This window comes from Altererythrobacter epoxidivorans (assembly GCF_001281485.1).
GTDB lineage: Bacteria > Pseudomonadota > Alphaproteobacteria > Sphingomonadales > Sphingomonadaceae > Erythrobacter > Erythrobacter epoxidivorans.
This window is the reverse complement of record NZ_CP012669.1, coordinates 57,672-113,637: the sequence shown is the minus strand read 5'-3', so window position 1 is coordinate 113,637 and position 55,966 is coordinate 57,672. Positions and strand designations below refer to the sequence as shown.

57 protein-coding genes (2 of these 57 only partly in view) are annotated in these 55,966 nt (G+C 63.4%); 46 read left to right on the top strand and 11 right to left on the bottom strand.

Going from position 1 to position 55,966, the window contains the following annotated elements:
- Window positions 1-1,014, bottom strand: the 5' portion of a protein-coding gene (locus tag AMC99_RS00565; protein ID WP_232301455.1) for a sensor histidine kinase. The gene continues 270 nt to the left of window position 1, outside the view; 1,014 of the gene's 1,284 nt are visible here — the first part of the coding sequence; it begins with the start codon at window positions 1,012-1,014; its stop codon lies beyond the left edge, outside the window.
- Window positions 1,015-1,068: 54 nt separating this feature from the next.
- Complete coding sequence (locus tag AMC99_RS00560) at window positions 1,069-1,746, bottom strand: response regulator transcription factor (RefSeq protein WP_083440015.1); 678 nt, start codon at window positions 1,744-1,746, stop codon at window positions 1,069-1,071.
- Window positions 1,747-2,069: 323 nt separating this feature from the next.
- Here AMC99_RS00560 and AMC99_RS00555 point away from each other — a divergent pair, with 323 nt between their 5' ends.
- The 10 genes from AMC99_RS00555 to AMC99_RS13910 all read left to right on the top strand — a co-directional run bounded on the left by AMC99_RS00555 (window position 2,070) and on the right by AMC99_RS13910 (window position 10,467).
- Entirely contained in the window at window positions 2,070-2,420 is a 351-nt protein-coding gene (locus tag AMC99_RS00555) for a hypothetical protein (protein WP_061921403.1), read from the top strand.
- Window positions 2,420-3,307, top strand: coding sequence for a hypothetical protein (locus AMC99_RS00550; protein ID WP_061921399.1), 888 nt, complete (start codon window positions 2,420-2,422; stop codon window positions 3,305-3,307). The genes AMC99_RS00555 and AMC99_RS00550 overlap by 1 nt, the downstream gene beginning before the upstream one ends.
- Window positions 3,298-4,449, top strand: a complete 1,152-nt coding sequence (locus AMC99_RS00545) for an SEL1-like repeat protein (RefSeq protein WP_083440014.1) — start codon at window positions 3,298-3,300, stop codon at window positions 4,447-4,449. Before AMC99_RS00550 ends, AMC99_RS00545 begins: the two co-directional genes overlap by 10 nt.
- A 13-nt stretch (window positions 4,450-4,462) precedes the next feature.
- Window positions 4,463-5,578 carry a tetratricopeptide repeat protein gene (locus tag AMC99_RS00540; RefSeq protein WP_232301452.1) on the top strand — a complete coding sequence of 372 codons (1,116 nt, stop codon included), beginning with the start codon at window positions 4,463-4,465 and terminating at the stop codon, window positions 5,576-5,578.
- Window positions 5,578-6,189, top strand: coding sequence for a hypothetical protein (locus AMC99_RS00535; protein ID WP_061921397.1), 612 nt, complete (start codon window positions 5,578-5,580; stop codon window positions 6,187-6,189). The genes AMC99_RS00540 and AMC99_RS00535 overlap by 1 nt, the downstream gene beginning before the upstream one ends.
- A complete protein-coding gene (locus AMC99_RS00530; protein WP_061921394.1) occupies window positions 6,186-6,746 on the top strand; it encodes an SEL1-like repeat protein in 561 nt (186 codons plus the stop codon). The genes AMC99_RS00535 and AMC99_RS00530 overlap by 4 nt, the downstream gene beginning before the upstream one ends.
- On the top strand, window positions 6,743-7,564 hold the full coding sequence (locus AMC99_RS00525; RefSeq protein ID WP_157058211.1) for a hypothetical protein: 822 nt from the start codon (window positions 6,743-6,745) through the stop codon (window positions 7,562-7,564). The genes AMC99_RS00530 and AMC99_RS00525 overlap by 4 nt, the downstream gene beginning before the upstream one ends.
- Window positions 7,565-7,578: 14 nt before the next feature.
- Window positions 7,579-8,724, top strand: a complete 1,146-nt coding sequence (locus AMC99_RS00520) for a hypothetical protein (RefSeq protein ID WP_157058210.1) — start codon at window positions 7,579-7,581, stop codon at window positions 8,722-8,724.
- 45 nt (window positions 8,725-8,769) lie between these two features.
- A complete protein-coding gene (locus AMC99_RS00515) occupies window positions 8,770-9,954 on the top strand; it encodes a tetratricopeptide repeat protein (RefSeq protein WP_061921387.1) in 1,185 nt (394 codons plus the stop codon).
- 120 nt (window positions 9,955-10,074) lie between these two features.
- A complete protein-coding gene (locus AMC99_RS13910) occupies window positions 10,075-10,467 on the top strand; it encodes a response regulator transcription factor (protein WP_157058209.1) in 393 nt (130 codons plus the stop codon).
- Window positions 10,468-10,873: 406 nt separating this feature from the next.
- Here the strand turns inward: AMC99_RS13910 and AMC99_RS00505 are convergent, their stop codons facing one another.
- The 4 genes from AMC99_RS00505 to AMC99_RS00485 all read right to left on the bottom strand — a co-directional run bounded on the left by AMC99_RS00505 (window position 10,874) and on the right by AMC99_RS00485 (window position 15,974).
- On the bottom strand, window positions 10,874-11,428 hold the full coding sequence (locus AMC99_RS00505; protein ID WP_338021467.1) for a DUF305 domain-containing protein: 555 nt from the start codon (window positions 11,426-11,428) through the stop codon (window positions 10,874-10,876).
- A gap of 151 nt (window positions 11,429-11,579) precedes the next feature.
- Window positions 11,580-13,940 (bottom strand): heavy metal translocating P-type ATPase, encoded by a 2,361-nt coding sequence (locus AMC99_RS00500; protein ID WP_061921378.1) that lies wholly within the window; start codon window positions 13,938-13,940, stop codon window positions 11,580-11,582.
- Between the two features lie 436 nt (window positions 13,941-14,376).
- Window positions 14,377-14,847, bottom strand: coding sequence for a DUF411 domain-containing protein (locus tag AMC99_RS00490; protein WP_061921371.1), 471 nt, complete (start codon window positions 14,845-14,847; stop codon window positions 14,377-14,379).
- Window positions 14,848-15,275: 428 nt separating this feature from the next.
- On the bottom strand, window positions 15,276-15,974 hold the full coding sequence (locus AMC99_RS00485; protein ID WP_061921368.1) for a DUF2231 domain-containing protein: 699 nt from the start codon (window positions 15,972-15,974) through the stop codon (window positions 15,276-15,278).
- Window positions 15,975-16,073: 99 nt separating this feature from the next.
- Between AMC99_RS00485 and AMC99_RS00480 the strand changes: the two genes are divergently transcribed.
- From AMC99_RS00480 to AMC99_RS00450, 7 genes are read left to right on the top strand one after another with little or no spacing between them, the layout of a single operon-like run.
- Window positions 16,074-16,358, top strand: a complete 285-nt coding sequence (locus AMC99_RS00480; protein WP_061921365.1) for a hypothetical protein — start codon at window positions 16,074-16,076, stop codon at window positions 16,356-16,358.
- The gene (locus AMC99_RS00475) at window positions 16,355-16,795 is read left to right on the top strand and encodes a periplasmic heavy metal sensor (RefSeq protein ID WP_083440013.1); all 441 of its coding nucleotides are present in this window, start codon (window positions 16,355-16,357) and stop codon (window positions 16,793-16,795) included. The genes AMC99_RS00480 and AMC99_RS00475 overlap by 4 nt, the downstream gene beginning before the upstream one ends.
- Window positions 16,796-16,834: 39 nt before the next feature.
- On the top strand, window positions 16,835-17,362 hold the full coding sequence (locus tag AMC99_RS00470) for an RNA polymerase sigma factor (RefSeq protein ID WP_338021448.1): 528 nt from the start codon (window positions 16,835-16,837) through the stop codon (window positions 17,360-17,362).
- A gap of 32 nt (window positions 17,363-17,394) precedes the next feature.
- Window positions 17,395-19,242: a copper resistance system multicopper oxidase gene (locus AMC99_RS00465; protein ID WP_061921359.1), complete on the top strand. Its 1,848-nt coding sequence runs from the start codon at window positions 17,395-17,397 to the stop codon at window positions 19,240-19,242.
- Window positions 19,242-20,447: a copper resistance protein B gene (locus AMC99_RS00460; RefSeq protein WP_061921356.1), complete on the top strand. Its 1,206-nt coding sequence runs from the start codon at window positions 19,242-19,244 to the stop codon at window positions 20,445-20,447. The genes AMC99_RS00465 and AMC99_RS00460 overlap by 1 nt, the downstream gene beginning before the upstream one ends.
- 13 nt (window positions 20,448-20,460) lie before the next feature.
- Window positions 20,461-20,967: a YybH family protein gene (locus AMC99_RS00455; protein WP_232301450.1), complete on the top strand. Its 507-nt coding sequence runs from the start codon at window positions 20,461-20,463 to the stop codon at window positions 20,965-20,967.
- Window positions 20,968-20,986: 19 nt separating this feature from the next.
- Window positions 20,987-21,733 carry a PepSY domain-containing protein gene (locus AMC99_RS00450; protein WP_061921353.1) on the top strand — a complete coding sequence of 249 codons (747 nt, stop codon included), beginning with the start codon at window positions 20,987-20,989 and terminating at the stop codon, window positions 21,731-21,733.
- A 313-nt stretch (window positions 21,734-22,046) separates the two neighbouring features.
- Here AMC99_RS00450 and AMC99_RS00445 read toward each other — a convergent pair whose 3' ends face one another.
- Window positions 22,047-22,451 carry a MerR family transcriptional regulator gene (locus AMC99_RS00445; protein ID WP_061921350.1) on the bottom strand — a complete coding sequence of 135 codons (405 nt, stop codon included), beginning with the start codon at window positions 22,449-22,451 and terminating at the stop codon, window positions 22,047-22,049.
- Window positions 22,452-22,518: 67 nt separating this feature from the next.
- Here AMC99_RS00445 and AMC99_RS00440 point away from each other — a divergent pair, with 67 nt between their 5' ends.
- From AMC99_RS00440 to AMC99_RS00415, 7 genes are all read left to right on the top strand, one after another.
- Entirely contained in the window at window positions 22,519-23,139 is a 621-nt protein-coding gene (locus AMC99_RS00440; protein WP_061921347.1) for a cation efflux transmembrane domain-containing protein, read from the top strand.
- Window positions 23,132-23,506 carry a DUF3703 domain-containing protein gene (locus tag AMC99_RS13775; RefSeq protein ID WP_083440012.1) on the top strand — a complete coding sequence of 125 codons (375 nt, stop codon included), beginning with the start codon at window positions 23,132-23,134 and terminating at the stop codon, window positions 23,504-23,506. The genes AMC99_RS00440 and AMC99_RS13775 overlap by 8 nt, the downstream gene beginning before the upstream one ends.
- A gap of 103 nt (window positions 23,507-23,609) precedes the next feature.
- Window positions 23,610-23,948 (top strand): hypothetical protein, encoded by a 339-nt coding sequence (locus AMC99_RS00435; RefSeq protein ID WP_061921343.1) that lies wholly within the window; start codon window positions 23,610-23,612, stop codon window positions 23,946-23,948.
- 65 nt (window positions 23,949-24,013) lie between these two features.
- The gene (locus AMC99_RS00430; RefSeq protein WP_061921340.1) at window positions 24,014-25,267 is read left to right on the top strand and encodes a TolC family protein; all 1,254 of its coding nucleotides are present in this window, start codon (window positions 24,014-24,016) and stop codon (window positions 25,265-25,267) included.
- An 11-nt stretch (window positions 25,268-25,278) separates the two neighbouring features.
- Window positions 25,279-26,424 (top strand): efflux RND transporter periplasmic adaptor subunit, encoded by a 1,146-nt coding sequence (locus AMC99_RS00425; protein WP_061921337.1) that lies wholly within the window; start codon window positions 25,279-25,281, stop codon window positions 26,422-26,424.
- A 58-nt stretch (window positions 26,425-26,482) separates the two neighbouring features.
- Window positions 26,483-29,749 carry an efflux RND transporter permease subunit gene (locus AMC99_RS00420; RefSeq protein ID WP_157058341.1) on the top strand — a complete coding sequence of 1,089 codons (3,267 nt, stop codon included), beginning with the start codon at window positions 26,483-26,485 and terminating at the stop codon, window positions 29,747-29,749.
- Between the two features lie 4 nt (window positions 29,750-29,753).
- Window positions 29,754-31,721 carry a heavy metal translocating P-type ATPase gene (locus AMC99_RS00415; RefSeq protein WP_083440011.1) on the top strand — a complete coding sequence of 656 codons (1,968 nt, stop codon included), beginning with the start codon at window positions 29,754-29,756 and terminating at the stop codon, window positions 31,719-31,721.
- A gap of 344 nt (window positions 31,722-32,065) precedes the next feature.
- Here AMC99_RS00415 and AMC99_RS00410 read toward each other — a convergent pair whose 3' ends face one another.
- Both AMC99_RS00410 and AMC99_RS00405 read right to left on the bottom strand, forming a co-directional pair.
- Complete coding sequence (locus tag AMC99_RS00410; protein ID WP_061927473.1) at window positions 32,066-32,281, bottom strand: helix-turn-helix transcriptional regulator; 216 nt, start codon at window positions 32,279-32,281, stop codon at window positions 32,066-32,068.
- Complete coding sequence (locus tag AMC99_RS00405) at window positions 32,274-32,765, bottom strand: hypothetical protein (protein ID WP_061921330.1); 492 nt, start codon at window positions 32,763-32,765, stop codon at window positions 32,274-32,276. Before AMC99_RS00405 ends, AMC99_RS00410 begins: the two co-directional genes overlap by 8 nt.
- A 367-nt stretch (window positions 32,766-33,132) precedes the next feature.
- Between AMC99_RS00405 and AMC99_RS00400 the strand changes: the two genes are divergently transcribed.
- From AMC99_RS00400 to AMC99_RS00315, 18 genes are read left to right on the top strand one after another with little or no spacing between them, the layout of a single operon-like run.
- Complete coding sequence (locus AMC99_RS00400; RefSeq protein ID WP_061927471.1) at window positions 33,133-33,462, top strand: hypothetical protein; 330 nt, start codon at window positions 33,133-33,135, stop codon at window positions 33,460-33,462.
- 31 nt (window positions 33,463-33,493) lie between these two features.
- Window positions 33,494-33,781: a type IV conjugative transfer system protein TraL gene (gene traL, locus AMC99_RS00395; protein WP_006834208.1), complete on the top strand. Its 288-nt coding sequence runs from the start codon at window positions 33,494-33,496 to the stop codon at window positions 33,779-33,781.
- Between the two features lie 12 nt (window positions 33,782-33,793).
- Window positions 33,794-34,363 carry a type IV conjugative transfer system protein TraE gene (locus tag AMC99_RS00390; RefSeq protein WP_061921327.1) on the top strand — a complete coding sequence of 190 codons (570 nt, stop codon included), beginning with the start codon at window positions 33,794-33,796 and terminating at the stop codon, window positions 34,361-34,363.
- Complete coding sequence (locus AMC99_RS00385) at window positions 34,360-35,175, top strand: type-F conjugative transfer system secretin TraK (protein ID WP_061921324.1); 816 nt, start codon at window positions 34,360-34,362, stop codon at window positions 35,173-35,175. The genes AMC99_RS00390 and AMC99_RS00385 overlap by 4 nt, the downstream gene beginning before the upstream one ends.
- On the top strand, window positions 35,175-36,491 hold the full coding sequence (locus AMC99_RS00380) for a TraB/VirB10 family protein (protein WP_061921323.1): 1,317 nt from the start codon (window positions 35,175-35,177) through the stop codon (window positions 36,489-36,491). The genes AMC99_RS00385 and AMC99_RS00380 overlap by 1 nt, the downstream gene beginning before the upstream one ends.
- Window positions 36,488-37,360 carry a DsbC family protein gene (locus AMC99_RS00375; RefSeq protein ID WP_061921320.1) on the top strand — a complete coding sequence of 291 codons (873 nt, stop codon included), beginning with the start codon at window positions 36,488-36,490 and terminating at the stop codon, window positions 37,358-37,360. The genes AMC99_RS00380 and AMC99_RS00375 overlap by 4 nt, the downstream gene beginning before the upstream one ends.
- Window positions 37,357-37,929 carry a hypothetical protein gene (locus AMC99_RS00370; protein ID WP_083440010.1) on the top strand — a complete coding sequence of 191 codons (573 nt, stop codon included), beginning with the start codon at window positions 37,357-37,359 and terminating at the stop codon, window positions 37,927-37,929. The genes AMC99_RS00375 and AMC99_RS00370 overlap by 4 nt, the downstream gene beginning before the upstream one ends.
- Window positions 37,926-40,469, top strand: coding sequence for a type IV secretion system protein TraC (gene traC, locus AMC99_RS00365; RefSeq protein WP_061921317.1), 2,544 nt, complete (start codon window positions 37,926-37,928; stop codon window positions 40,467-40,469). Before AMC99_RS00370 ends, traC begins: the two co-directional genes overlap by 4 nt.
- Window positions 40,466-40,846, top strand: a complete 381-nt coding sequence (locus AMC99_RS00360; RefSeq protein WP_061921313.1) for a hypothetical protein — start codon at window positions 40,466-40,468, stop codon at window positions 40,844-40,846. Before traC ends, AMC99_RS00360 begins: the two co-directional genes overlap by 4 nt.
- Window positions 40,839-41,225 carry a TrbI F-type domain-containing protein gene (locus AMC99_RS00355; protein WP_232301448.1) on the top strand — a complete coding sequence of 129 codons (387 nt, stop codon included), beginning with the start codon at window positions 40,839-40,841 and terminating at the stop codon, window positions 41,223-41,225. Before AMC99_RS00360 ends, AMC99_RS00355 begins: the two co-directional genes overlap by 8 nt.
- On the top strand, window positions 41,222-41,743 hold the full coding sequence (locus AMC99_RS00350) for a S26 family signal peptidase (RefSeq protein WP_061921307.1): 522 nt from the start codon (window positions 41,222-41,224) through the stop codon (window positions 41,741-41,743). The genes AMC99_RS00355 and AMC99_RS00350 overlap by 4 nt, the downstream gene beginning before the upstream one ends.
- On the top strand, window positions 41,740-42,378 hold the full coding sequence (gene traW, locus AMC99_RS00345; RefSeq protein ID WP_061921306.1) for a type-F conjugative transfer system protein TraW: 639 nt from the start codon (window positions 41,740-41,742) through the stop codon (window positions 42,376-42,378). The genes AMC99_RS00350 and traW overlap by 4 nt, the downstream gene beginning before the upstream one ends.
- Window positions 42,375-43,388: a conjugal transfer pilus assembly protein TraU gene (gene traU, locus AMC99_RS00340; RefSeq protein ID WP_050599555.1), complete on the top strand. Its 1,014-nt coding sequence runs from the start codon at window positions 42,375-42,377 to the stop codon at window positions 43,386-43,388. The genes traW and traU overlap by 4 nt, the downstream gene beginning before the upstream one ends.
- Window positions 43,385-44,137: a type-F conjugative transfer system pilin assembly protein TrbC gene (gene trbC, locus AMC99_RS00335; protein ID WP_061921304.1), complete on the top strand. Its 753-nt coding sequence runs from the start codon at window positions 43,385-43,387 to the stop codon at window positions 44,135-44,137. Before traU ends, trbC begins: the two co-directional genes overlap by 4 nt.
- Entirely contained in the window at window positions 44,134-45,867 is a 1,734-nt protein-coding gene (locus AMC99_RS00330) for a conjugal transfer protein TraN (RefSeq protein ID WP_061921303.1), read from the top strand. Before trbC ends, AMC99_RS00330 begins: the two co-directional genes overlap by 4 nt.
- Window positions 45,864-46,694 carry a conjugal transfer protein TraF gene (locus AMC99_RS00325; protein ID WP_061921301.1) on the top strand — a complete coding sequence of 277 codons (831 nt, stop codon included), beginning with the start codon at window positions 45,864-45,866 and terminating at the stop codon, window positions 46,692-46,694. Before AMC99_RS00330 ends, AMC99_RS00325 begins: the two co-directional genes overlap by 4 nt.
- Window positions 46,684-48,120: a conjugal transfer protein TraH gene (locus AMC99_RS00320; RefSeq protein ID WP_061921299.1), complete on the top strand. Its 1,437-nt coding sequence runs from the start codon at window positions 46,684-46,686 to the stop codon at window positions 48,118-48,120. The genes AMC99_RS00325 and AMC99_RS00320 overlap by 11 nt, the downstream gene beginning before the upstream one ends.
- A 12-nt stretch (window positions 48,121-48,132) precedes the next feature.
- On the top strand, window positions 48,133-50,844 hold the full coding sequence (locus AMC99_RS00315) for a conjugal transfer protein TraG N-terminal domain-containing protein (RefSeq protein WP_061921296.1): 2,712 nt from the start codon (window positions 48,133-48,135) through the stop codon (window positions 50,842-50,844).
- On the opposite strand, the gene AMC99_RS00310 is transcribed toward AMC99_RS00315, so the two are convergent.
- Window positions 50,841-51,044: a hypothetical protein gene (locus AMC99_RS00310; protein ID WP_420805554.1), complete on the bottom strand. Its 204-nt coding sequence runs from the start codon at window positions 51,042-51,044 to the stop codon at window positions 50,841-50,843. The genes AMC99_RS00315 and AMC99_RS00310 overlap by 4 nt on opposite strands.
- Window positions 51,045-51,193: 149 nt before the next feature.
- Between AMC99_RS00310 and AMC99_RS00305 the strand changes: the two genes are divergently transcribed.
- The 4 genes from AMC99_RS00305 (at window position 51,194) to AMC99_RS00290 (ending at window position 54,709) form a co-directional block, all read left to right on the top strand.
- Window positions 51,194-51,553, top strand: a complete 360-nt coding sequence (locus AMC99_RS00305; RefSeq protein WP_034921371.1) for a helix-turn-helix domain-containing protein — start codon at window positions 51,194-51,196, stop codon at window positions 51,551-51,553.
- Window positions 51,550-52,848, top strand: coding sequence for a type II toxin-antitoxin system HipA family toxin (locus AMC99_RS00300; RefSeq protein ID WP_061921293.1), 1,299 nt, complete (start codon window positions 51,550-51,552; stop codon window positions 52,846-52,848). The genes AMC99_RS00305 and AMC99_RS00300 overlap by 4 nt, the downstream gene beginning before the upstream one ends.
- Before the next feature lie 114 nt (window positions 52,849-52,962).
- Window positions 52,963-54,195, top strand: coding sequence for a DNA (cytosine-5-)-methyltransferase (gene dcm, locus AMC99_RS00295; protein ID WP_061921290.1), 1,233 nt, complete (start codon window positions 52,963-52,965; stop codon window positions 54,193-54,195).
- 31 nt (window positions 54,196-54,226) lie between these two features.
- Window positions 54,227-54,709, top strand: coding sequence for a very short patch repair endonuclease (locus tag AMC99_RS00290; protein ID WP_232301447.1), 483 nt, complete (start codon window positions 54,227-54,229; stop codon window positions 54,707-54,709).
- Here the strand turns inward: AMC99_RS00290 and AMC99_RS00285 are convergent.
- Window positions 54,662-55,966, bottom strand: partial view of a hypothetical protein gene (locus AMC99_RS00285; RefSeq protein ID WP_061921284.1) — the 3' portion only. It continues 255 nt past the right edge of the window; only the last 1,305 of its 1,560 coding nucleotides appear in the window; its start codon lies beyond the right edge, outside the window; the stop codon is at window positions 54,662-54,664. The two genes, AMC99_RS00290 and AMC99_RS00285, sit on opposite strands and share 48 nt — an antisense overlap.

The following is a 55,966-nucleotide window of genomic DNA, read 5'->3' as shown; positions in this document are numbered from 1 at the left end:
GTTGTCGAGAAGGTTGGTCACGATCCGCCCCAATTGCGCTTCATCCCCGGCGATCGCGACGCCAGGCGTCACATTCCATCGCAAGGCATACCCGGCCTCTTCGGCACTATCCTGATATAGTTCGCAAATCTGCTCGACAAGTGCGCTAAAGTCGACCGTCACCATGCCTCTCGTATCGCCCACCTGCGCCTTGCTCGAAGCAATATCGAGCAGCGCTTCGAGCGAGGCTACCAGCCGCCGGATGTCTGATCGCGCCTCGACCAGATGAGCGCTCGCGGTCGCATCGGGCTGCTTTGCCAGGGCCTTCACGATGCGCGAATCGAGATGCATGAGCGGGGTGCGGATTTCATGCGCGATCTGCTCCGACGTCTCGCGATAGGCCTGCATCAGGTTCCGCGCATGCCGCACCGCTTCGGCGGCCTGGCTGGCGATGCGGTCGATCTCATCGGGCCGCCGGGGTGCTGCCAGCCGGTCGAGCGCCGCTTCGTCGCCTTGCCGGAACGCTTCGTTCACACGGCCGACCCGCGCCCGCACGCGCGCGCTGGCCGATTGAGCGAACACGGCAGTGCAGGCGACGAAGACCACTCCGCCCAGCAGGAACACCCAGCCGACCCGACGCAGGATCTCCGAACGGTCGGGCGGCTCGTGCGCCACGAGCAGACGCAGGTCTTCGTCGAGCAAGGTCGCTCGCCCAAAGGCGGTCGAGTTCGATCCGATCGCGATCGTCCCGCTTTCGGAGATCGCCGGGTCGAGGTCCGGCCAGCGCGCGAGGTCTCCCGCCAGCTTGCGCCCCGCCCCATCGGCCAGCAGGTAGTGCGGCCTGCCGCCATCGGTCGGGATCATGGCGAGGCGATCGGCGATGCGGCGTTCCAGCTCCTCGCGTCCACCACTTGCATGGATGTCCGCCAGACCGGCCAGATCGACATCGACGCTTTCGCGCGCGGAGGCGGCGAAGGTTTCGCAGATCGTCTGGTCGGTGATCCACCACAGGCCCAGCAGCAGGACCGACGACAACAGCGCCGATAGCAGTACGATCCGGGTGAATATGGAGCGTGGCGAAAGGATGGTTCAGCGCCCCTGCAACAGGCGGTATCCCGCGCCCCAGACGGTTTCGAGCGCCGGGCTGTCGAAGCCTTCTTCCAGCTTGCGGCGCAGGCGACCGACATTGACGTCGACGACGTTGGTCTGCGGATCGAACGACATATTCCACACGTCGCGCAGCAGCATTTCGCGGGTCACCACCTCGCCCGCATTTTCCATGAAATAGCGGAACAGCTCGAACTCGCGCGGGCTCAGCGCGATGTGGCGATTGTCGCGGAATGCGGTGCGCGCCTTCACGTGACATTCGAACGCACCGAACAGGATGACCGCGCTGTGTTCCCGCCCTGCCGCACGGCGATGCAGCGCACGGATGCGGGCAAGCAATTCCATCGCCTCGAACGGCTTGGCGAGATAATCGTCTGCTCCCGCTTCCAGCCCTTCGGCGCGGTCGCTCGTGCGGCCGAGCGCGCTCAGCATCAGCACCGGCGTACTGACCCCGCTTTCGCGCAACCGCCCGACCAGCGACAGGCCATCGGCATCGCCCAGCATCCGGTCCATGATGATGACGTCGAACGGTTCCAGCCCCGCGCGTTTCAGCCCGTCGCTGCCATTGGTTTCGACCACGATCGTGTCGCCTTCCTGCCAGGCGAGCTGCTTGACCTCTTCTGCTGCGCGCAGGTCGTCCTCGACATACAAGATCTTCATCTCACCACCTGTGCCCGCTGCAATTCGCGCCGTGCTCTCCATGCTGTCCCTTCGTGGCCGAGTGCAAGGCAAAAGGCGGACCCCTCCCCGAAGGGAGCGGTCCGAAGGAGTACGGCCCGAAGGCCGCCGGGTCGCGATCGGGGAAATAGCGCGGAGCGGCCCGATTGACCCGTTACAAGTGCTGTTAGGATCGCGGGACGACGGGCGGCAGGGCACCGTCACCGGTGCATGACAGCATTTGTCATCTTCCTGTCAGCAATCGTGCATACCGGCGCGGCACCGGGCCGAGTATCCCCTCCCCATCCACTTTCAGGAGGGGTCCGATGAATTCCACTGCTTTCCGTTACGCCGCGCTCGCAACGCTTGCCGTCAGCCTGTCGCTTCCCGCCGCCGCCAAGGAGCCGACCCCGAAAGAGGTCGCCAAGATGATGGGCGACTGCGTTTACGTCGTGAACGTCGCCGAATCCAACGGCGTCACCCTTGGCCACTCCTCCGAACAATGGGGCGAATGGCTGATCAGCTATGCCGAGGCGAACGGCATCGACGCGAAGAAGCAGGTCGATGCGGCCAAGGCCAAGTATCGCAAGCGCGGCAAGGTGCTGGGCGCGGACAAGGCGCTCAATGACATGATCTACAATGCGCGCGAGTGCGACAAGCAGGTGGCAGGGCTGTGATGCGACCGGCGGCCTTCCCGCATCGCGCCAGCACTGCCTCGGCGCTTGCCATCGGCCTCGCACTCGCGTTGCCAACGTCGCTGGCTGCGAATGGCGCAGAGGATGACGCCGACGAGATCTGGGAATGCGCCGCCGCGCTCAATGTCGCGGAAAGCAAGGGCATGAAGCTGCCCGTCACGTCCGATTTCGTGATCGATCACTTCATATCCCTGACCGGCGGCAGCCTTGCCGCAGAGGACAGCGCCGATGCCGAAACGCGGCGGTTCTGGACGCAGGTGCGCGAACAGCGCGGCCAGTCCGGGCTTGAAGCCTACGTACTGGAGACTGCGCAGGATTGCGCCGATCTCTACGTCCAGGCCGAGCAGATGAAACAGCAGCAGGCCGCGACCACCGCTCAGGCACATGTGCAACGCGATCTCAACGCGCTCGGCACTTTGTCCGCCGCATCACTGCGCGCCTATGTCGACCAGACCGGCGATCCCGGCGCGGTCGCCGATTACCTCGTCTATCATTATCCCTACGGCAAGGACCTGTTCCAGCCGAACGAGGATGGCGACTATCTGGGCGAGCTGATCGTCAAGCTCGGCAAGAACGGCGTGCGCGGCCTCAGCGACGAAGCCGTCTACACCATCGCGACCAAGCATTACTGGCAGTACAATCCGCCCGCGACGCGGCTGATTTTCGACGAATACATGCGCCGCCTGCGTGCGAAAAAGCAAACGCAGGACGAAGGCCAGCGCTGGGCCGAGCGCGCGGCGGCAGATCGCGCACGGCAGGCGCAGCAGGCGAACGCCAAGCCGGTCGGATCGCTCGGCAAGTCATGCGAGGTGATCTATCGTCCGGCAGAACCGGGCATCGCGGGCTCGCGGATCGTGAAATGCCGGTGAAGCGGGTGATGCGCCGTCTCGGCATCCTGGTCGCGCTGGCCGTGGCAGCGCTGGCGCCCACGACCGGCACCTCGGCACAGGGTGGCGGCGACCTGGCGCAGGCCACAGCCCGCTGCGAAGCGGGGGACCGCGCGGCCTGTTCGCGCGCGGGGATGTTGTTGTCCGACGTGGACAATCCAGCCTACGACCCGTTCCTTAGCCTGCGCTTCCTGCAACAGGCCTGCACCGCCAAAGAGGCTGCGGCATGCGGACGGCTCGCGCTGATCTTCTACGCTGGCGAAGGCGATGTCGAACGCGACCTTGCCAGCGCAGGCAACTTCGCCGTGCAGGCGTGCAGCGGGCAGGACCGCGACGGCTGCGAAGTCGCCGAGGCGGTCTTCGCCGAGCCGGGATCGCCCCAGTTCGATGCCGAAAGGGCGCTCCGCTACCGCCGGGTCAATTGCAGCGCGGGAAATCGCCGCTCGTGCATCGACCTTGCCCGCATTCTCTATTCGCTCGACGACCGGCTTCCGGCCGAGCAGATCGCGCTCAGCGCCTGCATGCCCGACGATCCGGCCAGCGCGGAAGTGTGCGCGTTCGGCGCGCGACTCCAATCGCTCCGGCACCAGGCGGAAGCCGAGCGGCAGGCGGCGATCGACGCAGCCCGCAATGCCCGGATGCAGGCTGAGGCGCAGGAGCAGGCGGTGTTCGACCGCTACATGGCGCGCCGCGACTACGACGGGGCGCTCTATTACTCGCTCTATCACATGCGGTCGAAGCGCCATGCCGAGGAAGCGACCCTCGCCGCATCGCGCGCGGGCGCGCTTTCGACCATCTTCGAAGACCACTTCTACGTGCTCGAATACTGGTTCCCGTCCGGTCCGGTGGCACAGATCGCAGCGTCGCAGATCGCCCGCAACAAGCGTAGCAACGAGTGCGGCATCTGGAACTGCACGAACATGCCCGGAGCAAGTTCCGCCCGCTGGCAGGCACAGCGCGGGTCGAGCGGGTCGAGCTACACTCCGCGCAGTTCCGGTTCGTCCTTCCAGCCGGTGTCCACGCCCAGCAGCGCCGACATCGCGAAGCAGACCCGCGACCGATACCGCTTCAACAACTGCACCGGCTCCCGCCGCCTTTCGAGCAGCCATCCCGTTTGCCAATAGACACGAGGCCCCAATGAAGAACTTCGCAATCGCCGCTGCCGTGATGACCAGCCTGTTCCTTGCCGGACCGCAAGCCACGATGGCGCAGGTCGACCGCAGCTCGGCCACCGAGCGGGCGTGCAAGGCCAAGTACGACGACATCTTCGCCAACCTCAACAGCTCCAGCCCCACCAAGCGGCGCGTCAGCGACGACGAAATCGGCTGGGCGCTGCGTTACGAGCAGGTCAAGAATGCCGGAAAGCCCTGCTCAGAGGCAGATGCAAAAGCTCCGGCAACAGCCAAGACGCAAACCGCTGCCGCACCTGCTGCGGCAAACCGACCCAGGGTGGTCGAGGCCGGCGGCGACAGCGCAGCGATGAAAGGCCAGGCGGCCTACAATAGCGGCGACTTCACAACGGCGCGTTCGCGTTACGACACAGGGTGTTTCACAGAAGGCAACGGCGCGGCCTGCACCAACCTCGGTGCGATGACGTACGACGGTGAAGGCGGCAGCACCGACCTGCCGCTTTCGCGCCGGGCCTACCAGCGAGGCTGCGCCCTGAACGTGGGCGAAGCCTGCAAGATTTACGGATCGATGCTGAAAAATGGGGAGGGCGGTGCTGAGGACCACGAGGGCGCGATCGCCCCGCTGACTACCGCCTGCAAGGCGGGTTTCGCGGCCTCTTGCTACGATCTTGGTGCGAGTTACTTTTACGGTTCGGTCGGCAGCGGCCCGGACTATGCCAAGGCGCGCACATATTTCACCAGCGCTTGCCCGGGCCTTGCAACGGACGGATGCTACGCCCTCGCGCTGCTCCAGCGCGACGGTCGCGGCGGTCCGGTCGATGCCGCTGGTGCGGCGAAGTCGTTTAAGCTGTCATGCGAGGCGGGCAAGTCAGACGGGTGCCTCGAATACGGCCTGGCGCAATATTCCGGCTCGGGCATCGCGCAAGACCGACCTGGCGCGCGCAGCAGCTTTACGCAAGCGTGCAACACCGGCAATGCTGGAGCCTGCATGAACGCCGGGTTCATGGCGCGTGACGGTCAGGGCGGCGCAGCCGATCCTGCCGCAGCCAAGCGCCTCTTCGGGCTCGGCTGCAAGCTCGGGATCCAGGATGGCTGCACGCTGGCGCAGCAGGTCGGTGCGTAATGCTGGCACTCGCCACATACGCCCTTACCCTGGCGGCCATTGCCGGCACGCAGCAGACCGACGCAGAGCCTTCCGCCGACCAGCGCCACGTCCAGCTGTGCGAGTTCCGCCGGACCGAAATCGTCCTCAACAGTCTGGGCGGGCCTGCCGCCCGTCCGGTGTCCGAGCAGGAACTCGCCTGGGCAAGGGAGCAGGAGCAGCGCGCCGAACGCGGAGACCCGTGCGAACCGTCGCCCGGCATGGTCGACGCTGCCACGCACAATGCTACGTTCGAAGCCGGTACGCAGTGGGGCCTGACGCCGCAGACCACCGACGAGCGGCTGCTGTGCGCTGCCGTCTGGAATCGCTGGAACTATGCGGTCGAAACCGCGGCCGATCCGTTGTTCGTCTCGGCGCTGCGCCCGGAACTGTCCGCCGCGAACGCAGCCGCGCGCGAGCCCTTCTGGCGGGACGAAGCCGTGCGCCAGCTGGACGATGCGGCGGACGTCGGAAGACTGGGCAAGGAAGAGGCCAAGGCGGCAGAAAAGGCCGACGAACTCTACGCAGCCTATGCCAATAGCGAACAGGGCGGCCTAGGCACGCTGATGGAATATCTCGCGATATGCAAATGAGACGATTTTTCCTCGGCCTGGCCACCCTTGGCTGCCTCGCCGCCGGCGTGCCGCTTGCTGCGCAGGCGTCGGGCCAACGGGACGATCAGGCGATCGAGCAGGATCGCGAGAGCGTGCGACAATTCATGCGGCTGGGTCTGCCCGATCAGGCGCGCCCGATCCTGCGCGGCCTCTGTTTCGAGGACAGCGATGCCACCGCCTGCCAGAATTACGGGGTGATGGCGATGACGGGCGAAGGCGGCGTACCCGACATGATCGATGGCCGCGCAGCGTTCCGCAAGGGGTGCGATGGCGGACTGTTTGAATCCTGCCAGAACTATGCCGATGCGCTGGTGAACGGCGAAGGCGGAGCAGTCGACGATCCCGGCGCGCTCGGCATCTACCTGTGGCTTTGCCAGAACAGCTATGGCGGCCGCAACTGCTTCCGCGCCGCCAGCATGGTCGAGGAAGGGCGCGGGATGACCGAGGCTGATCCCGCCAAGGCACAGGAAGGCTATCGCCGGGCGTGCGAACTGCGTTTCCGCCCGGCCTGCGAACGCGTGAGGAGCGATCCATGAACTATCGAGCGACTATCGGTGCGGGCCTGACGATGCTGGCCTGCCTGACCACGGCTGCATCGGCCGATCCGGGATCGATCGATGGCGAAGAACCGGAGATGTTCGACGATCCCTACACCCTCGTCTGCCCGGACGGCGGCTATGAAAGCGGCTGCGCGCGCGACGATATCGAACGCGCGGTCGATCTCGACGACGGATACGCAGCGGGGCTGGCGAGCGATTGCCTGTACCGCACGCGCGCCGACTGCCGTGTCCTTGCCAGCGGGCAGATCGCTGCGCTGGCGCTCGACACCACGCTGCACTGGCAATTGCTGGCGCTGCAACCGAACGACGGTCCGGCGAGCGAGATGGTCGTGCTGATCGAGCAGGACGGAGCGGTGCCCGTGTTGCTCCTGTCCCACCAGACCGAAGGGTATTTCGACGCGCCCGTCGCTGTGCGCGATGGCGACGGCAGGTTCCTGCTGCACTTGCCCGCACGCAATCGCGGGCTCGGCAATGCCGATCTCGTCCTGATGAACAGCCGCCAGGGCTGGAACTGGACCAGCGCCGACGCGATCATGCGCGAGACCGATCGCCTGTTGCCTGCCGGATTTTCGCTGGCCAGCCCGGTCGGCTTCAACCTGCGCGAGGGCAGCGCCTTTGCGCTGGTGCGCCGCGAGGGCGATCCCGGTTGCTGCGCGACCGGCGGCATTGCGAACATCGATTTCGAGCAGTCGGACCACGCCCTGTCGATCAGCCGCGTCGCGTTCACCGAAACGCAGGTCGTCGGCGAAACACACTACGACTACCCGGGCGCCGCGAACGGGGGCGGCCAGTGAGGATCGAAACCGCAATGCACCGCTTGAAGAATCTCGGCCGACTGGCAGGCGCCATCGCGACCGTCACAATGCTCGTCCCTTACCCCGCGTCGGCCCAGCAGCCCTCGGAGCAGGCGCAGCTGTTCTCGCTGGTCTCGCAGGCCGAATGGCTCGACCGCAAGTGCGATGCCTTCACGCCCGAAGGCCAGTTCGTCTATCGCGAGATGCGCCGGCGGTTGATGCTGGGTCGCCTCGATTCCGAATACGACCAGTTGCTGGCGCGGGTCGCCCCCAATTTCACCGCGCCGTGCGGCGATTTGCCCCGCCGCGAGGCACTCGGCGAAATCCGCGACTACTTTAACCGCCAGGGCGAATTCATGCTCGCCCTGCACCACTTCCTCCCCGCCGACACGGCCTGCAAGGGCGCGCGCGATACCGCCCACCTGCGCCCGCGCGCGGCAAGGGCCTGGCAGGCCCTGTCGGCACGGGGCGGAGATGCGCCCTCGGCGGAGGTGATGGCTTCGCAGGCGGAAATACTGGAAGATCACTGCCAGCAGGCCGCGCAGAGCCCCGTAAGCTTCATGGCACCCGGCGCGCATCTCGGCACGTTCATGGCGCAGGACATGGAAGCAATTTACGCGAAGCCAGCGGCCTATCGCGGCACAATCGTGCTGCGTTACCTCCATGATGGCGAAGCGCCCGATTTCGACAAAATGACCGGTTTTCGCGATCCTGACGAAACGCGCGGCGAAGATATGGTCGCAGCGGGCGCGATGACGCTTGAGGGCGGTTTCGAACTGGCGGTGCTGACCGACAGCCGTCTCGTTTTGACTGCCGCCAAAGGCGAGTACGACGCACACCCTGTTCCCGCACGCGCATTCCTGATGGCAGGCGCGACGAGTTATGAAGGGTCGCGCGTGCCCGGCCCCGCCGGATCGACCAGCGCGCGCTTCGTGTTCGACCGTGCGGACAGCGCCGCCCTGCTCGCCTCGTCCACAGGACCGGAGACGGTCACGATCAGGCTGCTCGATGAAACAGGCGCAGAGCGCTTCGCCGAGAAGGAATACGAGGTCCGCAGGAGACGCGGACGCGAGATCGTGTTCGAGAAACGCAAGGCGATCGTGCCGGTAGAACCCTTCCGCATGGCGCTGGAATATCACCGCGCACCTCGGTTCGACTGAACGCGGCCCGATCCTGCACGCCAAGCTTCTACCGAAAGGACGATCATGACCGTCGCCATCCCGCCCGCCGCAGTCCTGAGGCAAGCCCTGCGCGCCTCGCTCGCCCTGGTTCTGGTCGCGATGCTGTCAGGGCTGGTGTCCGGCCCGGCCGTTCATGCTCAGGCAGAAACCGCCGAAAGCCTGACGGCAGCCTGTGACGACGATCGCGACGCGGATGCGTGCATGGCGATGGCGATCAAGTCCTATGAGGGGCGCGAGGTCGCGCTCGACCATGCGCTTTCCCGGCGCTTCTCCGCAAAGGCCTGTGCCGAGGGCGCCATGATGGGCTGCAACCTGCTGGGGGCCTTGCTGCAGGATGGCGCGGGCGGCCCGCAGGATCTCGCCGGGGCGGCGCGCAATTTTCGGTACGCGTGCGAGGGCGGCTATGACGGCGCCTGCTTCAATCTCGGTCAACTGCTCTACAACAATTATTCCGGCGATCCCGCCGATCTCGTCGAGGCGCGTGCCGCGTATGCAAAAGCGTGCGAGGCGGGCATGGTCGATTCGTGCAACAACCGCGCGGTCATGCTCAAATACGGCGAAGGCGGGGATGCAGACCTGCCTGCGGCCCGTGCGCTGTTCGTCCAGAGCTGCGAAGCCGGGAGCGTCAACGCCTGCGCCAGCGCAGGTTACATGCTGATGGTGGGCGAAGGCGGTCCGGCAGACACCGCCCGCGCTGCGGAATGGCTCCGCTCGTCCTGCGAGAGCGGTTCGGCCTTCGGCTGCGACAATTACGGCATGGTCCTGCTCAACGGGCTCGCCGGAGACCGCGACCTGCAAGGGGCCGCCGCGTTGTTCACCCGCGCCTGCGATGCGGGCGAAGGCAATGCCTGCCTCAACCTCGGCGGGATGCTCTACAACGGCGTCGTGGCCGAGCGCGACCTGCCCGCCGCCCGGTCCCGCTTCTCGACCGGATGCAGGCTCGGCAGCAACGACGCGTGCGGGTTCCTCGCCCAGATGGCGTTCGACGGCGAAGGCGGCGAACAGGACCGCCCGCTAGCCCGTCAGATGTACGCCTCACTGTGCGAAACCGGCGGCGTGGCGGATGCCTGCCTGCTGCTTGCGGTCATTGCCGAAAACGGCGCAGGCGGCCCGCGCGACCTGGACGCAGCCTATCGCGCGCTCGGGCGAGGCTGCGAGTTAGGCAACAGGAATTCGTGCCTGCTGCTGGAACAGCGCGCCCGGGAATAAACCCAAGAACAAGGCCGTTGTGCATCCCGGTGCGCCAGCGGCGAGGCCTGAAACGATGATGACAATGCCCATTAACCAGCTTCTTGCGGCTTTACCGCAGGGGCGCTCAACCGCCAGACTATGACGACCGCCGTATTGGCGTTCAGAGACGAAAAGCAACGGCCCGTAAAAGTTCTATATATCGAGGATGACCTCCGCGCCGCCGCGGAAATGCACGAGCTCGGATGGCAGGAAGGCGATACGGTCGTGGTCGAAACAGATGGCCTGTCGGGCCTGCGTCGCGCAGTGATGGAAGTCTTCGATGTTGTTATTATAGACCGAATGCTGGGCGATGCCGACGGAATCTCGCTGGTCGGCGACTTTGTAAGGTTTGGTTTTCTTCTTCAAAGCTTGGAGCCGAGCTTCGGTAAGAGGCATGTGCGGGCCTTTTCCCAATTTGCTTTTCTCAAAAGCCCACGAAAAGGCCCGCCAACATTCGCGGCCAGAATAGTCAGGGACGAGCCGAGATTCTAGCATTCGGGCTCGTTAACAACCGAAAGAAACCGGAAAAGACGACCCGAGACAATAGATTGGAGAACCAATGTGAGTCCTCAAGATTCTTCATTTTCTCGTTATATTGCAGAGCTTTAAAGCGATGGCGCCCAGAAGAGGCATCACATTCGAACTAATTTTCTACATTTTATCAGATAGCTAGGAATTCGACCACCTCCAAAAAGCCCTCAAAAGGCCCTCAAAAGCCGTCTAATGCATTGGTTCGATGCCTTTTTCAGGACTCAGATCTCGCAATTTTCTAGCTTTGGCATCGTCGATGGAAGTTCGCAAAACGATCCGCAAACCATCTCCGCATAGCCATCCGAGCACGTTTTTATCCCGCAAATTCACATTTCCGTGAATTGCGGGATAAATCCGCCGGGAACCTCTATTCGCCCATCGTAACCTCGTCGCGCACCTCCGGGCTGATAGGACGCTCGACCGCCTGTTCGGCTTCCCGCAATAGCTCTGGTGTGAGACTGGTCGTCCGCGCGGGGAGTGGCTTGCCGTCGCCCATCTCACCGTTCCGTTCGATATCTTCGATCAGCAACTTCATCTCGGCGATCTCTTTGACCTGCGCTTCGATAATCGAGTCTGCGAGTTTGCGAACGCGCGGATCGGTGATCTCGGCTCGTGAACTGGTCAGGACCGCGAGGGAGTGGTGCGGGATCATCGCCGACATCCACTCCTCGTCGTTGACGGTCGCCTGGCTGCGGACCAGCCACAGCGCCACCGCGAACACCAGCGCGCCAACGCCGAGGATGATGAAGTTCTTCGTCTTGTCCTTGTACATGCCCCACATGAAGAGCAGCATGACGATCATCATCATACCGCCCATCACGAAGGTCATCCAGAACCGCGTCTCGCTCCAGAACACATGGTCGAGTTCATAGGTGTTCAAGTACATCAGGCCGAACATGATCGCGGTCGATGTCGCCACCATAGCCATGAAGCGCCAGTAATTGCCTCCGCTGTCATGCTGTCGCTGCTGATGATCAACGCTGTGTTCTTCGACCATTCAATCCTCCTGTTTTTCAGCTGTCATCGCGTTGGAACGAATAGCTCCTGACAAACGCGCAAGTTTCCCGAAGGCTCTAAGCGTTTTCCAGTGTTGGAAGGTTCAGCCCACGCAGCCGCAACGAATTCGCGATGACCGAAACCGACGAAAGGCTCATTGCCGCAGCCGCGATCATAGGATTGAGTAGCAGGCCGAATGCCGGAAAGAGGACGCCCGCTGCCACGGGGATGCCGAGTGCGTTGTAACCGAACGCAAAAACAAGGTTCTGCCGGATGTTACGCATGGTAGCCCGCGAAAGCACGATGGCCTGGAGCACACCGGTGAGGTCGCCGCGGACCAAAGTGACACCGGCGCTTTCGATCGCCACGTCGGTGCCGGTTCCCATCGCAATGCCCACATCCGCAGCCGCCAGTGCGGGCGCGTCGTTGATGCCGTCTCCTGCCATTGCAACGCGCTTGCCTGAGGCCTTGAGCGCCTCGACCTTGCGATGCTTATCCTCGGGGGAGACGTTTGCCTCGACCTCGTCGATACCGAGCTGGCGGGCTACGGCTTCGGCGGTGGCGCGGCTATCGCCGGTCAACATCACCACTTCGATCCCGCGCTTGTGCAGCGCCCGGACGGCCCCCGCACTGGTCGGCTTGATCGGGTCGGCGACTGCTATCAGACCCGCAGGTGCACTATCGATGGCGACGAACATCACCGTCTGCCCCCGCGAGCGGCCCGTCTCTGCGGACGCGAACCATGCAGCATCCTGGATGCCGAACCGCTGCATCAGTTTCTCGTTGCCAATGGCGACCTTCCGCGGGCCCACGCGCGCCTCGACACCCTCGCCGGTAGTCGACGACAAATCAGACGCTGCCTCGAACGCCACGCCTCGCGCCTTGGCGCCTTCAACTATTGCATGGGCGAGCGGATGCTCGCTCCCCGCTTCGACTGCGGCGACGGCTGAGAGGAACGTGGTCTCGTCGATGCCATCGCGCGGGGTCACCGCTACCAGATCGGGTTTGCCCATGGTTAGCGTGCCGGTCTTGTCGACAACCAGAGTGTCGATCTTTTCAAGTGTTTCGAGCGCCTCGGCGTTGCGGATGAGGATGCCATGCTGGGCGCCCTTGCCGGTGCCGGTCATGATCGACATCGGCGTTGCGAGGCCGAGCGCGCAGGGGCAGGCAATGATGAGAACCGCGATCGCATTGACCAGCGCGAAGGCAAGCGCGGGAAATGGCCCCCAGATTGCCCAGACGATGAACGTGACGACCGCGATCACGATCACCGCGGGGACGAACAAGGCCGCGACCTGATCGGCCAGGCGCTGGATCGGTGCGCGGCTGCGCTGAGCCTCAGCGACCATCTGTACGATCTTGGACAGCATCGTGTCCTTGCCGACTGCGCCCGCGCGCATCACAAAGCCGCCCGTCTGGTTGACCGTTCCGCCGATCACCCGGTCGCCGACCTTCTTGGAAACTGGCAATGGTTCGCCGCTGATCATGGACTCGTCGATAGTGCTCGCGCCCTCGGTCACCTCGCCATCGACCGGTACCTTGTCACCCGGGCGGACGCGGAGCAGGTCACCGCTCGCCAATAGGTCGAGCGACACTTCGCGTTCCTCGCCGCTTCCGAAGATCTTGACCGCGGTGGGCGGCGCGAGTTCAAGGAGCGCACGCAGGGCGCTCGACGTCGAGCCGCGAGCCTTCAGTTCGAGCACCTGGCCAAGCAGCACCAGCGTCGTGATGACGGCAGCCGCCTCGTAATAGACGCCGACGCGGCCCGAGTGATCGCGGAAGGCGGGTGGGAATATGTCGGGCACGAGCGTAGCGACGAGGCTGAACAGGAACGCGATCGCTACGCCGAAGCCGATCAGCGTGAACATGTTGAGGTTGCGGGTCTTGAGCGATTGCCACGCCCGAACGAAAAATGGCCACCCGCCCCACAGCACCACGGGGGTTGCAAGCACCAGTTGCGCCCATTGGGCGCGCGCGGGTTCAATCAGCCGGTCGAAGCTGATCCCGGGTATCATGTCGCTCATCGCGTAGATGAACAGTGGCACGGTGAAGATCGCGCTGACCCAGAAGCGCCGCGTCATGTCGACGAGTTCGGGGTCGGGGCTATCTTCGAGGCTGACCGTCTCGGGCTCCAGCGCCATGCCGCAGATGGGGCAGCTTCCCGGCCCTGGCCGGCGGATCTCTGGGTGCATGGGACAGGTGTAAATCGTCCCTTCGGGAACTTCCTCGACCTGCTTGATATGCGCGCCGGAGAGATAGCGATCCGGACTTGCTGCGAACTTGTCCTTGCACCGCGCCGAGCAGAAGTAATGGGTCGCGCCGCTGTGCACGGTGACATGTGCTGCGTCCAAGATTGTCACGCTCATGCCGCAGACGGGATCGGTCGCACTACCTTCATCAATCGGATCGTGTGCCTGGTGCGTATCACAACAGTTCATGGATCGCTTCCTTCGTCTGTCGGGAGCGGAAGGGGCGATGGCTGATGATAGGCAACAGGGATAGGCGCTGTCCCACGATGGATCATTCCTGTCCTGTTGCTCATCACCTGCCCCAACTCCGGCCAGTTGGCCGATCAATCTTTATCCCTTGGGCGAGGTGGGAGCGGCCTCCTTACCGGAGCCGTGATCCATCCTCGAATGATCCATTCCGGCCTGGCCATCTGCCTGACTGCCATGAGTCTGGTCTCCTTGCGCCTGACCTTCCTTGCTCTTCGCCATGTCCTCGCAGCATTTCATCTTTCCTTCGGCGTTCTTCTCGCAACAGGGCATCTTGCATCCCTCAGTGCTCGCGAAAGCGGGGGTCGCGATAAGGGCGGTGGCCAAGATCGATGCAAATGGCTTCTTCACAGCATTTCTCCTTGTTAAGTATCACTGATTACTTGGCGGGATAGGATGCGAAAACCTCGCGGCGGCCATTGCCGAAGGCGACGACCTGGTAGGATTGCACCCTTCCTCCGGCTTCCATGCCCGGCGAGCCAAGCGGCATACCGGCGACCGCGAGACCCTGGACCCAGCCGGGTTTTTCCGAGAGCAGACGCTCGATGTCCGCAGCAGGCACGTGGCCCTCGATGACGTAACCATCCGCAATCATGGTATGGCACGAACGCAGGTCATCGGGCACGCCGTGCTGCGCTTTCACGGATGCCATGTCGGGGTGGTCGACCGTCGCAACCTCGTGCTTCTCGCCCTGCTGAACGTGCGCCGCCCAGGCCTTGCAACAACCGCACTCGGGATCACGGAACATCGTGAAGGTCGCCGCCTGAGCCGCGCCGGTGCAGGCCGAAAGGAGTAGTGTGCCGAGCATCGCGAGAAGCGGGCGATGGTTCGGATTCCTGTTCGAGTTCATCAGTCGTGTCCCATTGCCTTCATTTCTTCTTCGGACATGGTCGACATGTCGTGTCCCGCGTGCTGATCGGTGGCGGGCGAAGCGGTCGAAGTCGGCACCGGTGCTGGCGCGGTCGAGGGCGTTCCCTGGGAGCCTCGTCGGGTCGAACTGCTCGTCTTTGCAGGCACGGGTTCAGGGCGGGTTTCCGTTGCCATCGGGGAGGGCCGTGTAACCGCAGGTGTCTCCGCTGGTGCGGTCGTTTCGATCGAGGACGGGGTGGCAGTAGTCGTCACGACAGATGCGGCGGGTGCGACAGGATCTGTGGTGTTTCCAGCTGATTGTTCCGCTGCAGCGTCTGGCGAAGATCCACAGGCTGCCAGAGACATCACCAGAAACGACAGAACGCCTGCCGTCCGCGCACGTTCAAAGATAATTTGCTTCATTGTTGATTACTCCAGACCAAGGTGGTTGGGGCCAAAAACCATCTCACCACCGTGATAGCCTTGCAGTACGAGTGCTGCCGCCAACGCCGCCAGCAGGACACGAAGAAGAGTGCGGTTTCTCGCGCGGAACGCCAGCCAGGCCGCGATCAGGGCAACACCTGCGATCGCCGTGCCATTCCATCGATGCAGTCCGAGCGTTTCCGAGCGATCCTCAAGGCGCCAACCGCCGGCAAACCAGCCGAACACAGCCGCGACGAATGCGCCGATAGCCCCTCCGCCCACCAGAAAGCGCACCGTGGTTTCGAGACCGAGAGAGGGTCGAACCGCCAACATCAGTTCCGCCAATGCGGCAAGCAGCAATAGGGCAATGGGAAAATGTGCGGCGACGGGATGCAGGCGGCCGAGAAAGTCGCTTGTCGAGGTAACCCGGTTCTCCGCTATTCTCGCTGCAAGCGCCTGTTCGGCAGTCTGCGGCGCGACAGTTGGCATGGCCGTACCGTCAAGCTCGCCTTTCTTCATTGCGTCATGCATCGCGTTTGCGTTTCCGTGATGCGCAGCAGATTTATCCTGCATTTCCATCTGCGCCATCTCGGCCTCGCTCATGTCCTTCTTGTGGCCCTCGTGAGCATTGCCGGCCGCAGGCGAGATCAGGAACGCAGCAGCAACTGGTGCGAGCATCAGGCGGAATGAACGGGATGGCTTCATGCCTCTTTAACGCGGTGGGCGTTCGTATCCCTCAAAAATTTTTCGAGGGTTATAGAGGGAATATCCGTATAGGCAGTTGATCAAGGGGACCAAGTACGCATGACCGACTTCGCTCAAATGGACCGTGCTCTGCAACGGTTAAAGGCCGCAACCGAACCCGAGTTGCCGGAAGGCTTCATGGACGGCGTCTGGATGCGCGCGGGCGAGCTCGAACAAGTTAGCGCGACGCGCACGCGGCTGGCCATGTATTTGGCAATGGCTTTCATCGGGCTGGGAGCGGGATTTGGCACGACGCAATCAACTGCACGTGCCGAACAAGTCAGCTATCAACTGGCTGAGGGCGTTGATCTTTCGCCCGCTGCCCTGCTGCACATCCAGCCGTGAAATTAAGTATTTTTCAGATTGTACTTGCTGCCCTGCTGGCCGTGGCCGCAGGCTGTATCGGGGCGTTCGCCGCTGGGCAATGGCGCGAGGCATCGCATGCCAGGTCGTTGCATGATTTTGTCCATGAGGAACTCGACCTCGATGCATCCCAGAACAGGAAACTCGATCAGCTCGAGGCCCGGTTTGCTGTTCGGCGTCAGGAGCTGGACCTGTCTTTGAGAGCCGCCAACGCAAGGCTCGCCGTCGCGATGGACGAGGAGCATGAATACGGGCCAAAGGTAGCCGCGGCCATCGATGACGTGCACGGACGCATGGGCGATCTGCAAAAGGCGACAGTCGAGCACGTATTTGCAATGCGCGACCTGCTCGATCAGCAGCAGCGGGTGCGCTTCGACCGTCAGGTCGCAGCCTCGCTCACACGCGACCCTGGCGAATGAGATGACGTGAAGGGGCGGGACGACACACCTGAAGCGTCATTGGTCGAAAGGGTGATCGCAGGCGACAAGGTGGCTTTCGGCAGGCTTGTCGAACCTCATCTGCCCCGCCTGCTCGGGTTGGCCCGGCGGATGCTCCCGTTTGCCGACGAGGCTGAAGATGCGCTGCAGAACGCCTTGGCATCGGTGTGGATCGCGCGGGCCGGACTCGATCCGCAGCAGCCGGTCGCGGCCTTTCTCACCACCGTCACGCTCAACAAGTGTCGTGACCGGCTGCGGCGCCTCAAGGTCGCACGTCTGCTGAGGTTTACGGCGCTCGATTCCGATGTACCTGTTGCCGCCGACCAACCCGCCCCGGATACAGAAATTGCCGACCGACAAATGCTTGCTCATGTAATCCGCACGATAGATCGTTTACCGCTTCGTCTTCGCGAGGCGCTGGTCCTCGTCGCCATTGAGGGTCGGAGCCACCGCGAGGTTGCCGATTTGCTCGGATTGACTGAAAAGGCGGTTGAAACACGCGTATACCGGGCGCGCCAGCGACTGCGCGAGAGAATCGATTTTCTTTGAGGGGTGGGCGCGATCGCAGCGTAAACAGACGCATGAGCACATCTCTTATGGTCGACAAAGTCGCTATCAACCGCAGACGTTTTCTCACTGCCAGCGCCGGAGCAGCCGGCCTGCTCGGTCTTGGGCATGCTGTGCCGGCCTGGGCGCGCGGCGGAGACCTTCATGGCGGTGCCATCCGACCAGGTTTCGACGAAGTGTCGGGCCGCGACATCGCCTTGACGATTGGCGAAGGGCCGCGCACCGTTCAGGGACGCCGCGGGCACGCGATTGCCGTCAACGGCAGCGTGCCGGGTCCGCTGGTGCGCCTGCGTGAAGGTCAGCCGGTTCGGCTCACCGTCACGAACACGCTTGATGAAGACAGCTCCATTCACTGGCACGGTCTACTTTTGCCGTTCCAGTTCGACGGCGTTCCTGGTGTGAGCTTCCCCGGCATCAGACCGGGGGAAACCTTCGTTTATGACATCCCCGCGCTGCGACAGTCTGGCACCTACTGGTGGCACAGCCATTCTGGCCTGCAGGAACAGGCTGGGCACTATGGCCCGATCGTGGTCGAACCTGCTGGCGCGGATCCGGTCCGTGCCGACCGCGACTACGTGCTGCTGCTGAGCGATTTCACCCCGCTCCACCCGCACACGATCATGAACAAGCTGAAGAAGGGCGAAGGCTACTTCAACTACCAGCAAAACACTTGGACCGACGACTATCCGCTGTCGGGCCAGGACCGGCGGATGTGGGCGCGCATGCGCATGATGGCCACGGACATCCTTGATGTGACCGGGTCCACCTACACCTATCTCGCAAATGGACGCGGGCCGGAAGAAGGGCTGGAGTTCCTGTTCAATCCCGGCGAGCGGGTGCGGCTGCGCATCATCAACGGCAGCGCGATGACCTTCTTCAACGTCCGCATTCCCGGCGTGAAGTTCTGGGTCGTCGGTGCCGACGGCCAGAACGTGCGCCCGGTCGAGGTCGAGGAATTTCAGATCGGCACGGCGGAGACCTACGACATCGTCGTCGAGCCAACAGGCGAAGCCCGGACGATCGTGGCCGAAAGCATGGACCGCTCAGGCATGGCGGTGGCGACGCTGGCCTCGCGGCCCGGCGCGCGTGCTGCAGTCCCGGCACTACGCGACCCGCCTCTCCTAACCATGGCAGACATGGGCATGGACCACGGGTCCGGCGGGATGAACCACAGTGGTGGCGACATGGCCGGGATGGATCATTCGTCCATGGGCCATGACATGCCAGCACAAGGTGCGACTGCCGAGCCGATGGGCGGAATGGAAATGGGCGGCATGAACATGCGCGACACGTCCAAGCTGCCGCCCGACGTAAAGGTCGGCCCCGGTATCGACATGGTGTCGATGAACCCGGTCGACCGGATGGGGGACCCGGGCATTGGCCTCGATAAGGTTCCGCACAAGGTCCTGACCTACAGGGACCTGGTCGCGCTCGCACCGAATGACGATTTGCGCCGTCCGTCGAGGCAGATGGAAATCCATCTTACCGGCAACATGGAACGCTACATGTGGTCGTTCGACGGAAAGAAATTCAATGCCGTAAGCGACGACCCCATTCGCTTCGCCTATAACGAGCGTGTCCGCGTGAAGCTCGTCAACGATACGATGATGGCGCACCCGATCCATTTGCACGGACATTTCTTCGAGCTGGTCAACGGCGCGCCTGCCGACCGCCAGCCGCAAAAGCACACGGTGATCGTGCAGCCTGGCGGCAGCGCGACCTTCGATCTCACCGCGGACGAGGAGGGCGACTGGGCCTTCCACTGTCACCTACTCTACCACATGCATTCGGGCATGTTCCAGATTGTGACAGTCGCGCCGCGGGGCAATGCGCCCGATGTGAATCGGGTGGGAGAAGACTGATGCGCCTGATCGTCGCCATGCTCCTGGTGGGCACCGCCACCCCGGCCTTCGCGCAGGACCATTCCGGACACGCGATGCCCGCCGAGCAAGAACCTGCCCAGACCGAATGCGAAAGGGAGGCCGCACGCCACCGCGCGATGGGCCATCCGGTTCCCGCGGGGGCCTGTGCGCCTGTAACGCAACCGACAGATCCGGCCACTGGCAATGAATCCGACGGCCATGCTGGTATGGATCATTCGCAAATGGACCAAAGCCAGATGGAGGGAATGGACCATTCCACCACGGACCATTCGGCGATGGATCATAGCCAGATGCCGGCGATGGACGATTCGACAATGGAAGGCATGGACCACTCAGCGATGGGCCATGAAGGGACGCAATCGCCCGGTGAAGCGTCGATGGACCATGGCAGCATGGATCACGGGACCATGAATCATGGCACGATGGACATGGCTCCAATCCCGCAAGTACCGCCCCCGGCTGCAGCAGGATCGGGACCACCTCGCGCCGCCGACGCAATTTGGGGTGCCGAAGCGATGCGTGCCTCGCGCGACGCTCTGCGAGACGAGAACGGTGGGATGAATGTCTTCTGGTTCCAGGGCGACCGCGCCGAATATCGAGCGCGCGAAGGCGGTGATGGATACCTGTGGGACGTGCAGGGCTACTATGGCGGCGACCTCGACAAGTTTTGGTTCAAGAGCGAAGGCGAAGGCACATTTGGGGAACGCCCCGAGTCCGCTGAAATCCAGGGACTGTGGAGCCATGCGATCGGCCCATGGTGGGATTTGCAGGCCGGCGTGCGGCAGGATCTGACCGGTCCCGCGCGCACCCATGCCGTTATCGGCGTGCAGGGTCTTGCGCCCTATATGTTCGAGCTTGACGCGGCCGCTTTCCTGTCGACCAAGGGCGATCTCACGGCACGGGTCGAGGCCGAGCTGGACCAGCGCATTACCCAGCGCCTAATCCTGCAACCGCGCGCCGAAGTGAACCTGTCAGCGCAGGACATTCCCGAACTGGGTGTAGGATCAGGTCTCGATTCCGTCGAACTGGGCCTCCGGCTTCGCTACGAATTCGCACGCGAATTTGCGCCCTATATTGGCATAGAACAGGAATGGAAAATTGGCCAGAGTGCCGACTACGCCCGCCTCGCGGGTGAGGATCCGAGCGTGACGAACTACGTCGTCGGGGTTCGGTTCTGGTTCTGAGAAGGAAATTACGGTGAATTTAAAAAGTCTTGCCACCGCGTCTGCCCTCGCGGTCTTCTGGATGCCGACCGCAGCACACGCACAGCACGCCGATCATTCGGCCCACGGCACACAAACCACGGCCCCGGACGCGCTGACGCAAGAGGCGACGGCTGTGCTCGTCGCTTACCGCGAGGCGCTGGTGGCACGCGACGAAGCCGCCATGCGTGCCCTGTTTCGTGCGGATTCGCTGGTGTTCGAGAACGGCAAGGCCGAGGGCTCATTCGCCCAGTACATGGAGCACCACCTCGGCCCGGAACTTGGCGAGATAACCGAGTTCACATTCTCCAATCCGACGGTCAATGTCCGGATGGCCGGTCATGTGGCGCTTGGGCACGAAACCTATCGCTACCGGATCGCACTCACGGATGGCCGCGTCATCGAACGCGACGGGGTCGCCACCTCTGTCCTCACCCACGAAGACGGCGTGTGGAAGATCGTCCAGTACCACTCCTCGTCGCGCGCTCCGCGCCCGAACTGAAAAACCCGTCGCTTCCGCAATGGCAAGCCAGCGTTCGCGCAAGCTCCGGCTGCACATCTTCGGCAGCAAGGTCCACAAGTGGCTCGCTGTTTTCGTCGGCGTGCAAGCGCTCCTGTGGATGGCAACCGGGACGATCATGTCGTATCTGAAGATCGAGCATGTCCGCTCCGAGCACGTGATCTCGCGCGAGCCTGTGCCCCTGGGCGCCGACGCACCGCTACCCGCATGGGCTACCAATGGCGGCGACCTGGTCTCGGCAACCACAAAGACCGTTAACGGGAAGCCGGTGGTCGAGTTGAAGCGCGTCAATGGCAGCGCCTCACTGCACGAAGCAGCGACCGGACGGAAATTGTCCCCGCTCTCACGCGGTACCGCCGAGCAAATCGCCTCGGCTGCCTGGACGGGGCCTGAAACCGCAATCACGTCATCGGAGGCCATCGAAGCGCCGGTCGGTACGGAGTTCGGCGGGCCGTTTCCAGCGTGGCAGGTGCAATTCGCCGATCCGGATGGGACGCGCCTCTATATCGATGCATCGACCGGCGCGGTGCTGGCCGCGCGGAGCGACACCTGGCGCCTGTTCGATTTCATCTGGGGGCTCCACATCATGGACTGGACCCAGCGCGACCGGATCAATAGCTGGTGGCTGCTCCTGTTCGGTCTGGGCGGCACCCTCATCGCTGTTTCGGGGTTTGTGCTTCTAGCTAACCGCTTTCCGAAATTGTCGGCGCGGCGGCGCAGGCTACGAAAGTCCGTTAGTAAGGCTTAGTATTGGAAACGACTTCCGCTTTCGCGGTCCAGACAGGTGCTTTGGCATCGGATGAATTCCGTGAAATGAGTACTCCGCTTTTCTGGCTCGATCGAAAAGATCGCACTCCCAGGGGTGGTCGTGCGAATGAAGGAGGTCCCTTCATCGCCGGACTTGACCTTGGCTCTCATTTGCCTGGCGGCGCAGAAGTCCCTCGTTATTTTCGGCGGCGAGATGCATCTATCGGACTAAGATCGATTGTAATTGGTCCGGCTTCACTGCCGATTGCACAACCGGACTGCAGAATTTGTAACGCGAAATGCTGCGAGGTTGGCTACCGCCAAACTTGCGGTGATTGCGCGAGGCGTTCGACAATCTGGCAATCACCAATACGACTGGCCTCACAAGATTGAAGCATCTGGCTTAGTTCGTCTCGAAGTAGAATAAGGTTCTCGATCTTTCGGTTCACCTCTTTCAACTGCTGGCGAACCAGTTGATCGACGTCGCTACAGGATTTGTCGTCGTTATCTGAAAGGGTTAGCAGTTCCTTCACCTGCGACGTACTGAAGCCCAGTCCACGCGCACGCCGCACGAAAGACAATGTCGCCAGATGCTCGTTCGAATAATCGCGGTAATTTCCAGCTGTCCTGTCGGCGGCAGGCAGAATACCTTCACGCTCATAATAGCGGATAGTTTCCGCCTTGGTGCCGGTGGCTTTCGCAAGTTCTCCGATACGCATCGCTTGACCTTGTAGTTGCTACAAGGTGCATATGTGCTTGCGACTCGAACGTTGCAAGGAGAGCGGCATGGGCAAGTCCTGCTGCCAGACACCGGAACCCGATACCGCCGCGCACAACGATCCGCGCTGGCGCCGCGTACTCTGGATTGCACTCATCGCCAATGCAGCGATGTTCGTCGTTGAAATGATAACAGGTATCGCCGCCGATTCCCGCTCCCTTCAGGCCGACGCGCTCGATTTCTTCGGCGATGCAGCGAACTATGCGATCAGCCTGGGCGTTGCCGGGATGGCGCTCGCATGGCGGGCGAAAGCTGCTCTGATAAAGGCAGCAACCATGCTCGCCTTCGGTATCTGGGTGATCGGCTACGCCATCTATGGCCTCATAGCAGGTGCCGATCCGGAGCCTTCGACGATGGGAATAGTCGGCACGCTGGCGTTGGCGACCAACGTAATCGTCGCACTTATGCTTTTCCGCTTCCGCGAGGGCGATGCGAACATGCGGTCGGTCTGGATTTGCTCGCGCAACGACGCCATCGGGAACATCGCGGTTCTCGGGGCCGCTCTCGGCGTTTTCGGAACGGGTCAGGCATGGCCCGACCTGCTGGTCGCCTCGATCATGGCCGGACTGGCGTTCTGGGGAAGCATCGAGGTATTCGGGCAGGCGCGGCGGGAGCTGGCCCATGAATAGCAATACTATCAGCAGCAGGAATGCATTCCTCGCAGAAGAATACCGACGCGCAGCGAAGGCCGCGAAGGAGCAGAATTTCGAGGAAGCCTGGCACCATCTCGAGCGCGCCCACGTGGTCGCTCAAGACCGTTTCGGACCGCACTGCGTCGCGCATTGGCGCATGCTGCGGCTTGCCTGGAGAGTAGGAGACTGGCGGGAGGTCTGCGGTCAGATGTTCAGGCTTGCGCTCGCTCCCCTGGGTAACGCTACAGGAAAGCTGCCGGTCGGAAACACCGGCCGTTCCAATGTCAGTGCTTTCACCCGGATGGAAATAGAGCCGGAGATCAGACGTGTGCTAGGTCTACCAACAAATCGAAATGATGGGTGAAAAAGAAACGCGCTAGAGAGGACTATCGCTTTGTGATGACATCACATTTCCTCGTTCAAAATAGTTCTTCCGTAGTGGAGTTCGCGCTGGTATCGGACACGCGATGACCCGGCTCTTCGCCCGCTCCTTCTTGCTGCAGCTGATCACGCTGTGCACCGCATTCGGTGTCCTGTGGACTCCGGTGGCGGAAGCGGCCGAATGCGCGGGAGAGACTCCGGTCGCATCTCAGCTTGAGCAGCATGACGAGCCGGGCAATGACGACACGGGTCCGGAGAAGCACGGTACCTGTGCGCATGGCCATTGCCATCACGCGTCGCAGGCCGTGGGCCAATCGTCAAAACCTGCTGTGCTCGGCAAGGTTGTAGCGGTGCTCCGGGCGGCCGACCAACCCTGGTCCGCTTCTGGCCTGGCAGAACTGGCCACACCCCCTCCTCGAGCCTGACGTTCGCCGCGCGTCGGACCAGTGATCCGACGCCGAACTGAACGTCAGCAGAGGAATAGTCATTCATGTCCGCCATATCGTGGCGAGCAGTCCCCGTCTGGGGACTGATACTCGCCCTGTCCACGGGATCTGCCAGCGCGCAGGCCCAGCGTGTCGTCACGCTCGACGACGCCCTCGAGCTCAGCGGGGTTGCCATTGAGACCGATACCCCCGCCACCAACCCTCGCCTCGTGGGACCCCGCGCGGAATCCGAGGCGGCAGCGGCGCTTGTCGATCAGGCCCGTCTCCGGCCTAATCCCGAAGTGTCCTTCGAGGTCGAGAACCTCGCTGGCAGCGGGGCTTTTTCCGGCCTTCAGGCGACCGAGTATACCCTCTCTGTAGGCCAGCGTCTCGAACTCGGCGGCAAACGTTCCGCCCGTGTCGGTGCGGCTGAAGCCCAGGCGGAACTCGCAGCCCTCAGGGCCGATCTGACCACGGTGGAACTCGGACAATTAGTGCGCGAACGATACCTCAGGGCTGCTGCCGCTGCTGCCCGGGTCGAACTTGCGCAGGATGTGGTCGCGCGCAATGACGAACTGGCGCGCATCGCCGGTGTCCTTGTGGAGGTCGGCCGCGAGCCGCCTCTGCGCGCGCTGAGAGCGGATGCAGCCCTCGCCGAAGCGCGCGCGCATCTGGTCGAGGCCGAGGCGGAGAGCCTGTCGGCCCGGATTGCGCTTGCCGCTCTATGGGCGGGCAGTGAAGCGCCCTTCGTTCCGGCGGATTTTCCGGATATCCTCCCGCCCGCTTCCCTCATGGCCGGGGCGGCCGATAGCCTGACCTACAGGGTTGCGCGTGCCGAGAGCACGGCTGCTGCGGCGGAAATCGAGCGGCAGCGAAGTCTGCGTATTCCCGATCCGACAGTCTCCGCGGGCGTGCGGCGCTTCGGGGAAAGCGGCGATAACGCCTTCCTCGTCGGTGTTTCGATCCCGCTTCCCTTTCGGGATCGCAACCAGGGTAACGTTGCGGCTGCCGAGGCTCGGTTGCGGGCAGCGAACGCTCGCGAAGCCGTAGCCCTCGCGGACTACGAGCAGGCGGTTGCCAGCGCCCGAGCGAAGTATCTTGGTGCCGAAGCGCGCGTCGAGACCGTGTCGCAAACATCGCTCCCGCAGGCGGAGGAGGCGCTACGCCTCGTGAGCATCGGATATCGCAACGGACGTTTCCCCCTGATCGAAGTTCTCGCTGCCGCCGAGGCGCGCGACACGATCCGCGAGGCGCTTATCGCAGCCCGCGAGCAGAGGGGCCTGGCCGCAGCCGAACTGATCGGGCTGGCCGCACAATGAAAGATACATCCATGACACGCAAAAAGCTTGCGATCCTCGTCGGAATCGTAATCGCGATCGGCGCGCTGACGCTGATCTTCTGGCCGACCGCCGAAGTCGACGACCATGCGCAGAAAGAAACGGAGGCGGAGACACCCGAGGGGGTAGTCACGCTGAGCAACGAGCAGATCAGCGAGGCCGGGATACAGGTGGCGGCAGTGCGTTCTGGAGCCGCTGTCGAACTCGTCTTCCCGGCAACGGTCGCGGCACGCCCCACCGCTTCGGCGCGGATCGACGCCCGCGCTTCGGGAGTCGTCCGCTCCGTGGGCAAGACGCTCGGCGACTATGTCTCGCGCGGCGAGATCGTAGCGCGCATCGAGAGCGCGGATGCCGCCGCGCTTGCCTCGCAACTCAGCGCGGCACGGGCCCGGGTGACCGAGCTGTCCTCCGCCTACGAACGCGAACGGCGTTTGTTCGAGGAGAATGTCACGGCCCGTCAGGATCTGGAAGCCGCGCAGGCCAATCTCAGCGTAGCGCGTTCGGAATTGCAACGGGCGCAGGCGGCAGTAGCAGCAGCCGGTGTCAGCGGCGACGGGCGTTCGCTGGCAGTCACCTCACCCCTCGCTGGCAGGATCACCGCGGCACCGATTGTGCTGGGGGCCTTCGTGGATGCCGGCGAAGAACTCTACCGCGTGGTCGATCCCAATGGACTCCAGATCGAGGTGGCACTGCCTTCGGCTGAAGCCTCACGCATCCAACCTGGTGACGAGGCGGTGCTGGTCGTCGGCGATGGCCGCGAAATCGGCGCCCGGGTTCGTTCGGTCACGCCTTCTCTCGATCCGGAAAGCCGCAGTGCCACTGCGGTCCTGTCGTTGTCGCGCGGTGTTCCTGGCCTTCAGCCGGGCGCGTTTCTCCAGGCGCGGATCAGACCTTCGGGTGAGATCGACCGCGACCGCATCGCGGTGCCGGAAGACGCCATCCAGGTGGTCGAGGGGCGCGATGTCGTCTTTGTCCGGACGCAGACCGGGTTCCAGGCCCGCGAGGTCCAAGTCGGAACTCGGTCTGCAGGCATGGTGACGATTCTCTCCGGCCTCCAGGAGGGATGGCGGATCGCTGTCGCCAACGCCTTCCTGCTCAAGGCCGAACTCGGGAAGGAGGGCGCCGAACATGGTCACTGAGACAGGGCTCACACCCGACGTGGGAAGTCACGCCGGTTCGGCCAGCCATCGCCACGGTTTGATCGGGGCCATCCTCGACATCGCCGTGCGGTTCCGCTGGGCGGTCATCGTCCTAACCGTCTTGGCCGCGATCTACGGCGCCATGAACCTTTTGCGCCTGCCGATCGATGCGGTGCCGGACATCACCAACACACAGGTGCAGATCAACACCAGCGTTCCCGCGCTCTCCCCCTCGCAGGTAGAGACGCAGGTGACATTTCCCATCGAGACCGGGCTTGCCGGGATCGAGGGGCTCGAGATGACCCGCTCGATCTCGCGCAACGGCTTCAGCCAGGTCACGGCGATCTTCGAAGAAGGCACCGATATCTACTTCGCACGCAGCCAGGTGAACGAACGGCTCGCCCCGATCGGCGCCTCCCTGCCGGAAGGCGCCGAGCCTACGATGGGGCCGATCTCGACGGGCCTGGGCGAAGTGCTCATGTATACGATCGAATACGAGTATCCGGGAGGTCGCGATGCGCCCAAGGGTGGTCGAACCGGCTGGCAGGCGGACGGGAGCTTCATCACCGAACGCGGCGAGCGCCTCGACACCGAAGTCGCCAAGGCAGCCTATCTTCGCACGGTGCAGGACTGGGTGGTGGCTCCGCTCATGCGCTCCATCGACGGGGTGGCGGGCGTGGACTCGATCGGTGGCTACGAGAAGCAGTTCCTGGTCCAGCCCGATCCTGCTCGTCTGACCGGCTACGGTCTGTCGTTCGACTCCCTGATCGATGCTCTGGAAGCGGCGAACCTCGCCGAAGGCGCAAACTTCGTCGATCGTGCAGGAGAGGCTCTGCTCGTCCGCGTCGATGCGCGGCTTGGGGGCACACAGGACATCGAACAGGCAGTGGTCGCGACCCGCGAGGGCGTTCCTATCCGGATCGGAGATGTCGCCTCGGTTCGCATCGGCGGCGACCTCAGAACCGGCGCTGCCTCGCTCAACGGCGAGGAAGCGGTCGTTGGCACGGTCCTGATGCGCAGCGGCGAGAACAGCCGCACCGTGGCTGCCGCCTCGGCCGAGCGACTGGAAGAAGTCCGCGCCTCGCTCCCTGCCGGAGTGGTCGCCGAGATCGTCTACAACCGCTCGTCGCTGGTCGATGCGACCATCGCCACGGTCGAGAAGAACCTCGTCGAGGGCGCGCTTCTGGTGATCGCAGTCCTGTTCCTGATGCTCGGCAATATCCGGGCAGCGATCATCGCCGCATTGGTCATTCCGGTATCCATGCTGATGGCCGCGGTGGGAATGAACAGGCTTGGTGTCTCGGGCAACCTGATGAGCCTCGGGGCACTGGACTTCGGCCTAATCGTCGATGGCGCAGTTATCATCGTCGAGAACAGCGTCGCGCGGCTCGCTGCGAGGCAGCACCGCGAAGGTCGATTGCTCAGCCTCGGCGAACGGCTGACGGAGACACGGCTGGCTGCCCAGGAGATGATCAAGCCGACCGTCTACGGCCAGGCGATCATCCTCTTGGTCTATGCGCCGCTGCTCACCTTCACGGGGGTCGAGGGCAAGACGTTCTCGCCCATGGCCATCACGGTCATGCTGGCACTCGCCTCCGCCTTCGTGCTGTCCCTGACCTTCGTGCCGGCGATGATCGCGGTGCTTCTCAATCGCAAGCTGACCGAGAAGGAGGTCAAGCCGGTCCGGATCGCGAAGGAACGCTATGGCCCGGCCCTGCGCCGTGCCATCGCACGCCCATGGCCGGTGATCGGAGCGGGTGCCGGGCTGTTTGCCGTAGCAGCTTTGATGTTTACCTTTCTCGGCAGCGAGTTCACGCCCCAGCTCGACGAGCGGGACATCGCGGTTCAGTCGCTGCGGATACCGTCGACCTCGCTCGAACGCTCGCTCGCCATGCAGAGACAGGTGGAGGACAAGCTCGAGGCCTTCCCACAAGTAGAACTGGTTTTCTCGCGCACCGGCACGGCCGAGGTCGCGAGCGATCCGATGCCGCCGAACGCGTCCGATGCCTACGTCATCCTGAAGCCGCGCGAAGAGTGGCCCGATCCCGACCTGTCGAAGGACGAACTCGTCGCCGAGATGGAGGAATCGCTCAGCGGTCTGGTCGGCAACCTCTACGAGTTCAGCCAACCCATCGAACTGCGCTTCAACGAGCTGATCGCGGGTGTTCGCGGCGACGTAGCGGTCAAGCTCTACGGAGACGACCTCACGGCGCTGACCCGGTCAGCCGGAGAAGTGGCCGGGGTGCTTCGCGGCGTCGAGGGTGCTGCCGACGTCAAGGTCCAGCAGGTCACCGGCTTCCCCACGCTCGACATCGCCTTCGATCGACCGACGATTGCCCGCTATGGTCTGACCGTGGAGGAGGTCGCGCAGTCCGTGGCCATCGCGCTGGGCGGCCGCCCCGCCGGGCTGGTGTTCGAGGGTGACCGCCGGTTCGATGTCGTCGTGCGGCTTGCCGATGCGACCCGGGACGATTTCGATCAGCTCGGCGCTCTGCCCATAGTCCTCGAAAGCGGGGTCACGGTCCCGCTTCGCACGCTGGCGGATTTCCAAGTGGTAGATGGTCTCGCCGAGGTTCGCCGGGAGCAGGGTCGCCGATTGGTGATCGTGTCGGCGAACGTGCGCGAACGCGATCTCGGGTCGTTTGTCGAGGAGGCCCGGGCAGGCGTCTCCGAAAGCGTCGAACTGCCGGCTGCCTCCTTCATCGAATGGGGCGGGCAATACCAGAACCTCCAGGCCGCGCAGGCAAGGCTCGCCCTCGTCGTTCCGGTCTGCTTCGCGCTGGTGTTGCTGCTCCTGTTCATGGCGCTGGGCGGCTGGGTTCCGGCATTCGCGGTGTTCAGCGCGATCCCGATGGCACTGGCAGGCGGGGTTTTCGCGCTTGCCTTACGGGGGATGTCGTTCTCGGTGTCCGCCGCGGTGGGCTTCATCGCTCTTTCGGGTGTCGCGGTGCTGAATGGCCTCGTGATGATGACGGCAATCCGACAGCGCCTCGACAAGGGAATGTCGCTCGATGACGCGATCTGTGACGGTGCGTTGGCAAGACTGCGGCCAGTGCTGATGACTGCGCTGGTGGCCTCGCTCGGCTTCGTGCCCATGGCCATCGCGACTGGAACCGGCGCCGAAGTGCAGCGTCCGTTGGCTACGGTCGTGATCGGCGGATTGATCACCGCGACCGCGCTTACGCTCTTCGTCCTTCCCGCCATTGCCAGGCTGGTGCTGCGGGAGAACGGTCAAGATGTCGGATGGCGAGAAAAATGGCGAGCGATGCTCCGGCTCAACCTGACTCGCGCCGAACGCCGCGAATATCCTTCTGGGGAGATCTGAATATATGGCTGACAATCACGATCACGCGCATGGGGTTGCCAAGCTTTTCGGCCTCCCCGTAGAACTGGCCTTCGCTATCCTTTCCGGCATCACGCTGGCGGTGGGGTTTGCGGTAGAGAAGCTGGTGCCCAGCGCGCCGCACTGGGTGCCTCTAGCAGGGTATGTCGCCGCCTACTTTTTCGGCGGACTATTCACGCTTCGCGAAGCAGTCGAGAATGCGCTGGCACGCCAGTTCAAGATTGATTCGCTCATGCTCGTCGCGGCGGCGGGGGCGGCGATCCTGGGCGAGTTCGCGGAAGGCGCACTGCTGCTGTTCCTGTTCAGCCTGGGTCATGCGCTGGAAAGTTTCGCCATGGGCCGCGCGAAGCGCGCGATCGACGCGCTGGCCGAACTTGCACCCGAACGCGCGACCGTGCTGCGCGACGGATTGCCGGTCGATGTCGCAGTCGAGGAACTTGTCGTCGGCGACGTCGTGCTGGTCCGTCCCAACGAGCGCCTGCCTGCCGATGGTTTCATCATCAAGGGTCAGTCTGCCATCAATCAGGCACCCGTGACCGGCGAGAGCATTCCGGTCGACAAACGTCCGGTTGAGGATCGTGCCGCAGCGCGCACGGCTGCCGGCGCCGTCGATGCCGTCTCGCGCGCCTTTGCCGGGACCATCAATGGCAGCGGCGCGCTGGAAATCGAGGTAACGCGTAAATCGAACGACAGCACGCTCAGCAAGGTTGCCGCGCTGGTGGCTGCAGCGGAAACCGAACGCTCGCCCACCCAGCGGATGACCGACAAGTTCGAACGCATATTTGTCCCGCTCGTGCTACTGCTGGCCGCGCTGTTGTTCTGTGCGCCGCTGGTGATCGACGAGCCTTTCAGCGAGAGTTTCTATCGTGCCATGGCCGTGCTGGTCGCGGCCAGCCCCTGTGCCCTGGCAATCGCCACGCCCAGTGCCGTGCTGTCCGGTGTAGCCCGCGCGGCACGTGGCGGCGTGCTGGTGAAAGGCGGCGCAGCGCTGGAAGACCTCGGCACGCTGAAGGCCATCGCCTTCGACAAGACCGGCACGCTCACCGAAGGGGAGCCGCGGATAACCGATGTGATCCCGGCCCCGGGCATTGATGAACGTGAGCTGTTGCAAGTCGCCGTGGCGGTCGAGGCGCTGAGCGACCATCCGCTGGCGCAAGCGGTCGTTAGGGATGGCAAGGCGCGTCTGGACGCGCCAGCGGATCGGAAAGCCGAGGGCCTGGAAAGCCTGACCGGACGCGGTGTGAAAGCCATGCTCGGCGGTGAGACGGCATGGATCGGCAAGGCGGAGATGTTCGGCGCGGATGGGCTCGAACCGCTCGGCACACCGTCAGCCGATGCCATCGGGACGCTGCGCGATAAGGGGCGCACAACCATGGCCGTGCGCTACGGCGGGCGCGATCTCGGCGTAATCGGGATGATGGATACGCCGCGCGACGGCGCGCAAGAGACGCTGCTGGAACTGCGCAAGCTTGGCATTGAACGGATGCTGATGATCTCGGGCGATCACACCAAGGTCGCGGAGGCTATCGCCGCCGAAGTGGGGCTGGACGAGGCGCGCGGCGACCTGATGCCCGAAGACAAAGTCGCGACTATTGAGGCGCTCAGCCGGGAGGCGAAGGTCGCCATGGTCGGCGACGGAGTGAATGATGCGCCCGCCATGGCGCGCGCTACGGTCGGCATCGCTATGGGTGCCGCCGGGTCCGATGTAGCGCTGGAAACGGCGGACGTCGCACTGATGGCAGACGATCTGCGCCGTCTGCCCTTTGCCGTCGGCCTGTCTCGCAAATCGCGCAGTATCATCCGCCAGAACGTCTATGTCAGCCTGGGCGTTGTCGCTCTGCTGGTTCCTGCGACCATATTCGGCCTTGGGATCGGGCCCGCTGTCGTAATGCATGAAGGATCGACGCTCCTCGTCGTGTTCAATGCGTTGCGACTTCTTCGCTACGATCCATAGTTGAGTTTTTTGCGCTCCGGACAGGCCCGCGTCCCCGCAAGCCAGTAGCAAGCAAGCATCGAACTTAAGAAGATTGTGATGTGACCGCGCCTGTTGCGATTTATCCCGCAATTTCCGATTTTTAAGGATTGCAGGATAAATCGCAAAAACCTTGAAAACTGCCAGCAACCAAGCGGTCAGGCCAGGATCCCTTGCTTGGATCGATGCGAACATATGGGTCGGCCTCGATCGGGCTTATCCAGGCCTCGATCCGTTTGCGATGGTCCCGGCGTAAGACCTCAAGCCCCGTACGCTTCTGCCATCCCGAAATTCAGATCCAGATCGCCCGATTGGACTGTTCGCCTTCATTTAAGCCGCGTCGCTATCCAGGCCTGTACCTCGTCTTCCGCCCAGGCGACCGCATAGCCACCCAGTTGAACGGGCTTCGGAAACTTGCCCTCGGCCATCCAACGGTAGATCGTCGAACGGCCAAGCCCGACGCGGTGCTGAACCTCGGGCAAGCGGATGAGCCGCGTCACACGCCGGGTCTCGGTTGCTCCCTTGTCGATCTCCTCACCCACGATGACCTCCTTCTGCACCGGCGAAGACTTCGCCGAGTAGCGCGTCCTTGCGCTCGAGCTCATCGATGTGGTCGGAAAGCAGCCGTGCGACGCGATGCGCGGTGCCCTTGGCCCAGCGCGGCTTCACGTCGTGAATCTGGTTTCCCAGGACACGTTCGAGCGCTGAAGGCAGTTCACCGGAAAAGTCCTCGAAGAACTGCGCGAGGTCCGATTGCAGCCACGCAATCGCGTGATCACCGCTACTGACGAGGAAGAGGAGCAGGTGCGCATGAGGAGCGACGCCGCTCGCGGCAAGAATGCGCAAGGCTTCTCCGAGGCTGGCCGAGCGCTCGCCGGCAAGGATGCGGCGCAAAGCGTCCTTATGGATCTGCGTATCGCGCGCGATGTCGCAGCGGGCGCGGCCGCTGGCTTCGACGGCAGCCAAAAGCAGCCGGGCGAGGTCGGCGCGAACCTGTTGTTCGGCAAAGAGCGCCATGTTGGTCATCGACGAATCCTTTTCTCCAGATTTGGTCGACTCACCGGCTAACCGCGAAGGAAGCCTGTAGGAAAACGAAAAGAACATCTAGAGAACATGGAGGAAGGAACGAATCAGCTTCCTTCAGTGATTCGCGCAAATTCCGGTCGCGTTCACGCGCATCGCGGCTCGCTTCGCTCAGAACCCGGCACAGCCGGCGCTGCTGTGCAATCAGCCTGCGCGAATCCCGGCCTGCGCACCTCCCGATGTCGCTTTTTGCTTGGCCGGCAGCCCCTGAATCCAGTTCCCGATTTCCTACAGCCCGGCTTCGGAGAGAGGAAAGAACATACAGCGAACGCATCGCTGGCTGATGTTCAATCCTTCGGAGTTTCCATCCATGACCAAGACTGCCCTTCCGGCCCAGCAGCGCACGCTCAACCGTGCACGGGGCCGCGACTACATTCTTCCCGCCTGCGTTGCGCTGGCCTGCGCCGGTGCAGCCTTTGCCGGCGCCGACACCACCTTCGATCCCGCGCTGACCAAGTTCACCGACTTCCTCGAAGGCTCGGGCGGCAAGATCATCACCGTGCTCAGCCTTGCAGGCGGTCTGATCGGCCTTGCCTCCGGGCGCTTCTCGCTCGGCCAGGTCGCGGTGCCAGTCGGCGTCGGGATCGGTGTCGGCACCGGCGTGCCGATCGTCACCTCGGTCGTGACCGCGGTCATCTGATCAGCGGATCCGGTCACGACAGGAGGGCGGCATGGCCGACAGGTACCTCGTTCCACGACGGCTCGACGACCCGGAGCTCATCGGCTTCTGGACCATCGACGAGTTTGCAGGGATTCTCATTCCCTTCGCCTGGGGCATCCTCTCGCAGCATATCTTTATCGGTATCGGCCTGGCCGCCGGGGCCTGGCTTGCCTTGCGGAAGGCAAAGGCACGCGGCGCCGGTTCGGCACTGGTGCATGCTGCGTACTGGTACCTGCCCGGGAGCTTTCTCGGGCTGAAGGCCACGCCGCCCTCCCATTGCCGCCTGTTGGCGGGCTGAGGGAGGCGACCTATGCGAGCAGAATTCGCGCACGAACGGGCGCAGACCTACCTTCGGCAACGCAACCGCTTTGCCGTGCTGGCAGGTGTTCTGGGCCTGACCACGCTGGTCAGCCTCGGCGCCGCGGTGACTCGCGACGAGCAGGTTGTGCTGGTGCCGATTACCGCCGAGCGGATCACCGTCTCGAGCGGCGGGATCGACGCGCCCTATCTCGAGCTCGTCACCCGCGACACGGCACTGATGCTCCTTAATCGGGCACCGGAAAGCCTCGACTACTGGATGGCGAACATCCTGAAGCTCGCCGATCCCGCCGCGCACGGCCGCCTCAAGGCCGAGCTCGTCAAAATCGTCGAGGAACAGCGCGGCTCGGACATCAGCCAGGCCTTCGTGATCGCGGAAATGCATGTCGATCCCAAGGCCCTGACCTCGACCGTCACCGGCACGCTCAAGACCTTCGTCGGCGCGCAGGTGATCGCGAGCCAGCGCCGCTCCTTCCGTTTCCGCTGGTCGAAGCGTGGTCTCAACGTCGCGCTCGCCGGCTTCGAGCAACTTCCCACCGACAAGGAGGAACCCGGCCAATGAGCCTTCTCCCATCTCCCCTCGCTGCTGCGCTTGCCGGAACCGGCCTTGCCTGCTTCGCGATCGGCGCGACAAGGCGCCCCGATCCAGGACTCAAGCTGACCGGCCTCGCCGTACTCGCCTTCGCGCTCGCGCCGGTCCCGGCGCATGCCGATCAGTTCGTCGAAGCCGCTGACAATGCGACCATCGACTGCGAGCTCGCTCGCGGCGAACTCACGCGGATCGCGCTCATCGATGACGGCTTCGCCAATGTCTCGAAGATCGCGAGCGGCTTTCCCTACAACGACTTCCAAGTGACGCACGAGCCGGTGCGTGGAGACATCTATATCTCCGTGCCCCCGCAATTTGCCGCTGCCCGGGTCAGCTTCTTTGCAACCAGCAAGGCGGGCTACGTCTACAAGTTCGCCTGCCGTCTCGGCGGCGAGGAAGCGACCCAGCTCTTCATCACCAATCCCGCGCTCGCTAAAGCCGCGGCTACCGAATGGGAGACCGAGACCGGACCCGAGGACGCCGCGATCCGCCTGATCGAGGCGATGGCGAGAGATGCCGTCCTGCCCGGGTTCACCGCTCGCGCTGAACTGTCTGCTCCGCGCCGCACCGGCGGGATCGAGGTCCAGCTGGTCGCCGAATACCAGGGCGATGAACTGACCGGACAGCGCTTCCTCGTACGCAACCTCGGCCAGGAGAGCCTTGCGCTTGGCTCCGAGCGCGAAGGTCCTGCAGGCGCGCTCGCCTTTGCCTATGGCCGCGATGCACTCGCTCCCGGTGAAGCGACCAGTGCCTTCCTTGTCTTTGCCAAGGGAGGGCTCGACTGATGGCCGAGGCAACACAGAAGGACGCCGAAAAGAGGCCGCTGCCAGGCTCGCCGGAAGCGCGCGAAAGCGGACGGCGCAACCTCAATTCGCAGATCGCGCAGCGCCAGAAGATGCTGCTCGCCGGGATCGGTGCCATCGCGCTCATCGGCGGCGGGATGTTCATCTTCGGCGGCGATGGCGACGAGGGCGGCACCGATGCCAATGGTGCGGCGACGATCGACACCGGCGGCCTCGTCAATCGCAACCTCTCGCAGCGCGAGTTCGTCGCGAGCTACGGCAACCGGCTCGATGCACAGGGCCGCGCGATCAAGGATCTGCAGCAAACGCAGTTGCCACGCCCCGAGATCGAACAGGAACTCGAAGCCCTGCGCAGCGAGAACGCGCAGATGCGCTCCGACGGCCAGGCAGCGATCGACGCCATTTCGGCCGAGAATGCCAATCTGCGTTCACAACTCAACGAAGCCGCGAAGGCACCTGCCGCCGCGCCGCCGCTGCCGCCGCCACCAGCCTATGGCCCCGGCGTGGGAACGAGCGGGGCCGTCCAGCCACCGCAAGGAGCGCCGGAGGCGCAGGGCGGACAGCTCAGCCTGATGAGTTTCAGCGCGGAGACGGGCAAAGACGGCAAGCCGCGTGCGGCAGAGACTGCGCCAGCCTTGCTGCTCGAAGCGAGCCGCGATTACCTTCCGCCCAACAGCTACGCACCGGCAACGGTCATAGTGGGTGTCGATGCTTCGACCGGCGTTGCCAGCCAGAGCGATCCGCTTCCCGTGGTGCTCCGGATCACCGGACCGGCCCGCTCGGTGATGCGCGGCAACAAGCTGCTCACCACCGACATTACCGGCTGCCTCGTCAATGGCGCGGCGCGCGGCGATCTCTCGGCCGAGAAGGTCTACGTCAAGCTGGTGCGCATGACCTGCGCGCAGCCCGGTGGCCGCTTCGCGGTCAGCGAGGTCAAGGGGTTCATCTCCTTTGCCGGAAAGTCGGGTGTGCGTGGCCGCGTGGTCAGCCGCGAAGGCAGCCTCGTCAGTCAGGCACTGCTGGCCGGGATCGTTGGCGGCTTCGGGCGCGGATTTTCCGCCAACGCCAACGGCATCTTCACCGGCCAGGTCGGTGCCAACGGTCAGCGCGAGGCGCTGTCGCCGACCGATATCCTCGCCGGTGGCTTTGGCCAGGGAGCCGGCGAAGCCGCCGACACCGTCAGCCGATACCTCATCGAACGCGCCGAACAATACCAACCCGTCGTCGAGATGCCGACCGGCATCGAGGTCGAGATCGTTTTTCTCGACGGCGTCCACGTCAGGAGCTCCTCCAAATGAACTACAATGACCACCGGCCGGGCCTGAAGGCCCGCGCCGCCCACCTTGCCCTTGCCCTCTCGAGCGCTGCCGCCGTGCTGACGCTCGGCGTCTCGGCCGTCACTGCGATGCCTGCGAGCGCCGCCGGGATGGCGAGCGATGTCGCGCAGGCACTGAAACTGCGGCTGCCCAAGACCCCGATCGATGCGATCAGCTGCGACACGCTGGGCCCCTGGTGCGAAGTCGTCTCGGGCGATACGCTGTTCTACATCGACGAGACCGCCCGCTACCTTTTCGTGGGCCGTCTCTACGACATGGAAGAACGGCGCGACGTGACCGCCGCCCGCCTGCTCGAACTCAATCCCGACCTCCTTGCGGCCGGTGCGGCGCGCGTAGCCAGCGATGCGCCGGCGGGACGCGACGAAACGCCTGTCCAGGCGGCCGCCAACCATGTCGACCTATCGTCGCTTCCGGCTGCCGGCGCGATCCACTGGGGCAACCCCAAGGGCGAACGCCTGGTCGTCTTCTCGGATTTCCAGTGCGGATATTGCCAGCGCCTGACCGCCGAACTCGCCAAGGCCAAGGTTCATGTGGAAGAGCGACCGATCTCGATCTTCGGCGCGGCAAGCCGCAAGATTTCCGAGGCGGTACTGTGCGCGAAGGATCCGGCAAAGGCGCTGCATGCGGCCTATGCCGGGCAGGCTCCGGCGACCGGCAAGACCTGCAAGGACGCCAAGGCGCTCGATGCCAACGAAGCCTTCGCGAAGGCCAACGGGTTTGCCGGAACTCCGGTCATCGTGCGCGCCCGCGATGGGGCGGTGCTGCATGGCTACCGCGATGCCGCAGCGATCCGCCGCTTCGTGGCCGAGGGCAAGGGAGAGGCGCAATGAGCCGGCTTCCGATCCTTCGCGCCCTGGTGCTCGCTGCGCCGCTCGTCCTGGCTAGTGGCTGCGCCAGCCTCGGCGGAAACGTCAAAGGCAATTTCGCCTGCCGCGCTCCCGAAGGGACCTGTGCGCCGACCTCCACGATCGATGCCGGGGCGACCGGCATCGAGAAGGCTGACACGTCTGGCGCGCATCGGACGGTGACCCCGACCGGGGAAGCGGTTCGCCGCCTGCAGATCGTGTTGACGGGATACCGTGACGCGGCGGGCCGCGACCATGAGGCGCGCGTCGTTCACCTGACCCTGCCCGAACAGGCAGGGACAGGCTGGCGTGCGCCGCAGGGCCGCCGCGAAGTCCTGCGCTCGCTGGCATCGACCATTGCCGCGACGCGCGATGGCAACCCCGCACCCGATTTCCAACCAACAGACACATTGCCGGAACAGCTGTTCATCCCCTCGCAGCCCGTTCCGGCGATGCCCGGCGCTGACGCGCCGGAACCCGGGGGACCTGGCTCGTTTTCCCCTCCCCGCGAGCCGGTCCCCCACCCTGACATGACCGAAGGAGAGAGCCGGTGACGCTATCCCTTGCTGCCGCGCGCGACGCACTCTCGCGGGGCCTGTTTGCCGACACGGCTCGGCCTGAAAAGCCGCAGGCGCATTTCGGGCTCGACATGCTCTCGGACTGGCTGCCCTACCGGGTCTATGACGAGGGGGCGAAGCTCTATCGCAACGCCCGCTCGAAGGGCTTCGTGCTCGAAGTCACCCCGCTGATCGGGGCCGACGAACGCACCGGCGAGATCCTCGGGCAGTTCTTCTCCGAAGGCCTGCCGCAGGGCGCCTGCCTCCAGGTCCTGAACTTCGCGTCTCCGCGGATCGGCAGCGTGGTCGGCCCCTGGTTCGCTCCGCGTTACGAACAGGGCGGCATCTACGAGGCCATTGCCAGGGCGCGCACCAGCCGCCTTTACGATCTCGTCTGGAATTCGGGCTCGGCGCATGCGCCCTTCCATGCCCGCAACGTCCGGTTGATCGTCTCGCTCGGCGTGCCGGTGCCCGGCAGCGTGACCGACGCGGAACTCTCCGAATGCCGCGAAGGGCTGATGGGCATGCTCCATTCGCTCGGACTGCAGGCACAAGAGCTGCGTCCGGGCGGATTGCTGGCACTGATCGACGAGCTCACCTCGCCGACTACCGCGCACGAGACCGATATCCATGCGTGGAACCCGCATGATACGCTCGATGTCCAGGCCATCCGCCGCGATATCGAGCTCGAGGTCGAAGACGATCGCCTGATCCTCAGGACCGAGCGCTTTCGCGAGACCGGCCGCGACGAGGAGGGCAATCCCGAAGTCGGCGAATGCTATCCCGACCATTTCGACGTGCGGCATTATGCCGTGCGCTCTACCCCTGAGCGCTGGGCGCCCTGGGAATGCGCGCGGCTCATCGGCGACATGTTCACCGACAAGCTGCGCTTCCCCTGTCCGACGGCAACCATGCTGTGCCTCGTCTACCCCGACCAGGAAGCTGCATCGGCGCGCGCGGGCTTCAAGTTCATGCGCACCACCAGTCTCAGCCAGACCAAGAGCGCGCGTTTCTTGCCCAAGCTCGCCGAACAGTCGGCCGAATGGCGCCACGTCCAGGCCGAACTCCAGGCTGGCAAGAAGCTCGTGAAGCTATTCTACGGGCTCACCAGCATCTCGCCGCTCGGCCAGGGCGACGCGCACGAACGCATCATCAAGGCGATATACAAGGCAGCGGGCTGGGACCTTGCCGACGAGCGCTTTCTCCAGCTGCAAGGCCTCGTTGCCGCCTTTCCCCTCAGCCTTGCCGATGGCCTCGCCGACGACATGGCGCGGCTAAAGCGCCTCAAGACCATGCTCTCTACGACAGCGGCACATATCGCGCCGATGCAGGGGGAATATCTTGGCGGCGTGATCCCGCACCTCCTGCTCGTCGGCCGCCGCGGCCAGCCCTTCTGGTGGTCGCCATTCGAAAACGCTGCCGGCAACCACAATATCGCGATCTGCGGCAAGTCGGGTTCGGGCAAGTCGGTGCTGCTGCAGGAGCTCTGCGCCGCCCTGCGCGGTGCGGGTGCCAAGGTCGTGGTAATCGACGACGGGCGCAGTTTCGAGCATTCGGTCAAACTGCAGGGCGGACGCTTCGTCGAGTTCACGCTCGCCTCGGGCTTTTCCCTTAACCCCTTCTCGATGGTCGACGATGCCCGTGCGCACGAAGACGAGGATTACCGCCTCGACTGCTTCGCCATGATCAAGGCGATCGTCGGCCAGATGGCGCGTCCCGGCACCGCGCCGAGCGACACCGAGCGCGGGCTCATCGACCGGGCCGTGACCGCGACCTGGGAGGCACTCGGCAGCGGCGCATCGGTCGACGATGTCGCGCATGCGCTCCATGGCTCGGAGAGCGAGGCGGGCCGCGATCTTGCCACCGCGATCGCGCCCTTCTGCCGCGGCGGCAGCTACGGCGGGTTCTTTGCAGGCAAGGCGAGCTTCGCGCTCGACGATGATTTCACCGTCTTCGAGATGAGTGATCTCGCGTCCCGCGAGGAACTGCGCAGCGTGGTCCTCTCGGCGATCATGTTCATGACCAGCCAGGCGATGACGCGCTCGTCGCGGGCAACCAAGAAGCTGCTGCTGATCGACGAGGCCTGGGCCATGCTCAAGGGCGGGTCGATGGGCGAGTTCGTCGAGACCTATGCCCGCACCGCGCGCAAGTATGGCGGCGCGCTCGCCACCGCGACCCAGTCCCTCAATGACTATTACAAGTCCGATGGCGCGCGCGCCGCGCTCGAGAACAGCGACTGGATGCTGGTGCTCCAGCAGAAGGCCGAGACGATCGCCGATTTCAGGGCGAACGCGCGGCTCGACATGGACGACCGCACCGAGACGCTGATCCGCAGCCTCAAGCGTTCGGGCACCGAGTACAGCGAGGTCTTCATCAAGGGCCCCGAGACCGAAGCGGTCGGCCGGCTCGTGCTCGATCCCTTCTCGGCGACGATCTACTCCTCCGATCCCGACACCTATGCCGCGATCCAGGACTGCGAGCGGCGTGGGCACAGCCTCGCCGATGCCATCCGCATCGTGGCGGGAGGCGGACAATGATGGTCTCGCATCTCGCCGACCGGACCCCTCCGGCCAACCTCCGCAGCCTGCTGCCGTTCCTGCAAGGGAGCTGCTTCGTCCTCATCGAAACCGCCCGCTTTGCCGCGACCTCGCTGCTGATCGTGCTGGGATTGCCGCTCGCGCTGTTCCTGTTCGTTGCGGGCTGGGATCTTGGCGGCCTCTTCACCCAGCTCGCCAATCTGGCGGACCGATATCTCGAAGCCGACGGCCTCCGCCGCAGCCTGTTCAGCCAGGACCTCAAGGGCTGCTTCCTGGTGCTGACCGGAGCGGTGACGCTGTTTCGCATGCCACGCTTCCTGAAGCGGCTCGCAGCCGATCTCGACAACCATCCGCCCCGGGAGGCAAGCCGTGACTGAGACGAGCAGACTACCATCCTTCAATCGCCCGCTATTGCTGAGAATTCTTGGCGTGCTCGCGCTCGTGGCCGCACTGCTCTGGGCAGCCTGGGTCAGCCGCGCGCTGTCCGAGCCGCGCCAGCAGATCGTCACCGTCCGGCTTGCCGAAACCATCGCGGGTTTCGTCGATGCCGAAGCGCGAGCAGAGCAGGATCCCGAAGCCAGCCAGGCGCGCGTGCTCGCTTTCCTCCAGGCGTCCGAGCGCGCTGTTGCGGAAATGGGAACCGATGGCCGTGTGGTGCTGGTCGGCGAAGCGGTGCTCGCGGGCGATGCCCCCGATGCTACCGATGAACTGCGCATGCGGATCGCCCGCCAGCTTGGGCAGGGAGGCGGTCAGTGACGCACTTTGCCTCTCGCCTTGTTCGCACGATCAAACGCCCGCTCGTCCTGACCGGACTGGTGCTGCTGCCGCTCGGATGGGGCGCGGTCGATGCCTTCGCGAAAGACCATGCCTTCCTCATCAATGCCAGCCCGAGCCTGCCCAACTGGGCGTTCTGGCTCGACAAGCATGCGCGGATCGAGCGCGGCAGTCTGATCTTCTTCGAGCCGCCAGCAAGCAGGCTCGTCGAAGCGCATTTCGGGAAAGGCGCGCAGCTCTTCGGCAAGCGGGTGCTGGGCGTGCCGGGCGATGTCGTGAGCCACCGTGGCCAAGAGGTCTTCATCAACGGTCGCAAGATCGCCGCGCGGCTTGATGAGACCCGTCTTGGCATTGCGCTTCACAAAGGCCCCGAAGGACCGATCCCCGACGGCTGCTTCTATACCGGGACCAGCCATCCGCGCGGCCTCGACAGCCGCTACGCCGAGATCGGCTTCGTCTGCCGCGGCCAGATCCTCGGCAGCGGGAGGGCGATCCTGTGAGCAAGCTTAGCCTCCCTGCAGCGCTGCTTGCAGTCCTGCTCTGCCCTGCCGAGGTGCTGGCGCGCGACTATGGCCAGCGCGGCACGGTGTTTCCCGTGATCGAACGCGACCTCCTCGAACAGATCCATTCGCGCCTGACGCAGATGGAACGTTCGGGTGAGACCGCGCGGCTCAACGAAGACCTGAAACGCCGCACGATCGCGCGGGTGGGCCGGCCCGACCCAGTCGCGGGGATCGTACGGGCCAGCGAAGCGCGGCGCTGGCGCTTCGATCCGACGATTACGCTCGCTGCCGATATCCGCGGCGCAAAAGGCGAGCTGATCCATGCCGCTGGCACGAGGGTCAATCCGCTCGACAGCGTCGGCCTTCGCGCTGATCTTCTATTCCTTGACGGCGACGATCCCGACCAGCTCGCCTGGGCGCTCAAGCAGGACGCCAATGCCAAGCTGATTCTGGTGAAGGGCGCGCCGCTCGAGCTGATGAAGGCCCGCCAGCGCCGCTTCTATTTCGATCAGGGCGGCAAGCTCACGGAAAGGTTCGGGATCAGGTCGGTGCCTGCACGCGTCCGCCAGCAGGGCCGCCTGCTCGAAATCAGCGAAATCGCGCTGCCACCGAGAAGAAGGACAGCCCAATGACGCACTTAAGAAAGCTGGCGCTTATGCTGGCTGCCATTCTTGGTCTCGCGACCGCAACGCCGGCCATGGCCGATGCCGGTCCCGGTCGCTGCACCGGTAGCTTCGTCAACCCGATCACCGACATCTGCTGGTCGTGCCTGTTCCCGATCTCCATCGGCGGACTGGACATCTGGCCGTCGAGCCGGCCCGATCCTGACAACCCCGATCTGCCGGTTTGCCTGTGCGGTCTGAGGCCCGGGATCGCGATGGGCTTCTGGGAGCCCGTGCGGCTTGCCGATGTCAGCATGAAGCCGTGGTGCTTCGTGAACCTCGGCGGCATGAAACTCGATCCGGGCTTCGATATCGGCTTCCGCTCGATCTCGGGTCCATCGGCGGTGGGCGGCGCGAGCCAGTATTATTCGAGCTGGCATGTCCACTGGTATGCCTATCCGCTGATCTACTGGATGGAGATCGTCGCCGATTTCCTGTGCCTGGAATCGGGCTCGATCGACATTCTCTACATCTCCGAGATCGATCCGCTGTGGCAGGATTCCGAGCTCACGGCGATCATCAACCCTGAAGCCGTGCTCTTCGCCAACCCGCTGGCGCTCGCCGCCTGTGCGGCCGACTGCGTCGCCTCGACCGCGAAGCTGCCGATCGACGAGATGTTCTGGTGCGCGGGCTGCCAGGGGTCGATGTACCCGATGAACGGCAATGTCTCGGCCAGCATAGGCCACGTCCAGGCCTCGCGGCTCGTGCTCTCGCGCTTTGCCTACAAGCTCCACCGAGAACTCGTCTCGTGGGGGACGATGGGGTCCAAGGGCCTGTGCGGCAAATACCTGATGCCGGTGATGCGCAAGCAGCAATATCGCTTCCAGGCCACCAACCCCAACCCGGCGACCTCGGGCCGTTACGCCTGCCCGCCCATCGGCGCCTCCACCACCTTTCAATCGGCCGGACAGGTCATCCCCGCCATCGGCGAAGACATGGGATACCTCGTCTGGCGCAAGCGGAACTGTTGCGCGCTATGAACAAGCACCTCCTCCTTTTGCCCGTCGGCCTTGCCGTCACTCTCGGTGGCCTCGCTCTCGCCCAGAGCGCGCCCGAAGGCATCGACCTCGAAGCGATCCGCGAGCGTGCGGGTGAACACGCCGATGATGCGCAGGCACTCAGCACCAATGTCCGCCAACGCGCCGAGGCGATGACCGAAGATGCACAGGCTATCCAGGCGCAGGCGCAGGCCAATCGCGCGGCCTATGCGGACACCATCAAGGCAATCGAGACCGACGCCGTCCTCGACTTCGACGCGATGATCGCGGGGCAAGCCGCCGCAGAGAAGGCATCGCTTGGGACAGCCCCACGCTTCATTGCCTTTGCCAGCCTGTCGATGCCGCCCGAGGCGCTGAAAGCACTGGTCCATGACATGACCAGGGCGGGAGGCGTCACCGTGCTGCGCGGTTTCCCGCAAGGAAACAGCGAGGCGTTCAAGAAGCGGCTCGCCGCCATCTGGAGCACCCGCGACGCGGCCGGTTCGCTTGGCATCGATCCAAGGCTGTTCCGCGCGTTCAACATCGAGGCCGCGCCGAGTTTCGTCATGCTGAGCACCGAGTTCAGCCCCTGCGACGGGTTTGATTGCACCAGCGAGGTGCCGCCACACGACCGCATCGCCGGCAACATCAGCGTGGGCGAAGTCCTCGAGACCTTCGCCTCGGGCAAGGGTCCGGGCGCCGAGCTTGCCCGCCTCCATCTGCGCCAGCTCTCCAGGGAGGAACGGCCATGACCGGCAGAACCCTCGCCAATCTCCTTGCTGCACTCGTCGCCCTCACAAGCGCGGCTTCCATTCACGCTCAGACCCGCGATGCAGCAAGGGCTGACGGGAAGGACTTTGCCACCGAACTGCTGGGCGAGGCGCGCGAGGCAGCAACGACCAATCCTGACGCGGCGCGCGTTCCCAACTTCGATCCGCAGGCGACGCGCGACCTGCAGGATCTTGCACGCGATTCCGACCAGATCGAGGCCCGTGCCCGCAGCGCCGCGACGACCAGCACACCGATGCGGACCATCCGCGACAGCATGGCCAATCGCGCAAGGTTCGAGCCGAACGAGATCGAGGACGTGATCGCCCGCAGCCTCGCGATCAACGAGACGCCGCTCGACTACACCAGCGGCATGGCAATTTCGGGCAGCCAGGGATCGTGCGTTCCGCTACCGCCTGGTTCGGGGTCGGCGGGCACCTACACCGCGACCTGCAATACGGGCACACGGATCGATCAGTCGGTCGGCCAATGCACGGTCCCGCTCGTCACCAGGGTCAGCCAGCAACCGCAGTATCATTACCTTTGCAGCCCATTGGGCAGCTTCAACCTGTCAGGTGAGCCGGATTGCGAAGAGTTTTCGGGCGCCCTTTGCCGGGTGACCGGACACCGGGACGGTCCGTGCCTGCAGTGGGGTTGGTCCGGCGGTCGCAAGTGGTGCACCGAGCCGGGCGATCCCCTTACCGAGCTGACCTGCGACGAACAGGTCGCAGGACAAACGCCCTACCGCATCGCCACGGCGACCACCGTCACAACGACCCCTGACGAAAGCCAGTGCACAGGTCTCGCAGGCAATAGCGATTGCACGCTGGACGCCGAGATCTGCACCGACACTGATCCGCAGACGCGCGTGATCGACGGCGTCTCTGTCACCAGGCCCTGCTGGGAATGGCAACGCAGCTACACCTGTATCGCGCGCGAAGCGGCGACCGACTGCTCCGACATCGAAAGCCAGGGCACCTGCCGCTTTGTCCGCGAGGAATGCCTCACTGACGGAGACCCCTGCGAGACCTGGGAGCGCATCTACGAGTGCCCACTTCCCGGGAACGACAGCTCCACCCAGTTTGTCTGCGACGGTGATGTCTATTGCATCGACGGCAGCTGCGAGACGATCGAGCGCACCGCGAACGATGAGTTCAAGGATGCCGTCACCGCCCTCCATGCGATGGACGAGGCCCGCGGCCAGTTCGATCCCGAGACGCTGACACTGTTCCGGGGCACGCGTAACACCTGCTCCTCCAAGGTCTTCGGCGTGCTCAACTGCTGCAAGGGTAAGGGTTTCCCGCTCATTCCCGGGATCAGCCTCTTGGTCGCGCTCGGCTGCAACCGCGAGGAAGTGCTGCTCCACGAACGCGATGCGCAGGGGCTGTGCGCTTATGTGGGGACCTATTGCTCGGACAAGTTCCTCGGCGTCTGCCTGACCAAGAAGAAGGTTTACTGCTGCTTCGAAAGCAAACTCTCGCGGATCCTGCAGGAACAGGGTCGGCGCCAGCTGCCCAAGCCTTGGGACAAGCCCAAGGAAGAGCAGTGCGAGGGGTTCACACTCGACGAATTCGCCCGGCTCGACCTCAGCCAGATGGATTTCGGCGAGGTCTATGCCGAGTTCACCGAGGCTGCACGGCTCCCCGACGAGCTCGAGAACAGCATCCTCATCCAGCAGAAAATCGAAGACTATTACGCAAGGAGTGGCCAATGACGCGCCGCCAATCACTGCCGATGCTGGCCCTCCCAGTACTGGCTATGTGTCTCGCTGCACTGCTTCCCGTTCGGGCAGTTGCCCAGGAAGCGCGCCTGGCAGAGCCAGCTGCCTCGGCAGACAGCCTCTACTGCGAGCAGCGCAGGCTCGGCTACTGGTTCTATTGCGTAAAGCCGGTGCCGGCAGAGGAGCCGCAGATGGCGCAGCCACCGGCCCAGGTAACCGCAACGCAAGAACTCGACGCGGTCACGGGGGAACTGCGCGAACTCAAGGCGCGTGCGATCCTCTATCCGACGCCGGAAAACGTCACCGCCTATATCCGCTTCCAGCGTTCCCAGCTCGACCGGGCTTCGCTGTTCTCCGATGTCTGGCAGCGCGCGATCTGGCAGGATCCCGAGCTCGACTACACGCTCGAACGGCCGGTCGGCGCGCTCGCCAAGAAGCAATGGCAGGACGCGCGCGCTGCCGACCGCGACGCGGTGATGGCCAGGCTCTCCGAGCGCTATGGCCTGTTCTACTTCTTCGCCCAGACCTGCGGCGCGTGCGAAGTGATGAGCCCGATCGTGCGCTCGGTGGCGGACCGCTGGCACATTACGGTCCGGGCGATCTCGACCGATGGCGGACCGTCCCGGCACTTCCCCGACTACAAGGTCGAAAGCGGCCAGCGGCCGCGCATGGGGCTCGAACCCGGCATTACCCCGGCGCTCGTGCTGTGGGACAGCGTGGCCAGGCGCCCGATCCCGATCGGATACGGCGTGCTTTCGGCCGACGAGCTGCAGGACCGCATATACCTCCTCACCTCGAAGGAAGCCGGACATGATTACTAGCATCCGCAACGCGGCGCTCACCATAGCTGCCGCCAGCATGGTCGCGTCCCCCGTCGCCGCAAACGTCGGCGACAGCATGGACCGCTTCATGGACGACATGGGCGCAGCGGCCAATGTCACCGGGCCGAGCGCGTTCGAAGGCCAGTCGGCGGGCTATTACAGCCTTGGCAATGTCTGGACGCGCTTCCCGCAAAAGACGACCAGCATCGCCAATCTCCAGCTGCCGCGTGCCCGCGCTGGTTGCGGCGGTATCGATATCTTCGCCGGATCCTTCTCCTTCATCAACGCGAGCGAGATGGTCGCGCTCTTGAAGGCCGTCGCCAACAATGCGGTGGGGTTCGCCTTCAGCCTCGCGATCGATACCGTCTGCCCCGAGTGCTCGAAGATCATGCAGGAGTTCAGCCAGAAGGCGCAGCTCATGAATAATCTCTCGATCAACTCCTGCGAGATGGCGCAGGGGCTGGTCGGCGGCGTCTGGCCCAAGGGCGATCTCGCCGACAAGGCGATCTGCGAAGCGATCGGCAATTCCGAAGGTATCTTCACCGACTATGCTGCCGCCAAACACGGCTGCGGGACACGCGGCCAGCGCGCCTCGACCAACGAGGGCGCCGGCGCCGACTATGCCGACGTCAATCCCGGTGTGCCGCGCAATTACACCTGGCATGTCCTCAAGCAGAGCGCCTTCTTCAAATCGGGTGGCACCTTCGACCGCGATCTTGCCGAGTATGCGATGACGCTCATCGGCACCGTGATCTACGTGCCGCCCCGCGACGACGAGCCGGGCAAATTCGTGCCTTTCGCGGGCGATGCCTCTTCGACTCTCGTCACCGCGCTGCTCGACGGGACGCAGGGCCAGTCGGTGCGGGTGTTCCAGTGCGACGAGCCCGACCAGTGCCTCAACCCCACCTTCCAGCAGATGAGCCTCTCGAGCGCGAAGGCCATCCGGCCCCGCGTTGCCCGGCTCATCGGCAGCATGGTGGAGGCCATCCGCAGCGACACCGCGATCGGCAGCGAGGAAAAGGAATTGCTCCAGGTGGCATCGGTGCCGCTCTACAAGATCCTCACCGTGCAGGCGGCCTATGGACGCGGGATGGCAACCGACGACCGCGATACTCTGGCCGAGATCGCCAGCATCGATCTCCTCTATGCCATCCTCGAACGCATCACCGCAGAGGCTGGACGCTCGATGGCGAGCTTCATTGCGGCCGACGAAGCCAAGCTCGCGATCTGGCGTACTCAGGTTGCCGAGGTGCGATCGAGCCTCGCCCAACGGCAAGCGACCGGACAGGCGCGGGTCTCGGCGATCATGCAGATCATCGAAAAGACGGCGATGATCGAGAATATGCTCGCTGCCTCGATGTCACCGTCGATGGCCGCCGCGCTCGACTGGTCGCGCGGGATGCAGTCCCGCTCCATTGTTCCATAAGGGTCAGGCAGCATGGTCGAGATTTTCACGGTCGGCGGCGGCGAGTACATCGTCAATGTCCTCAACGCCGTTGCCGCCTGGACCGGTGCGGGCGGCTACAAGAGCCTCATTCAGGTCGCGCTGGTGATGGGCATGGTGCTCGCGGTCATCGTGGTCGCGTTCAATCAGGACTGGCGCGCATGGCTCAACTGGTTCCTCGGTGCGACGCTCATCTACATGTGCCTGATGGTGCCGCGCATGGACGTCCATGTGACCGACCGGGTCAATCCCAGCCTTGCACCGGCAACGGTGGCCAATGTCCCGCTCGGGCTCGCCCTGATGGCAAGCTTCACCAGCCAGGCGGGAGACTATCTGACACGCTCTGCCGAGCTCGTCTTCGGGCTGCCGGACGACCTTAACTACTCGAAGAACGGCATGATCTATGGCGCGCGGCTGCTCGAATCGACACGGAGCTTGCGCATTTCCGATCCGGAGTTTGCTGCGAACTTCGACGAGCATGTCCGGCAATGCGTGTTCTACGATCTGCTTCTCGGACGCTACTCGATGAAGGAGCTGTCCGAGAGCGACGATATCTGGGCGACGATCGCACCGGGCAGCGCGGCGCGCGCTCAGAAATTCCTGACCCGGCAGGCCGACGACAGCGTGACGGCCTCGATCATCACTTGCCGCGAAGCCTACACTGCGCTGTCGGGGCAGTGGGCGAGCCTTATCGACGAGATGACGCTTGTCGCGGGGCGTCAGCTCTATCCGCGCCAGACCGAAGCACTCGCCAAGGCCAAGCTCATGGCCGATCTCCCGATTGCCTATCAGTATCTTACCGGCATCTCGCGCAGCGCGAGCGACATCTTCCGGCAGGTGCTGACGATCAATGCCATGAACCAGGCCATGCACGGGTTTGCAGGGGCGAGCGGAACGGGCAGTATCGACGTCTTCGCGCAGACCCGGGCCGATATTCAGACCGAGCGGACCTATTCCTCGATCGCGCATAACGCGATGAAATGGGTCCCGATCCTCAATGTCGTACTGACGGTAGTGTTCTACGCTCTGTTTCCTGTCCTGTTTCCGCTGTTTCTGATGCCGCGGACCGGACCCATTGCATTGAGAGGTTACGTCACCGGCTTCTTCTACCTTGCGGCGTGGGGACCGCTCTTCGTCATCCTGCACATGATCCTGATGTTCAAAGGCGCCGGCGATGTCGCCGCGGCTGGCGGCAGCACGGGCCTCAGCCTGGCGACCTTTGCCGGCATGAGCGACGTCAACAGCGATATCGGCATTTTGGCGGGCTATCTTGTCGCCTCGATCCCCTTCCTTGCCGGTGGGGTGGCGCGTGGTGCGCTGGCGATCTCGGGCCAGGCAACGAGCTATCTCAACCCGAGTCAGAACGCAGCCGAGGAAGCCTCGCGCGAAGCGAGCACCGGCAATGTCTCGCTTGGCAATTCGAACATCGACAACTCGACCGTGTTCTCCCGGCAATTCGCCCAAGGCAATCTTGCCCCCAACATCGCCTATGGCGCGGCACAGACCCGTGGTTTCAGCGATAGCGGCACGCAGACCACCAGCTTCCCCGATGGCGAGTTCGCTGCTGTCCCGAATTCAAGCTATCCGTTCACACCGACGCTCGGGCAGGACTTCACCGGCCGCCTCGGAACGATGGCGAGCCAGAGCCGGACGCAGAGCGAGACCTATGCCAACCTCGCCCAGCAATCGACGAGCTCCGCGCTCACACGGTTCAGCGAGATTCGCAACGCCTACAGCCAGGGTCAGAGCTCCGATACGGTCAGCGGCGTCGGCACGAACGACAGCATCGGCACGGCATTCAGCGAAGTCGACAATGCCTCAAGGACGCTCCAGCAGCAGTTTGGCCTGTCCCGGCGCGCGTCTGATGACATCACGGTTTCATGGTTTCTCAATGGCGATGCTTCTTTGGGTCTCAAGGGCGAAAGAGGCCCTGGCACTGCTCAACTTGGCGTCAGGGGAGGCCGAAATCAGAGCTGGACGGACAGCGATATCGGGATCGCCTCGGAAGACCGCGGCAGGATCATGGGAACGCTGCGCCAGCTTTCCGACAGTCGCAACTGGTCGAACACGCGTGAAGGTTTCTTGCGCGAGACGAGCTCGAGCTCAGTATCGCAGGTATCGACCAGCTCGTCGGGTCTCAGCCGATCGCTGACCGAAGCAGAGAGTTATACGCGAGAGGCGCGTCGGGCCGAAGAGATGGCCAGCCGCCTCGAGAACCAGGCCAGCTGGTACGAGGCCAACAGCGTCGCAGGCACGCTGAACTTGAGCCAGGCCTATCGCGAATGGGGCATGGCCGAGATCGAAGCCAATCGCGACTACTACGGGCCGGTGCGCTTCGATGACATCGAGTTCCAGATGAGCGCGCGGGGTCAGCAGCTGCAATCACGGTTTGTCGATAGCTATGCTGATCGGCTTCAGGACGACATCGAAGCCGACCTTTCGCTCCCCGACTTCGCTCCGGTCAGCCGCCCCGGAATCGGAAGTGCTGGGCAGGTACGCGCAAGAGGAGCCGTGAGCTCTTCGGGTGGTCCCTCAATGCCCGATGCTCCGGATCGGTCTGGCATCACGGATGAAGTCGAGCGGGTGCGTCGGCAAGGTCGCGGGCGGATCGGATCAGTTAGAGGCTATCTGGATGGCCAAACAGAAGGCGCCACAGGCGCGAGCGAGGAGGCGGCAGATGCAATAAAGGAGTGGCGGCGCCCTTAAAGGATCACATCGTTGACGATTACGAACGCAACAAAAGCAGCCAGCGCCACGAAGATTGCGATGAGCTTGATCCTGCCCCACGGGTCGGCCCAGGACTTCTTCCAAGAGTAGGAGGTGAGGCGATTTTCGGAGATGGCACGGTCGATCTCTCGTAGACCCTTCCAGTCCGTCTGGTCGTTCTGCTCTTTCTCGTCATCCATTTCCATCACTCCGACCTACATAAAGTCGCAAATTTGATGCATTATCGGTGATAAGCCAATTTACGTCTCGATATTGACACATTAGGTGCCTTCATGTAAAGACGCAACATCGCTACACAAAGCTCCATATCGGAGATAATGTCTCGATAATGCCCCATTATGATTCACCAGACCTGCGCCCTCTCTCGGTGCTGCTATCCGACCTCGGGAAGCAGATCGAAGCATATCGCATATCACGCAATCTTAAGCAGGCCGAGCTTGCGGAAATGGCAGGTATCTCGCGTTCAACGCTCGCCCGCCTGGAAGCCGGCAATGGCGGGACCATCGATAGCCTTGCCAGGATCATGCGTGCGCTTGAAATTGAAGACCGCCTGCTGGATGTCATGCCGGACGCCAAGCTGAGCCCGCTCGATCCCCGGTCCGACACCGGCAAGGCGCGGCAAAGGGTGCGCAAGTCTTCTGAAGGTGAGGCTGGCGAGGAATGGAGCTGGGGTGACGAGGCCCCATGACGCGTGCGGTAGTCAATCTCTGGGGCCGTCAGATCGGCGCCGTCCTGTGGGATGAGAATCGCGATGTCGGGGTTTTCGAATACACTCCGGAATTCAGCCGCAGCGGTATCGAAGTCGCCCCGCTCACAATGCCCTTACGAAGCGGCGTCTACGACTTTCCCGCACTGAATTACGAGACCTTCAAAGGGCTACCGGGCATGCTGGCCGACAGCCTGCCCGACAAGTTTGGCAACGCCCTCATCAATCGTTGGCTTGCCGAGCAGGGCCGCACAGCCGACAGCTTCGATCCGGTCGAGCGCCTTTGTTACACCGGCCGCAGAGGCATGGGCGCGCTCGAATTCGAACCTGCCACCGGCGAGCGCCGCGAAAAGGGTCGGCCGGTCGATATCGCTCCGCTTGTCGAGCTCGCCAACAGGGTCATTGCCGCGCGTGAAGAATTGGCCGGTGTACTCAAAGGAGAGGATGATCATCGCGCACTCCAGGAGATCCTGCGCGTCGGCACCTCCGCCGGCGGCGCCCGGGCCAAGGCCGTCCTCGCCTGGAACGAGGCGACCGGAGAATTCCATTCAGGGCAGCTGACTGCAGGGCCCGGCTATACGCAATGGCTGGTCAAATTCGATGGCGTGTCGGGCAATGCCGACAAGGAACTTGCCGACCCGATGGGCTTCGGCCGGCTTGAGTACGCCTGCTATCTGCTAGCCCGAGAGGCTGGCATCGACATGGCTCGCTCTCGTCTGCACGAAGAAGGCGGGCGGGCACATTTCATGACCCAGCGCTTCGATCGCACGCCTGACGGCAAGAAGCTCCACATGCAGTCGCTTTGCGCAATGCGCCATTTCGATTTCAACCTCGCTCGAGCCTACAGCTACGAGCAGGCAATCGAGACCATCCGCATGCTCGGTCTCGGCCGCGAAGCGATCAAGGAGCAGGTGCGCCGCGCGCTGCTCAATGTCTTCATTCGCAACCAGGACGACCACACCAAGAACATCGCCTTCCTCATGGATAGCTCGGGTCGCTGGAGCCTTTCGCCCGCTTTCGACGTCGTCTACGCCTACAATCCCAATGGGGATTGGACCAACGAGCATCAGATGTCTCTGGCTGGCAAGACCGACGACTTCGAACTCGACGATTTGCTGGAATTCGGACGGTTTGCTGACCTGAAACCTGCTGAGACCAGGTCGATCATCGACACGATCCGGGCCGCAGTCAGTAACTGGAACAAGCACTGCAATACTGCCGGAGTGGAAGCCGACATGGCACGGAAGGCTAGGCGTGGATTCCGCGATATCGGTTGAGAAGCCGGCAGGCCCGGCGATCGCCTACAGCTGCCTGTTGAAACTGAAATGCCCGCCCTTGCCCGTGGGGAATTTTCATGACATCCCGTCCCTACAATTACCCAAGGCAGACATATGCAATCTGAGTTCCGAATTCTACGCTGCCGGGCCGGGCTCTCGACCGAGGAACTTGCAGAAAAACTGGGTTACTCCGAACGGGAGATTTTCCGCTGGGAGTCCGGACAGATCAGACCTCGCAAAGTCGTGCTCGACTGGCTGCGTGAGCGAGCCGAAACAGTCCCGACACACACAAATGCGAGGGGGTTCACATTCATTGATCTCTTTGCCGGCATAGGAGGACTACGCCGGGCTTTTGATAGCATAGGCGGCCGCTGCGTATTCACGTCTGAATGGGACAAATATGCACAGCTTACTTATCACTCCAACTATCCGGACAACCGCCCGATCGCCGGCGATATTACCAAAGTCCCCGTCGATGAGATTCCTGAGCATGACGTTCTGCTCGCAGGCTTTCCTTGTCAGCCATTCTCAATCGCCGGGGTGTCAAAAAAGAATGCGCTGGGCCGGAAGCATGGGTTCCTTGACGAGGCTCAGGGAACGCTGTTCTTCGATGTTGCACGGATCCTGAAGGCTCACCGACCACGCGCATTCCTGCTTGAGAACGTGAAAAATCTGAAAAGCCACGACAAAGGACGGACCTTCGAGGTCATCCGCAAAATTTTGGAGAAAGACCTCGGATACGAGCTCCATGTTCGCGTTCTAAACGCACGTCATTTTCTTCCCCAGAACCGTGAACGGATCGTGCTCGTTGGCTTCCGCGAAAAAAGTGGATTCGACTGGGCGGACTTGAAGCTTCCGGTTGAAGGCGAAGCGCGGATGCGATCGGTACTCCATCCCGAGAACGGCAGCGAAACTGCAGAATCGCACTATACGGAGGGAGAACTTGCGAGGGTCAGTGCCAAGTATACCCTGAGCAATCACCTCTGGAAATATCTCCGTGATTACTCAGCCAAGCATCGTGCAGCAGGCAATGGCTTTGGCTATGGCCTGGTAGGCCCCGACGACACCTGCAGAACGCTCTCAGCGCGCTATTACAAGGATGGGTCTGAAATTCTTGTGCAGCAAAAGGGACGCAAGAATCCCCGACGGCTTACCCCGAGGGAATGCGCAAGGCTGATGGGTTTTCCCGACACTTTCCGGATCCCTGTTTCCGATACGCAGGCGTATAAGCAGTTCGGTAACTCGGTGGCAGTGCCGGTGTTTAGCGAGGTCGCAAGGATCATGCGTCCGCATATAACCCGGGAAGCAGCTCCGAACGATGAGGTGGCTGTCCGGGAGTATGCCTGACGTCCATGATCCCGCGACAAGAAGCCGCAACATGTCGGCTATCAGGGGAAGGGACACGAAGCCTGAACTTCTGATCCGGAGTGGCCTTCACCGGCTGGGTTATCGCTTCAGGGTCAACCGGAAGGATCTGCCCGGCAAGCCCGACATCGTACTCAGCCGGTTTCATGCAGTTATCTTCGTGCATGGTTGCTTCTGGCATGGTCATGACTGCCATCTGTTCCGGCTTCCAGGGACACGCACGGAATTCTGGGCGGCGAAGATCGGCGCCAATCAGAAGAGGGACAAGGCTGTCAGATCAGCGCTGCTTTCGGAAGGATGGCGCACTGCCACCATCTGGGAATGCGCGCTCAAGGGAAAGAACAGAATTGAACTGAAGGAACTTCTGACGCGGCTGACATCCTGGCTCAGGGGCGATGAACTACTGTTCGAAATCAGAGGCCAGGACGTAAAATCCGTGGGTGCCTCGTCAATGCACCCGCCGGAAGCCACGGAGCCGGATCCTTCCGGCAGGTAACTGAGGGTCCGGATCAATGATCGGGTTCACGACGGGAGCTTTGCTGATGGCTCTTTTCGAGCGCCTGTCGTTCGGATAGCCGCTCAGCACTGCCCAGATCGTTGGTGCAGCTTTGCCGATGTCGCGCACCGTCAGTCGCCATTTCCAGGCAAGATTCTCCGAGAATTCTCCGTAGTTGTCCCGGGCACTTTCATAGCTGGCCCGGGCTTCATCCCAGTACTTCAGCCAGAGGTCATCCAGCCATACGGGCAACTTGCTGAAGTCGTGACCGATCAGAACTCCATTCAGAAAACTCAGAAACACCGTTTCTTCGCGTTTGACCGTCGGCAGATGGGTATCGAGGGCGTCGGCGACAGCTTGCAGTGTCATCTGGCTCCCAAGAGTGCGGCTCGTCCTGAGACGGTAAATTTCAGACGCGCGCTTCGTAATGCGGCACGCGGTCAGCAAGTCACAGACGGTCTCGCGAAGTGTGGCGACGAACTCAGCGGCATTGACCGTTGGCGAGGCTGGCAGACAGCTCAGTGCGTTGGCTGTCCGGTATGACCGCCAGTCGATCAGACCATCATCACGGAGGCAGGAGGCCAGCTGATTTGCATGCATCGCAGCCACCTCGTCCGCCTTTCCTCTCCTTGCCCCCAGGCTGCCGGCGCGCAACCTCGCGACGATATCCCCTACAGTTTCTGATCCGGCTTCAGCCAGACGCTCAGCGTATCTGCCCAGTCTGAGTCGGTTCAGTGGGAGCCCGAGCACTTCCCCCCTCAGATCGCCGAAAAGCCGGGGATCGACCCGACTCGCTGCCCGGAACTCACCGGACATCTGCGGTTCGCCGGTGACGATCGCAAGGATGATCGGGAGCTGTGTTATGACCGCATGATTGGGCACCTCCCATTCAGCGGAGAGGGCTTCTACGAAATCTGTGAACTCGATTTCCTCAAGGTGGGAAAGACGGTCAGCAGCCCGTTTCCACCAGATCGAAAACTCCGGACGGAAATGTATTCCCAGCGTTCCATAGGTCTCGTTGAGTAGCCCGCCGGTCAGCTGCCCCAGCAGCTTCTTCTCCTTCTGCCGGATCCTTTCGCGGGTGACCGGAGGGCTGGTTGTCGCAGCTATTTCATCGAGCGTCTTCTGCCGTTCCGGAGGCTGACAGATACGTTCGCGAAGAATTGCGGAGAAGGTTTCGTCAGCAAGATTGTCGGCGACCCCGGCGAGAAAGTCCGGAAGGGAAGCCAGAAAGTCTTTACCTGAACTCGGCCGGCC

Excerpts from the sequence above, each read along its gene's own strand:
- AMC99_RS00560 (WP_083440015.1), bottom strand. The coding sequence starts at position 1,746 with ATGAAGATCTTGTATGTCGAGGACGACCTGCGCGCAGCAGAAGAGGTC.
- AMC99_RS00555 (WP_061921403.1), top strand. The coding sequence starts at position 2,070 with ATGAATTCCACTGCTTTCCGTTACGCCGCGCTCGCAACGCTTGCCGTC.
- AMC99_RS00550 (WP_061921399.1), top strand. The coding sequence starts at position 2,420 with ATGCGACCGGCGGCCTTCCCGCATCGCGCCAGCACTGCCTCGGCGCTT.
- AMC99_RS00545 (WP_083440014.1), top strand. The coding sequence starts at position 3,298 with ATGCCGGTGAAGCGGGTGATGCGCCGTCTCGGCATCCTGGTCGCGCTG.
- AMC99_RS00540 (WP_232301452.1), top strand. The coding sequence starts at position 4,463 with ATGAAGAACTTCGCAATCGCCGCTGCCGTGATGACCAGCCTGTTCCTT.
- AMC99_RS00535 (WP_061921397.1), top strand. The coding sequence starts at position 5,578 with ATGCTGGCACTCGCCACATACGCCCTTACCCTGGCGGCCATTGCCGGC.
- AMC99_RS00530 (WP_061921394.1), top strand. The coding sequence starts at position 6,186 with ATGAGACGATTTTTCCTCGGCCTGGCCACCCTTGGCTGCCTCGCCGCC.
- AMC99_RS00525 (WP_157058211.1), top strand. The coding sequence starts at position 6,743 with ATGAACTATCGAGCGACTATCGGTGCGGGCCTGACGATGCTGGCCTGC.
- AMC99_RS00520 (WP_157058210.1), top strand. The coding sequence starts at position 7,579 with ATGCACCGCTTGAAGAATCTCGGCCGACTGGCAGGCGCCATCGCGACC.
- AMC99_RS00515 (WP_061921387.1), top strand. The coding sequence starts at position 8,770 with ATGACCGTCGCCATCCCGCCCGCCGCAGTCCTGAGGCAAGCCCTGCGC.
- AMC99_RS13910 (WP_157058209.1), top strand. The coding sequence starts at position 10,075 with ATGACGACCGCCGTATTGGCGTTCAGAGACGAAAAGCAACGGCCCGTA.
- AMC99_RS00505 (WP_338021467.1), bottom strand. The coding sequence starts at position 11,428 with ATGGTGGCGACATCGACCGCGATCATGTTCGGCCTGATGTACTTGAAC.
- AMC99_RS00500 (WP_061921378.1), bottom strand. The coding sequence starts at position 13,940 with ATGAACTGTTGTGATACGCACCAGGCACACGATCCGATTGATGAAGGT.
- AMC99_RS00490 (WP_061921371.1), bottom strand. The coding sequence starts at position 14,847 with ATGAACTCGAACAGGAATCCGAACCATCGCCCGCTTCTCGCGATGCTC.
- AMC99_RS00485 (WP_061921368.1), bottom strand. The coding sequence starts at position 15,974 with ATGAAGCCATCCCGTTCATTCCGCCTGATGCTCGCACCAGTTGCTGCT.
- AMC99_RS00480 (WP_061921365.1), top strand. The coding sequence starts at position 16,074 with ATGACCGACTTCGCTCAAATGGACCGTGCTCTGCAACGGTTAAAGGCC.
- AMC99_RS00465 (WP_061921359.1), top strand. The coding sequence starts at position 17,395 with ATGAGCACATCTCTTATGGTCGACAAAGTCGCTATCAACCGCAGACGT.
- AMC99_RS00460 (WP_061921356.1), top strand. The coding sequence starts at position 19,242 with ATGCGCCTGATCGTCGCCATGCTCCTGGTGGGCACCGCCACCCCGGCC.
- AMC99_RS00450 (WP_061921353.1), top strand. The coding sequence starts at position 20,987 with ATGGCAAGCCAGCGTTCGCGCAAGCTCCGGCTGCACATCTTCGGCAGC.
- AMC99_RS00445 (WP_061921350.1), bottom strand. The coding sequence starts at position 22,451 with ATGCGTATCGGAGAACTTGCGAAAGCCACCGGCACCAAGGCGGAAACT.
- AMC99_RS00440 (WP_061921347.1), top strand. The coding sequence starts at position 22,519 with ATGGGCAAGTCCTGCTGCCAGACACCGGAACCCGATACCGCCGCGCAC.
- AMC99_RS13775 (WP_083440012.1), top strand. The coding sequence starts at position 23,132 with ATGAATAGCAATACTATCAGCAGCAGGAATGCATTCCTCGCAGAAGAA.
- AMC99_RS00435 (WP_061921343.1), top strand. The coding sequence starts at position 23,610 with ATGACCCGGCTCTTCGCCCGCTCCTTCTTGCTGCAGCTGATCACGCTG.
- AMC99_RS00430 (WP_061921340.1), top strand. The coding sequence starts at position 24,014 with ATGTCCGCCATATCGTGGCGAGCAGTCCCCGTCTGGGGACTGATACTC.
- AMC99_RS00425 (WP_061921337.1), top strand. The coding sequence starts at position 25,279 with ATGACACGCAAAAAGCTTGCGATCCTCGTCGGAATCGTAATCGCGATC.
- AMC99_RS00415 (WP_083440011.1), top strand. The coding sequence starts at position 29,754 with ATGGCTGACAATCACGATCACGCGCATGGGGTTGCCAAGCTTTTCGGC.
- AMC99_RS00405 (WP_061921330.1), bottom strand. The coding sequence starts at position 32,765 with ATGACCAACATGGCGCTCTTTGCCGAACAACAGGTTCGCGCCGACCTC.
- AMC99_RS00400 (WP_061927471.1), top strand. The coding sequence starts at position 33,133 with ATGACCAAGACTGCCCTTCCGGCCCAGCAGCGCACGCTCAACCGTGCA.
- traL (WP_006834208.1), top strand. The coding sequence starts at position 33,494 with ATGGCCGACAGGTACCTCGTTCCACGACGGCTCGACGACCCGGAGCTC.
- AMC99_RS00390 (WP_061921327.1), top strand. The coding sequence starts at position 33,794 with ATGCGAGCAGAATTCGCGCACGAACGGGCGCAGACCTACCTTCGGCAA.
- AMC99_RS00385 (WP_061921324.1), top strand. The coding sequence starts at position 34,360 with ATGAGCCTTCTCCCATCTCCCCTCGCTGCTGCGCTTGCCGGAACCGGC.
- AMC99_RS00380 (WP_061921323.1), top strand. The coding sequence starts at position 35,175 with ATGGCCGAGGCAACACAGAAGGACGCCGAAAAGAGGCCGCTGCCAGGC.
- AMC99_RS00375 (WP_061921320.1), top strand. The coding sequence starts at position 36,488 with ATGAACTACAATGACCACCGGCCGGGCCTGAAGGCCCGCGCCGCCCAC.
- AMC99_RS00370 (WP_083440010.1), top strand. The coding sequence starts at position 37,357 with ATGAGCCGGCTTCCGATCCTTCGCGCCCTGGTGCTCGCTGCGCCGCTC.
- AMC99_RS00360 (WP_061921313.1), top strand. The coding sequence starts at position 40,466 with ATGATGGTCTCGCATCTCGCCGACCGGACCCCTCCGGCCAACCTCCGC.
- traU (WP_050599555.1), top strand. The coding sequence starts at position 42,375 with ATGACGCACTTAAGAAAGCTGGCGCTTATGCTGGCTGCCATTCTTGGT.
- trbC (WP_061921304.1), top strand. The coding sequence starts at position 43,385 with ATGAACAAGCACCTCCTCCTTTTGCCCGTCGGCCTTGCCGTCACTCTC.
- AMC99_RS00330 (WP_061921303.1), top strand. The coding sequence starts at position 44,134 with ATGACCGGCAGAACCCTCGCCAATCTCCTTGCTGCACTCGTCGCCCTC.
- AMC99_RS00325 (WP_061921301.1), top strand. The coding sequence starts at position 45,864 with ATGACGCGCCGCCAATCACTGCCGATGCTGGCCCTCCCAGTACTGGCT.
- AMC99_RS00320 (WP_061921299.1), top strand. The coding sequence starts at position 46,684 with ATGATTACTAGCATCCGCAACGCGGCGCTCACCATAGCTGCCGCCAGC.
- AMC99_RS00315 (WP_061921296.1), top strand. The coding sequence starts at position 48,133 with ATGGTCGAGATTTTCACGGTCGGCGGCGGCGAGTACATCGTCAATGTC.
- AMC99_RS00310 (WP_420805554.1), bottom strand. The coding sequence starts at position 51,044 with ATGGATGACGAGAAAGAGCAGAACGACCAGACGGACTGGAAGGGTCTA.
- AMC99_RS00305 (WP_034921371.1), top strand. The coding sequence starts at position 51,194 with ATGCCCCATTATGATTCACCAGACCTGCGCCCTCTCTCGGTGCTGCTA.
- AMC99_RS00300 (WP_061921293.1), top strand. The coding sequence starts at position 51,550 with ATGACGCGTGCGGTAGTCAATCTCTGGGGCCGTCAGATCGGCGCCGTC.
- dcm (WP_061921290.1), top strand. The coding sequence starts at position 52,963 with ATGCAATCTGAGTTCCGAATTCTACGCTGCCGGGCCGGGCTCTCGACC.
- AMC99_RS00290 (WP_232301447.1), top strand. The coding sequence starts at position 54,227 with ATGTCGGCTATCAGGGGAAGGGACACGAAGCCTGAACTTCTGATCCGG.